Genomic DNA, 43,685 nt, shown 5'->3' with positions numbered 1-43,685 from the left:
GGTGTCCTGTTTTGTGTTTGCGAGCTTCAGGGGGGCGCCGCCCTCCATGGGGTTCGGGATGCGGAGGGCGACCAGGCCGCTGTTTCCTTCGAGGGTTGCTGTTACTTCCGTGGTTTGGCCGGGAAGAATCGAGGGAAGGTTGGCGTCGGCTTGGGTGGAGGCCACCGTTCTCGCGGATTCAGGGGTGGATTCTTGGGGGTTGAGGAGGGAGAACTCCAGTGGCCAGTTGTAGTAGAAGGGGGCGACGCCGCGGTTGGTGAGGTGGATGCTGACTTGGGTTTTTCCGTCTGTGACGACGGTGCGGGTTTGTGTGACTGCGAGGTCGTAGCCCAGTGCGGCGTGGGCCTTTGTTGCTTTCTCGAGTGCTGCTCCGCTGTAGCCTTCTGAGAAAGCCTTGTGGTTCACGAGCCAGGTGGCGTGAGTCTGCTTCGTGGCTTCGCCGAAGTCATTCACGAGGTTGCAGTCCTTGTTGTTGAACGCGCAATCCGAAACTTGGGGAAGGACTGCGCCTCCTAGGGCCTCGGTTTGCCACCGGTTGGTCAGCTGGTACTGCTGCAAGCGGGGCATGAATTCCCAGCCGATGAAGCGCCTCGTCTGCTTCGCCGCGAAGTAGTCATCGTGGAAGCCAACCTTGACGTTCTCCAGATCCGGTCCGGGGCTCCTGTTCAGGAGTTTCGTGGTGTTGAAGGCCGCGTCCCATGCTTGGTAATAGGAGAGTTCCACCTCACGAGTGGGCATCCACTGCTCTCCGTTTGCATTACCGGTATGCGACGTGCCGTCCATCGGGTAGGTGTTCTGATCGCCGCCAAAACCGATGAGGCCGGTGGTGATGTAGCCGATCCGCGGGTCCCCATCATAGTTCTTGCCGAACTCCGCGACGAAGTCCTTGATCAGCGACTGGACCCTCGGATCGTTGTAGTCGGGTGAGAAACTGACCTTGTTGTTGTCGTAGAAATTGTACTTGCGCGACTGGTCTATGCCATCGGGTCCCAGCAGGTAGTCGGGAACCCCGGTGGGCTTGGTCGGGTAGTCGAGGTAGAGCTGGAACACGGCCTGGTGCCCACGGCCCTTGATCTCCGCTAGTTTGGCTTCGAAGGTGGACCAGTCGTAGCTGCGTTCCCCCTTCACCACGGCGTTGAGCGGCAGTTGGAACCACTCCATCGTGTGAGGGAAATTGACTGCATTGCCTTCGGGTGAGACGAAACCTTTCAACGGGTTGTCCGTACGGGCATCCGTGGTTGTCAGGTCGTGCCAGCCGGTATCGGCACGGGCCTGCCCCGTGCCACATGCGATGCTGAAGGACAGAGCAGCAGCGACTACGGCCGTTGCCACCGCCTTCCACCTACTTGTGTGAGTCATCATGCTCCTTGATGTCGATCCCCCCACAACCCCGAGGCTTGTTCGCAGCTTCCCTGAAGCTGCGAACAAGCCTCCTTGACTGCCGGGGTCGCGGCGCCGCCGCGATCAAAGTCAATTTTTGGACATCCCCGGATTCAAAGCCTGCGTGAGCTGCATTTGATTCGGGGCACCGTCTATACGGAGCCCAGGGTCAGGTATCCCTCGATCTCGGTGTCCTGTTTTGTGTTTGCGAGCTTCAGGGGGGCGCCGCCCTCCATGGGGTTCGGGATGCGGAGGGCGACCAGGCCGCTGTTTCCTTCGAGGGTTGCTGTTACTTCCGTGGTTTGGCCGGGAAGAATCGAGGGAAGGTTGGCGTCGGCTTGGGTGGAGGCCACCGTTCTCGCGGATTCAGGGGTGGATTCTTGGGGGTTGAGGAGGGAGAACTCCAGTGGCCAGTTGTAGTAGAAGGGGGCGACGCCGCGGTTGGTGAGGTGGATGCTGACTTGGGTTTTTCCGTCTGTGACGACGGTGCGGGTTTGTGTGACTGCGAGGTCGTAGCCCAGTGCGGCGTGGGCCTTTGTTGCTTTCTCGAGTGCTGCTCCGCTGTAGCCTTCTGAGAAAGCCTTGTGGTTCACGAGCCAGGTGGCGTGAGTCTGCTTCGTGGCTTCGCCGAAGTCCTCTGCATGTTCGCAGTCCACGGGCTCGTTGAACACGCAGAGTTGGATCTGCGGATATACCTCGCCCCCGATTGCCTCGGTCTGCCAGCGATCGGTCAACTTGTATGTCTCCATCCGGGCCATGAAGTGCCAGTCAGTGGTGGGGAGTGTTGATTCTGCGAAGGAGTCGTCGTGGAAGCCAACCTTGACGTTCTCCAGGTCTGGTCCGGGGTTCCTGTTCAGGAGTTTCGTGGTGTTGAAGGCCGCGTCCCATGCTTGGTAATAGGAGAGCTCCACCTCACGGGTCGGCATCCACTGTGCGCCATTGGGATTGTCCGTGTTGGAATTGCCGTCCATCGGGTACGTGTGCTGCTCGCCCCAGAAGCCGATGAGGCCGGTGGTGATGTAGCCGATCCGCGGGTCCCCATCATAGTTCTTGCCGAACTCCGCGACGAAGTCCTTGATCAGGGACTGGACCCTGGTGTCGTTGTAGTCGGGGGAGAAGCTGGTTCCGTTGTTGTCGTAGAAATTGTATTTTCTCGACTGGTCTATGCCGCCGGGCCCCAAGAGGTAGTCGGGAATCCCAGTTGGTTTGGTCGGGTAGTCAAGATAGAAGCGGAGCGCAGCTTGATGCCCGCGGCTCTTGATGGAGGACAGCTGCTTCTCAAACTCTGTCCAGTCATAGCTGCGTTCCCCCTTCACCACAGCGTTGAGTGGCATATAGAACCACTCCATGGTGTGAGGGAAGGAGGATGCATTGTTGTCGAGATTTTCGTTGAACGGTGCGAAGCCCTTCAATGGGTTGTCCGTGCGGGCCTCGGTGGTTGCCAGCGTCTGCCAACCGGTGTCGGCGCGCGCCTGACCCGTGCCACAGGCGAGCCCGAGAGACAGGGCAGCAGTGATCGCTGCTGTTGCTGCCACTTTCCACTTGGATGTGTGAGTCATGGTGCTCCTTGATGTCGTTTTCCCCCGACTCCTGTTCCCCCATCCCGGCTGCGAGGCTGCTGCTTCATCGCGGCCACGGCCAAGTACACCACAGCTGGGGTGCATCCGGTCCGCATGGCGGGAGGGGTGTCGTGGCGGCAGCGTTTGTCGTGAAGAGGGCTGCGGGAGAGATGTTCGTTGTGTCGGGTCATGGGGTCGGATTGTGTGGATAGGTATCGGTGGTGTGCTCAGGGGGGATGGGACGTACGTCGCGGGAAGTCTGGGTATCGAGGTGGTGGCAATCGATGTGAGCGTCGTCCATGGTTTGCCGCACCTGCCAGTCAAGGACGTTGAGGACGCCCTGGCGCGCGAGGTCGCTACCCTGCGCATCCCGTCCGGGGAGATCGCAGCGCTGCGCCAGCAGGTGACAGACAGCCTGGAGCACCAGCAAGCAGTGGAGCAGGAAACTAGGCGCCGCTTGAAGAAGGAGCTGTCCCGCCTGGACGTCAAGGAGGAACGGTTGTTGGACCTGGCGTCGGATGGTGGGCTGGTCGGCAAGAAGTTGCGCAAAAGGCTCCGTGACCTCCAGACCCGCCGAGCCATGCTCCAACAACAACTAGCCCACACCGACGAGCAGTTGCGTCGTCAAGCCAATACCGTGCTGGCCTACCTCGACCTGTTGGCCGATCCCGCCCGGTTCTATGAGCTGGCCAGTCCGGTGGTGAAACGCAAACTCCTGACTGCTTTCTACGCCCAAATCTGGCTCGACGATGATGGCAGCAGTCTCCAGCCAGCCACCGAGCCACGGGAGATCGTGACCCGCCTCCAGCGAGCAGGGCAGCAGGCCGTCCGCCACGCCAACCACGCCGAGGGCGGGTTACTGAGGTCACGTAGCGACGCCGAAACCCCCGAAGTGGCCGAAACGGCCGCGAACAAAGCAGCGAACCGAGTTGATGGCGATGCGCCCGGCGAGACGGATTCCGATTCAAGTGCTGAGTCTCTCACCCCGGTTGCATCGGCAAAAACGCCCCCGGAGCGAAACTCCGAGGGCGTGTGTTCGAACGAGGTGAGTGTGGTCGGGACGACAGGACTCGAACCTGCGATCTCCTGCTCCCAAAGCAGGCGCGCTAGCCACTACGCTACGTCCCGGTGTCCCACTGGAGGGACCCGGTGAAGTCTACTGCACGCAGTCTCCGGGTGCCCAACGCGGGACTTCTCATTCCTTCTCGGTGCCGAGGACGCTGCCGAGCAGGGAGTTCACGATGCTTATGACGATGCTTCCCCACAGGGCCGGCCAGAAACCGTCGATGAAGAAGCCGATACCGAACTTCTGGGCCACCCAGGCCGTCAATGCCAGCATGGCCGCGTTGATCACCAACAGGAACAGGCCGAAGGTGATCACGACGAGGCAGAAGGACAGCGCCTGGGTGAACGGTTTGACGAGGGCGTTCACCGCCCCCATGATGGCTGCCACGCCGAGCAGGATCAGGACGTACTGCTGGTCGGAATCAGCGACCACCCGGATGCCCGGGATGAGCCAGACGGCCGCTGCGGTTGCGATTGCGCCCACCACGAATCTCAGGAGGATTCTCATGCATCCACGGTACTCGCCGGTTGTCCGGTGGACCGGGACGTTGCGTGAGCGGAAGGGAAACGCCGTGTCTCACGACTCCCGGTAGGGAATCAGGAGATCAGCGGTCATCGATGGGACGAACTCGATCACTGAGTAGATGGCGGCATCGTTGATGGTGAAAGGGTCGGTTCTGATGGTCGCCTCGATCTCCTCCCGGGTCCCGGTTGCGAGGATGACGCCCCCGGTCCGGGGTTCCTTGCGGCCGCTCGCCAGGAAACGACCGGCGGAGTAGTTCTCGGCAAGATACTTCCTGTGCGCCTGGAGGCTCTCCTCGACGGGAGCGAGCCCGCGATGGTAGGTCAGGTCGAGTATGAACAGATGCGCCATGAGATCGAGCGTATCGGCTGGCCCGAAGGCTTTGAAGAAGCATGCGAGCCCCCCGTGGAGCGGATGACGGGAATCGAACCCGCGTAGCCAGTTTGGAAGACTGGGGCTCTACCATTGAGCTACATCCGCGAAGCGTCGGAGAGTCTAGCAGCTTCTTGAGTGGATCCCCAGCCGAGACGATGAGTTCCTCGCTTCGAACGTTGAAGGGCCCGAGCGATACGGCGACGCGACAGTGCCTGAGAACTGTGCGGAAGCCGGTACGGCAGACTGGGAGGTGGGACGGTGGCGAGGAGCGACCCGGCAGACGCAGCCCCATGAACCGGCGGGGGCGCACGTTGCGGTTGGTTGGCCCGGATGCCCTTGGTTAAACTTGCGGCGACCATTTCAAGTTCAGGAGTCGATTCGTGCCCAGCACCGTAGAGAAGCTGAGCCCCACGAGGGTCAAGCTAACCGTAGAGATCCCCTTCGTTGACCTCAAGCCCCATCTCGACAAGGCCTACAAGGAGATCGCAGAGCAGGTCAACATCCCAGGCTTCCGCAAGGGTAAAGTGCCGGCCGTTGTCATCGATCAACGTTTCGGCCGGGGAGTGGTCCTCCAGGAGGCCATCAACGAGGCCATCCAGCCCGCGTATGAAACTGCCCTGGCGGAGGCCAAAGCGGTGCCGCTCGCCCAACCGGAGATCGAGATCACCAAACTGGAGGACGGCGAGCTCGTCGAGTTCACCGCGGAGGTCGACATCCGACCTGACTTCGATCTCCCGGATTTCACCGCCATCGAGACCACCGTGGACGCCCTGCCGTCACTGGAAGATGAAGTGGAGGAGCGCATCCTGCTGCTCCGCAAACGGTTCGCCACCACCACGGAGCTCGATCGTGAGGCCCAGGAGGGTGACGTCCTCACCATCGATCTGACCGCGTCCCAGAACGGGGAGGAGCTTCCGGAGGCCTCCGCCAGCGGGGTCACTCTCACGGTGGGCGAGAAGGCAGGAATGCTTGAAGGACTCGACGAGGCCGTCCGTGGCCTCAAGGCGGGGGAGTCGAAGACCTTCACATCCACGTTGATCGGTGGTCCCTTCCGCGGTCAGGATGCGGACATCACCGTCACCGTCACACAGGTGGCCGAGGAGGAGCTTCCTGTACTGGACGACGAGTTCGCCCAGACGCTTTCCGAGTTCGACACCGTCGAGGAAATGCGCGAAGACCTGTCCAAGGCGGTCTTGGCGCAGGCCAAGGCCGAACAGATCGCCGAGGCGCGGGACAAGATTCTGGAAGCCGCCCTCGAACAGGTCGACTTCGAAGTTCCGGCCGCTGTGCTGGCTCGTGAGCTTGAGGCCCGCCGCAACCAGATCTCCGATCAGTTGGCGCGTGCCGGGCTGACCGTCGAGGCATACCTGGAGCAGGCTGACGACGAGGATGCCGAGGACGTCGATGCCTTCTGGGCACAGGTGGATGAACGTTCCACCCAGGCGCTGCGTGCCCAGCTGCTTCTCGACAAGTACGTTGACGACAACGAGATTCCTGTTTCGCAGCAGGAATTCACCGAGCTGATCCTCCGCAAGGCCACCGAGCAGCGCACCACGCCGCAAGAAGTGATCAATCACATGATGGACCACAACCACATGTTCGAGTGGCAGCAGGAGATCCGCCGCGGCAAGGCGCTCGCCGCCATTTGTGAGGCGGCCAAGGTGACCGACTCCGAAGGAGAACCTGTCGAGATGACCCCATCGGCTCCGGAAACCGATGAGGAGGCCGAGAGCGAAGAGGGAACCGAAACCGAGACAGCTGAGGTCGAGGAGATCTCCGAGACCGAAGAAACGGAGTGATGCGGTGGGGGCCACCGAAAAGTCCGGAACGGGCAGATTTCCCCTGTTCGTCATGGCCGTCGTGGTGCTGGGCGCCATCTCCCTGACCCTCGGGGTGTTCAGGGAGTTCAGTTCGGTACTGGCCCCCACGTTCCTCGCCATCAACATGGTGATCACTGCCTACCCGGTGTATCGGTGGCTCGAGAAGCACCGCGTGCCCCGCGCGTTGGCGGCCCTGATCACCGGTGTGATGCTGCTGCTGGTCCTGGTGCTCGCCACCGGGAGCATCGTGTGGGCAGGCACCTCCATGGTGGCCTCGCTCACCTCCTACGGAACCCAGTTCACCCAGCTCTACAAGCAGCTGATCACGTGGCTGGGTACGCTGGGTTTCGACGAGGCGGCGCTGCTGGAACAGCTCAAATCGGTTTCGCCGTCCAACGTCCTCGATCTCGTGGGCAACGTCGTCGGTCAGGCCTCGAGTGCCACGGGAACCATGACCGTGATACTCATCTGTTTGGCCTTCCTGGTGGCTGACCTGCCCTCGATCGCTAAACGGCTGGCCATCACCGACAGGCTGCACCCCAGTTTCACGAGTTCCCTTGAGGGGTTCGCCCTGGGTATCCGCCGGTACTGGCTGGTGACCAGCCTGTTCGGCTTCATTGTCGCAGTCCTGGACGGCATCGTCCTCGTGATCGTCGGGGTGTCGCTTCCGCTGGTGTGGGTGGTGCTGAGTTTCATCACCAATTACATACCCAACGTCGGTTTCTTCATCGGGCTCCTTCCGCCCGCGCTGCTGGCCCTGCTGGAGAAGGGGCCGACGGCGGCACTGATCGTGGTGGTCGCCTACTGCGCCCTCAACTTCGTGATCCAGTCCGTGATCCAGCCGAAGTTCACTGGCGACGCAGTCGGGATCACTCCTGTTGTCTCCTTCATCTCACTGCTGTTGTGGACCGCGGTGTTCGGTGCGCTCGGGGCCCTTCTGGCTCTACCGCTGACGCTCATGGTGAAATCCCTGCTGCTCGACAACGACCCGAGGGCCCGTTGGGTGGGGGCTTTGATCTCCTCGAACCCCGACTCCGTCGACACCAGTGATTGCGACGAATCCGGGCTGGGCGTCGCTACTGAGTGATCCGGGCGGGCCATCCTTGGAAAATCGCTCGGAGTCGGTACGTTGTATGACGTGACCGACAAGCGAAACGACATCTCAATGGCGGCCCAGCAGGCTCCGGGTCTGGGGATGACGGACAACGTCTACTCCTCCCTGCTGGCCAACCGCATCATCTTTCTGGGATCCGAGGTGCGTGACGAGAACGCGAACGCCATCTGCGCCCAGATGCTGTTGCTGAACGCCGAGGACCCGAGCTCCGACATCTACCTCTACATCAACAGTCCCGGCGGCTCCGTCGACTCCGGAATGGCCATCTTCGACACCATGCAGTGGATCAGCAACGATGTCGCCACGGTGGCGATGGGGCTCGCGGCCTCCATGGGACAGTTCCTGCTGTCGGCAGGTACTCCCGGCAAGCGTTACGCCCTGCCGCACAGCCGCATCATGATGCATCAGCCCTCCGGCGGGTTGGGCGGCACCGCTTCCGACATCCGGATCCAGGCGGAACAGTCACTGCACATCAAGAAGACCATGGCCCAGCTCATCGCGCAGCACACCGGTCAGAGCGTGGAGCAGATCGAGGCCGACTCGGACCGGGATCGCTGGTTCACGGCCGAACAGGCTCTCGAATACGGCTTCATCGACCACGTCTACGAGCGTGCGTCCCAGATCAACTCGGAGGCTCCCAACAAGTGACCAGCAACTACTACATTCCCCAGTGGGAGGAACGCACCAGCTACGGCATGCGTCGCGTCGATCCCTACACGAAACTGTTCGAGGACCGGATCATCTTCCTCGGCACCCCGATCAGCGACGACATCGCCAATGCGGTGATGGCCCAGTTGCTGTGCCTCCAGTCGATGGATGCGGAACGGCAGATCTCCATCTACATCAACTCGCCCGGCGGTTCGTTCACGGCCCTCACCGCCATCTACGACACCATGCGTTACATCAAACCGGACATCCAGACCGTCTGTCTCGGGCAGGCCGCCTCCGCCGCTGCGCTCCTGCTCGCAGCGGGAACCAAGGGCAAACGTCTGGCGCTTCCCAACAGTCGCATCCTCATCCATCAACCCGCGACCGAGGGAGGCTACGGGCAGAGCTCCGACCTGGAGATCCAGGCCAAGGAGATCATGCGCATCCGCGAGCTGATGGAGAACATGCTTGCTGCCGACACCGGGCAGACCGTCACGAAGGTCAGCCGCGACATCGAGCGCGACAAGTACCTGACCGCCCAGGAGGCCGTTGAATACGGAATCGTCGACGACATCCTGACCTCCCTCAAGGACGTCGGGGCCTGAACCTCGAGACTCGTCAGGGTGTTGCGCCACAAAATGACATCCTGACGAGTAAGGTTGTGGCCAGTCGTTAATTGACGGACAGAGTGGAGTTTTCGGTGCCACGGATCGGTGAGACCAGCGAGGTCTTCAAGTGCAACTTCTGCACCAAGTCGCAGAAGCAGGTCAAGCGTCTCATCGCGGGGGACGGTGTCTACATCTGCGACGAGTGCATCGGGCTGTGCAACGAGATCATCGAGGAAGAATTTCCCAGGGTTGAAAGTTTCGGGCTGCAGGAAGAACTTCCCAAGCCCAAGGAAATTCGCGATTTTCTCGATCAGTACGTGATCGGGCAGGACGCCGCCAAGAAAGCCCTCGCGGTCGCTGTGTACAATCACTACAAACGCATCACTTCGGAACAGACCAGAATTGGTCGCTCACGCCAGAATGACGATACCGTTGAGGTGGGGAAATCGAACATTCTGCTCATCGGTCCCACCGGGTGCGGGAAGACCTATCTCGCCCAGACCTTGGCGAAAATGCTCAACGTGCCCTTCGCCATGGCCGATGCGACGGCCCTCACCGAGGCCGGGTACGTGGGTGAGGACGTTGAGAACATTCTTCTCAAACTCATTCAGGCGGCCGATTTCGACATCAAGAAGGCCGAGACCGGGATCATCTACATTGATGAGATAGACAAGGTTGCGCGCAAGTCCGAGAATCCCTCGATAACCCGCGATGTTTCCGGTGAGGGGGTTCAGCAGGCGCTGCTGAAAATTCTCGAGGGGACCGTTGCCTCCGTTCCTCCGCAGGGCGGACGCAAGCATCCACACCAGGATTTCCTCCAGATCGACACCACCAAGGTGTTGTTCATCGTTGGAGGTGCTTTTGCCGGTCTCGACGAAATCATCAATTCCCGTATCGGGAAACGGCCCCTCGGTTTCAGCATCGACACCTCGACCCGGACGGAAGTGACCGATCCCTTCTCCGAGGTCCGCCCCGAGGACCTGCACAAGTTCGGTCTGATCCCGGAGTTCATCGGGCGTCTCCCCATGATCTCGACGGTCTCGCCGCTGGACCGTGAAGCCCTGAACCGGATCCTCGTCGAACCCCGCAACGCCCTGACCAAGCAGTTCGCGCGCCTCTTCGAGCTCGACGGGGTGCAGCTGGACTTCACCGACGAGGCCATCGACGCCATCGCGGAACTCGCTCTGGAGCGGGGCACCGGGGCCCGTGGCCTGCGGGCGATCCTCGAGGAGTTGCTGCTCGACGTGATGTTCGAGGTGCCATCCGCGGAGGACGTGGCACAGGTCGTCGTGACCCGCGAGGCCGTCCTCGGAAAAGCGCAACCTGAGTTGGTGGCCTCCTCCCGTGTGGCTAGGCGCCGGGACTTGTCGGCCTGACATTTCCCGGCGCTTCTTCGGGTAGGTTTGGCGCCATGATTTCTGGCTATCTGCGCTACCCACACGTCAATGAGGATCAAGTGGTCCTTGTTGCCGACGATGACCTCTGGTTGACGACGATCTCGGGAGGTCGGGCGCATCGCCTGACCTCCGAGCATGTTCCGGTGCGCAGCCCTCGCTTTTCCCCCTCGGGAAAACGGGTGGGGTTCGTTTCCGGCGACCCGGGAAACCAGGATCTTCATGTTCTCGACCTGGGCGGTGGTAGGTGTCGTCTCACATGGTTGAGCGCTTCCCGCATGCAGGTGTGCGGCTGGCTGGATGAGGACCACGTGCTGATTGCTTCCATGCACAACGAGGCATTGCGAGCGCTTTCCTGGCTGTATTCGGTTTCCCTGGGGGGAAAACTGGAAAGATTGCCGTGGGGACCCGCGTCCGCCGCGGACCGGAACCCGGACGGCCGGGTGGTGCTGGCTTCCCCAAATTTCCGCGGACCGGAGCAGTGGAAGCGTTACCGGGGCGGTATGGTCAACCGGGTCTGGGTCTCCGACGCGCAGCAAGAAAACTGGACACGTCTGCTCCCCGGGGAAACTGCGAGCCTGACCGGTCCCTGCTGGGTGGGCGAACGCATCGTTTTCACCTCGGATCTAGGCGCGCGGCTCCCGGAGAAGCCGGGGGAGCAGGCCCAGGTGTGGAGCGTGCTGGCGGACGGCAGTGACCTGCGGGCCCACACCGTGCACACGTTCACCGACGGGTATTGCCGGGACGCCACCACGGACGGCAGGCGGGTCGTCTTCCATGCCCGCGGGAGGCTCTACGTCCTCGACTCCTTGGAGGCCGAACCGCGGGAGATCCCGGTCGATCTGGCGCTGGGCGAACCACTTCCCGTCACGGTCGAGGCGCTGGACCGGTTGGAGTCCGTGGCACCGGATCACGGCGGTGACGGTTCCCTCGTGGAGTGGAGGGGACAGGCGTGGTTCCTGACCCACCGTTCCGGTCCGGCCCGAGCCCTGGGTGCTCTGCCCGGTGCGCGGATCCGGGAGGCGATTCCGCTCGGGAACACGGGAAAGGGCGTCTGGGCCACCGATGCGGAGGGGGAGGACTGCCTGGAGATCGCGTCCCTCGACGGCCAGGGCGAGCCCCGCCGGATCGGGCACGGCCAGTTGGGACGGGTGCTCTCCCTCGCCGCGAACCCGGAGGGTTCCGAGGTGGCCGTGGCCTCCCACGACGGCGCAGTGCTCGTGGTGGACGTCGCCGGGGGCACGGTCAGGAAGGTGGGCAGGTCGCGGCAGGGGGAGGCAACGGGCCTGGCCTTCAGCCCCGGTGGGCGCTACGTGGTGTGGCGGGAGACGATCGGCAACGAGGGCGCGCTGGGGCGGCTGGTCGGCCATGACCTCGCGGAGGACCGGCTCTTCGAACTGACCCGTGGACAGTTCAACGACTTCTCACCCACGTTCAGCCTCGACGGCCGCTACCTGTACTTCTTGTCGAGCCGGACCATCGATCCCGCCTACGACGAGATCAATTTCGATCTCGGTTTCACCAATACCGTGCGTCCCTACGTGATTCCCCTGAGCGCGGAGGATCCCGTCCCGTTCGGGCCGTCCGCCGACGGCTGGGCCATCAGTGAGGCCGGGAAACCGGAATCGGGGACGAAGGACGAGAAACCGGAGAAGGACGCCGGCAAACCGGATGCGGATGTCGTCTTTGACATCGAGGGCGCGGAGGACCGGATGGTTCCGCTGCCCGTTCCGGCCGGCCGCTACGACGGGCTCTGCGCCACCACCGTGGGGCCTCTGTGGCGGCGTCTCGCCCCGCACTCCGGGGTGCTCGGATCCGGGCAACTTCCGGGCCAGGAGACGAAGGACAGCATTGAGGTCTACGACGTCACCAAACGCAAACTGATTGTGGTGGTCGACGCCTGCGACGACGCCGCGGTCAGCGGGGACGGCAGACAACTGGTGGTCCGCAACGGCGACGATCTGTGGGTGCAGCCAGCCGACGCGCGGGCCGATGACGAGGACCGCATCGCCGTGAACCTGACCCGGTTGCGTCGCCAGCTGCTTCCGCGAGACGAGTGGCGGCAGATGTTCGACGAGAACGCCCGCCTGATGCGCGACCACTACTGGCGCGAGGACATGAACGGCATCGACTGGGCGGCGGTGTGCACGGGCTACCGGCCGCTGGTGGAGCGGATCGCCACCTACGACGACCTGGTCGACGTGCTCGCGGAGACGAACGCGGAACTCAACACCTCCCACGCCTACGTCACCCCCTCCGGCGGGCGTGGCGAGGCGAAGGTGGCATGGCTGGGGGCGGAGCTGGGTCGCAACGAGAAGGGTGAGGTCGTCATCAACCGCGTCCTCGACGGTGAGTCCTCCGACCCCAGGGCCCGTTCCCCGTTGCGCGCGGCGGGTGTGGCCGCCCGGGCGGGGGACGTGATCGTGGCTGTTGACGGCACGCCCACCGCAGCGGTTCCCGACATCAATGCGCTGCTGCTGGGGGCCGCGGGCAGCACCGTTGAACTGACCCTGGCCCGGGAGGATTCGAAGCGACGAGTGGCGGTGGTTCCCGTGGCCAGCGAGGCCGGTTTGCGCTACCACGAATGGGTGGCCTCCCGGGTCGAGCGGGTCAGGGAACGCTCACGGGGACGGGTCGGCTACGTGCACGTCCCGAACATGATGGCCGAGGGCTGGGCCGAGTTCCACCGGCTCATCGAGCAGGCATCCTGCTGCGAGGCGGTGGTGGTGGACGTGCGGTACAACGGCGGCGGGCACACGTCGTCGCTGGTGCTGGAGCGGTTGACGCGAATCGTGGTCGGCTGGGGCTACGCCCGGCACATGGATTTCCCGGAACCGTACCCGGGGCAGGGCATGCGTGGCCCGGTGGTGTTCGTCACCAATCCCTACGCGGGATCCGACGGCGACATCATCACCGCAGCCGCCCAGAACCTCGGGATCGGCCCGGTGGTGGGGGAACGCAGCTGGGGTGGTGTGATCGGGATCGACGGGCGGTTCGAGCTGGTCGATGGCACCGGCGTGACCCAGCCCCGCTACGCCTTCGCCTTCCACAAGCACGGTTTCGGGGTGGAGAATCACGGAACCGACCCCGACATTGAGGTTCCCCTGGGACCGTCCGACTGGGAGAACGGCGAGGATGCGCAACTCGATGTCGCGGTCGACGAGGCCTTGGCCCGCCTGGAGGAGAAACCTGCGATGACTCCTCCGGAACTGCCCCCGGCAGCCTTCCACGGCTGAATCGGAAACCCCGGAGGGGGCATCGCTGTTGGAACAGCGATGCCCCCTCCAGGGTTAATTTCAGGCGGCGGGGAGTTCTTCCAACTCCACCTCGACGGTCAGGGGACCCTCGGCGATCTTCCATTCCACCTCGCCCGTGATGTGACCGACGGCACGGAGGTCCGCCTCGATGGCCTTCAAACGTTCCAGAGCGGCGTGATCGCCCAGGAAGGTGGCCTTCCGGACCGGGGTTTTCATGGACACCTTCGCGTTCGACTTGGCGCCGCGGATCACGACCAGCACCGAGGCGACATCGGCCAGCAGCTGCCGGACGCCCTCCACCGCCAGCTCCCCGGCGGTGGGCCAGGGGGAGCGGTGGATGGAGGAGCCGTGGGTCCAGGACCAGGTTTCCTCCGTCACGAACGGCAGGAACGGAGCGAACAGCCGCAGCTGCACGTCGAGGGCGATGGCCAGCGCCGACTGCGCGGAGGCCTGCGCCTCGGGACCCTGGGAGCCGTAGGCGCGTTCCTTGACCAGCTCCAGGTAGTCGTCGCAGAAGGACCAGAAGAAGGTCTCCGCGGCCTCGAGGGCCTGGGTGTAGTCGAAGGCGTCGAACGCCTCCGTACAGGCGGTGACCACATCCGACAACGACGCCAGCAGCGCCCTGTCGACAGGGTTGGTGACGGCTGCGGGATTTCCGGCCTCGGGTGCCAGGCCGAGAACGAATTTGCCCGCGTTCAGGATCTTCATGGCCAGCCGGCGCCCCACCTTCATCTGCGACTGGTCGAACGGCGAATCCATGCCCGGCCGGGCCATGGCGGCGCGCCACCTGACCGCGTCGGAGCCGAAACGTTCCAGGATGTCGGAGGGGACCACCACGTTTCCCTTGGACTTGGACATCTTCTTGCGGTCCGGGTCGGTGACGAAACCCGAGATGGTGGTGCGCCGCCACGGCAGCGAGTGGTTCTCGAAGTTGGCGCGCACGATCCGGGAGAACAACCAGGTGCGGATGATGTCGTGGCCCTGGGGGGCGATGTCCATCGGGAAGGTGAGGCCGAACAGTTCCTCGTCGCGCTCCCACCCGGACGCGATCTGTGGGGTCAGCGAGGAGGTCGCCCAGGTGTCCATCACATCGGGGTCGGCGATGAAACCGCCCGGGGCCCCGCGCTGCGACTCCTCGTAGCCGGGAGGGCACGCGGTGACGGGATCAACCGGCAGCTTGGCCTCGTCGGCGACGATCATCCGGTCGTAGAGCGGTTCACCGTCCGCATCGAGCGGATACCAGACCGGGAAGGGCACCCCGAAGAAACGCTGCCGGGAGATCAACCAGTCGCCGTTCAGGCCACCCACCCAGTTGTCGTAGCGGTGGCGCATGTGCTCCGGGGTCCAGGCCAGCTCCGCGCCGCGTTTCAGCAGATCGGCCTTCAGCTGTTCGTCGCGGCCACCGTTGGACAGGTACCACTGGCGGGTGGCAACGATCTCCAGCGGCTTGTCCCCCTTCTCGTAGAAGTTGACGGGCCGGGAGATGGGTTTCGGTTCCCCGTCGAGATCCCCGGATGCGCGCAGCAGCTCCACGACGGCGGCCCGGGCGGAGAAGACGGTTTTGCCTGCCAGCCCGGCCCAGGGCTCGGCGTTGGTGAGCCACTCGGGGATCTCGCGCTGGAGACGGCCGTCGCGGCCGATGATGGTGCGGGTCGGCAGATCGAGTTCCCGCCACCACTGCACGTCGGTGAGGTCACCGAAGGTGCAGCACATCGCGATGCCGGCACCCTTGTCGGGTTCGGCGGCGGTGTGCGCCAGGACCGGGATCTCCACCCCGAAGACCGGGGACGTGACGGTGGTCCCGAACAGGTGCTGGTAGCGCTCGTCGTCGGGATGCGCGATCAGGGCGCAGACGCTGGGCAGCAGCTCGGGACGGGTGGTTTCGATGAACACCGGCCCGCCGGCACCGTGGAAGGCGACGCGGTGGTAGGCGCCCGGGTGCTCCCGGGACTCCAGCTCCGCCTGCGCCACCGCGGTCTGGAAGGTGACGTCCCACATGGTGGGGGCGAAGCTCAGGTAGGCCTCGCCGCGGGCGAGGTTGCGCACGAAGGCCCGCTGGGCCACGGCCTGCGTGGCCGGGGCGATCGTGGTGTAGAGGGTGTCCCAGTCGATGGACAATCCGAGATACCGCCACAGATCCTCGAAGACCTTCTCGTCGATGGCGGTCAGTTTCTCGCACAACTCGATGAAGTTGCGGCGCGAGACGGGCACCTGGCGTTTCGGGTCCGGTTTGGCCGGGGGGGTGAAGTTCTCGTCGTAGGGGAGCGACGGGTCGCAGCGCACACCGTAGTAGTTCTGGACGCGGCGTTCGGTGGGCAGGCCGTTGTCGTCCCATCCCATCGGGTAGAACACCTCCTTGCCGCGCATCCGCTGGTAGCGGGCGATGGTGTCGGTGTGGGTGTAACTGAAGACGTGGCCTACGTGCAGCGACCCGGAGACCGTCGGCGGCGGGGTGTCGATGGAGAACACCTGCTCACGGGACGCGGGGCGCCGGAACGCGTAGGTGCCGTCCTCACGCCACACCCGCCCCCACTTGTCCTCGAGACCCTCGAGGGCGGGTTTGGTGGGCAGGCCGGACTTGTAGGCAGGGTTCGTCATGGTAGGGAATCGTAGTTGTGTTCGGCGGGTGAGGTAAAAGCAACGCCCCGCGATGTGATCGTGCCGCCGGGCGACCTCCCGACGGCACGATCACATCAGGTCGCTGATCAGTTGGAACCGGAGGCTGCGGACTGAATGGCGACCAGCAGAGCCTGCGAGTCATTCGGGGCGATGCTCTCAAAATTTATCGTCTTGCCGTTGACGACGTACGCGGGCGTGCTGGTGATCCCGGCCTCGCCCATGGACTGGTAGGCCTTCTTCGCGAAATCGGCATAGGCCTTGGTGTCGTAGAGCTGCTGGAAGGTCGTCAAATCGTCTCCCGCGATTCCCGCCTTGGCAGCGAAATCGACCCGGAGCTGTTGGTCGGTGTAGCCGTCCCCCTCGTGGTCGGGCTGGTTCTCGTAGACCACCTGGTGGTATTCGCGGTACTTGCCGACCGCATCCGCGGCGGCCGCCGCCAGCGCGGCACGTTCGGAGGACTTCTTGTTCATGGTCGTGTTGGCGTCGTTGAGGAAGTACGCGGTCCGGACCTCGAGAGTGATCTTGCCCTCATCGATGAGCTGCTGGAAAGCGCTGCCGTACCGGGCCTCGTAGGCCTTGCACGCGGGGCACTGGTAGTCCTCGTAGACCACCACGTTCGGCACGTCGCCCGCTGGCTGGCTGTTCTTGCTCTTGATGGCGATGCCGTATCCCTCGGTGGCGTTCGGCGGGGTGAGCTGTTCGGCGGCCGGGGCCTTGCTGCCGATCGCATTGGCGATGACGACAGCAATGACCACCACCACCACGAGGGCCAGCACACCCAGACCGACCCCCAGCATGCGGGCGTTGCGCTGGCGGCGTGCTTCCAGTTCCTGCTGCTGCCTGAGCGCAGCGCGTCTGCTCAGATTCGAATTGTTGGCCATGGGGTAAAATTCACTCCTCGGTTTCCGCCACTTCGGCGATGTCGTCCCGGCTCTCCTCGCTGAAACGAATGGGTGAGCCGAAAAGTGCCTGGTCCAGGCTGAAAATGGAACGCGGCCGCGCGACCAGCCAACCGCACAGCGCGGTCATCGCCAGATTCTCGGCCAGTTTCTGGGGATACTGGGTGTTCTCCGGCCTCACCTCGCCGCCCTGTCCGAAGCAGCCGCAGTCGATGCTGATTCCCTGGCTCCAGACCCAGATGATGCCGCCCACGAAGGCGATCAGCAGCAACGCCGTGACCAGCGCCGCCCAGCGGGTGAGCAAACCCACGATGAGCATCACCCCGACGGCGATCTCGACCACCGGAAGGATGTACGACAGTATCCGGGACAGATCCCAGCTGAGCAGTTGATAGGCGCGAATATCGAGGGCGAAACCCTCCACGTCCCCGATTTTCACGATGCCCGCGTAAAGGAAGACGAGACCGGGTATCAAACGGGCAACCAATCCGACCCAGTCCGGCCAGTGGCGCACGGAGGGAGCCGGGTATCTGTTCATCACGCAGAACATAGTAACCGCGTCACTAGGATGTGCTCATCATGGAACACTTCGCTCTCGTCTCCGAACTCACCTCGCGATGGCCCGAACACCGCGTCGGTCCGGCTCTGGGTCGCATCGCAGCCCTGATGGATCTGCTGGGCAATCCCGAACGGGCCACCCCCGTGATCCAGGTGGCGGGAACCAACGGCAAGGGATCGACCTGCATCATGATCGACGCGCTGCTGCGCGCCGCAGGGCTGCGCACGGGAAGGTTCTCCAGCCCCCACCTCAGCGATGCCCGGGAGCGGATCTCCATCGACGGGGAACCGATCTCGGAGGAGAGGTTCGCCGAGGTCTGGGGCGAGATCGAGCCGTTCGTCCGGATGGTGGACGAACGGAAGCTGGACGGAATCGACATGACCTTCTTCGAGGTCATCACCGGCATGGCATACGCGACCTTCGCCGACGCCCCCGTGGATGTCGCCGTGGTCGAGGTGGGGCTCGGCGGCAGCTGGGACGCCACCTCCGTCGCCGTCCCGCAGGTCTCGGTGGTGACTCCCATCGGGCTCGACCACACCCACATTCTCGGGGATTCGTTGGAGAAGGTGGCATCCGAGAAGGCGGGCATCATCAAGCCGGGCGCGACGGCGGTGTTGGCCGGGCAGGAACCCGCGGCGGCCAAGGTGCTGCTGGCCCGTGCCGTCGAGGTCGGGGCGGTGGTCAAGGTGGAGGGCCCGGATTTCGGGTTGCTGGAACGCCGTCCCGCGGTGGGTGGGCAGATGCTTCGGATCCAGTCCGAGGGCGGGCCGGTGGGCGATCTCTTCCTCCCCCTGCACGGAGCCCACATGGCCCGAAACGCCGCGCTCGCCGTGGCGGCTGTCGAGGCCTTCCTGGGCGGGCAGCCCCTCGAACCCGGGATCATCGAGGAGGGGCTCGCCTCGGTGACGGCCCCGGCCAGGCTCGAACTGGTACGCACCTCACCGGCGATCGTCATCGACACCGCCCACAATCCGCAGGCCGCGCGGGCCACCATTGAGGCCAGCCGGGAGGCATTCGCCTTTCAACCGCTGATCGGTGTGGTCGGGATGATGGCTGACAAGGACACCGCCGGGGTGCTGGAGATCTTCGCCTCCGCCATGGATCAGGTGGTGGTGACCCGCGCCCGCGGCACCTCACGTTCCCTGCCCGTCGACGAACTGGCGCGCGCGGCGGAGGAGATCTGGCCCGCCGGGAAGGTGCAGAAGGCCCCGGGCGTGGCGGATGCGCTGGAACTGGCGACCCTGCTCGCCGATGCCGCCGGGCCGACCGCCGGGGTGCTGGTGGCGGGTTCGCTGATCGTCGCGGGTGAGGCCCGGGACCTGCTCACCCGGGAACAGGAAACCGAGTCGTGAACCACGGGCAGTAGGACGGGGAGGGAGCCGGAAGCGGTTTCGTCGTTACCGGCGCAGTGCCTCGAAACGGGTGCGGGCCTCGCGTTCCCAGGCTTCGGCGATCAGCTTGTGCCCCAGGTCGGTGGGGTGGACGCCGTCCTCGGTCATTTCCTCGTTCTCGTACTCCGAGGAGTACTCGCGGATCATCAAACCCAGATCGACGACTGCGCAGCCGTACTCCGCCGCCAGGCGGTGCACCAGGTCCTGTCTCGGCCTCAGGTCCGAGAGCCAACCTTCCTGATCGGGGGTCACGGGCGCCACGAACGGCACCATCAGCACGGCGGGTGTCTCGTCGAGACTCTCTATCAGGTGCCGGTAGGCGGTCTCGAAATCCCCCAGGGGCGAGGGCACATCCGCGGTGACCGCCTGCCAGGTGTCGTTGATGCCGATGAAAATGCTCACCAGGTCGGGGTTCTCGGCCAGCACATCGCCCTCGAAGCGCGCCTCCAGGTCCGCCATGCGATCACCGCTGACACCCGCGTTGACCACGCGCGCGAAGGTGAGAGGGCCCTTCGCCAGTTTGGCCACGTAACCGGTGCCCAGTGAACCGCTCGTCCGATCCTTCCCGGTGTCCGTGATGGAGTCTCCGGCGAACACGATGGTAGGGGGATTCGCGGTCATTTCAGCTCCTTCGGAAACGGTGTCGCGATCAGGAATCCACTATGCCATCGTGACCTCAGAACCACCACAAAACCCCGTGAACAGGCCGTGGCGTGTCTCCCGGCAGCGGGTCGGTGACGTGGAAGGTGGGAGCCCTGTCGGGCGTGGAACCTCCGCAGAAGATCCCGGGTCTCGGGAGTTGCCTCGGGATCCGCCGGGGCCGGGGTGCGAGCCGGGAGCGCCGGTGGAGTGGACCGCCGCTGCGAAGCGGACGAACAGGAGCGGCGCCAGTGGACGAATCAGGGTTTCATCGCCACCCAATTTCGGGTGGGGCGGGGTCGGGGCCCCATGGTTCGCGCAAGTTGTGGAACAATGATCACCAGGTCAAGCACCGCCGGTGCCGCCGAGAGGCAGCCCGGGGCTGAACACCGCGACGATGAACTCGACCGCGGAGGCCCCGATGCTTCCGGTTGACCTCGAGTCTTGAGAGGCGTGGCGAGCCACGCCGGAGTTGGCGCCAACGCGCCCGAAGGAGTCGTACATGACCGAAATCAATCAGGAATCCGCTGCCTCCGAACTGCCTGCGCGTCCCCGCGTCCATCAGCTCGCCAAGCACATCGGGATCACCAGCAGGGAACTGCTGGCCGAACTCGCCCAGCTCGGACACGAGCTGCGCAGCGCATCCTCTGTGGTGGTGGCCGACGCGGTGGCCGCTGTGCTCGATGCCCGTGCAGCGCAACCCGCGGAGGAGACCCTCGGGGTGGAAATCCCCACCGAACCCGAGGAACAGCCCGAGGCGGTCGTGGAACCGCAGCCGGAACCAGCCGCCCCGGGGCAACGGCGCCGTCGGGCCGCGTCTCGTCCCGCCGGTCCTCCCGTCGAGGTGAGCGTGCCGACGGGGGCGCCCGTCACCACTGCTGCTGCAATTCCGGAACCATCCGAGATCGCCGAGTCTGAACCGAAGCCGGAGCCGGCTCCGAGGCAGCGGCGGCGACGCGCGACCAGGTCCGCGGGAGCTGCCACGTCCGAGAAAACCGAATCAGTCGAACAGGCGAAAGGGGGCACCGGGCAGGAAACGGAGGAGACGGCGGAGGATGGTATCGCGGCGGCGCTTCGCATCGCGGAGGAGGCTGCCAAGGCTCGTCGCGCGACGATGAAGGACCCGTTCGTCATCACTGCCGAGGGGCGTACCGAGTCCTTGGCGAAGCTGGCCAATGCCATTGCCGAGGACTCCGCGGATGTTGCCGAGAGCGAGACCGGCTTCGGGGAGGAGTCGGATGATGGGGCGGCGACGGAGGCGGCGGAGGAGCAGGGAGAGGGGAGCGTCGAGGCCGAGGAGGAAGGGCGTCCCGGTAGACGTCGCCGCCGCCGCGGCGGCAGGCGTCGTCGTCGCGGCTCCAACGTCGAGGAGACATCTGACGAGGAGACGGACGAGGAGTCATCCGCTGACGAGTCCGGTGAGGAATCCAGCGAGAAGGACGACGCCTCCGGGCAGGAGGAGAGCTCCGAGGGGGATGGTGAGGAGACGACCGGGACCCGTCGTCGTCGCCGTCGCCGCCGTCGTTCCGGAGGGTCCGAAGCGAAGAGCGTGGTCGGGGACGAGGTGACCGGGATCGAGGGCTCCACCCGCATGGAGGCCAAACGGCAGCGTCGCAAGGAGAACCGCGCCGCAGGTCGCCGTCGCGCCCCGATCCTTTCCGAGGCCGAGTTCTTGGCGCGCCGTGAATCCGTGGATCGGAAACTCGTGATCCGCCAGCGGGAGGACTACACCCAGCTCGCGGTGGTCGAGGACGGGATCCTCGTCGAGCACTACGTCGACCGCGCATCCGCCACGTCCTTGATCGGCAACGTCTACCTGGGGCGGGTGCAGAACGTGCTGCCGAGCATGGAGGCGGCCTTCATCGACATCGGGCGGGGTCGCAACGCCGTCCTCTACGCGGGTGAGGTGGACTGGGACTCCTACGGGGTCACCGCCGAGGACCGCAAGGTGGAGAAGGTGTTCAAGTCCGGGCAGACAGTGCTCGTGCAGGTCACCAAGGACCCCGTCGGGGCGAAAGGGGCGCGCCTGACAGGGCACATCTCCCTGCCGGGCCGCTACATCGTGTACTCGCCGGGCGGGCACCTGTCCGGGATCTCCCGCAAACTTCCGGACGTGGAGCGTGCCCGGTTGAGACAGATCCTCGGCGAGTTGATCGGCGACAACGAGTCCGTGATCGTGCGTACCGCGGCCGAGGGGGTGGCCGCCGAGGAGTTGGTGCGCGACGTCAACCGGCTCAAGGCCCAGTGGGAGGTCATCGAGAAGAAGGTGAAGGCGGGCAAGGCCCCCGAGGCCCTCTACTCCGAGCCCGATCTGACGTTGCGCATCGTCCGTGACCTGTTCACCGAGGATTTCGCGAAGTTGACGGTTCAGGGCGATGACGCCCACGATGCGATCTCGGCCTACGTCGGGCACGTCGCCCCGCATCTGGCGGATCGCATCGAACGGTTCGAGCCGGGTGAGGATGGCCGCGACCTGTTCGCGCAGTACCGCATCGACGAGCAGATCGCCAAGGCCCTCGATCGCAAGGTCTTCCTGCCCTCCGGTGGGTCGTTGGTGATCGACCGCACCGAGGCGATGACCGTCATCGACGTCAACACGGGTCGGTTCACGGGCTCCGGCGGCAACCTTGAGGCCACCGTCACCAGCAACAACCTGGAGGCGGCCGAGGAGATCGTCCGGCAGTTGAGGCTTCGTGACCTCGGTGGCATCGTCGTCATCGACTTCATCGACATGGTGCTGCCCAGCAACCGCGAACTGCTGCTGCGGCGTCTCGTCGAGTGCCTGGGCCGTGACCGCACCAGGCACCAGGTGGCGGAGGTAACCAGCCTGGGGCTGGTGCAGCTGACCCGCAAACGAATCGGCACCGGATTGGCCGAGGCGTTCACGGAGGAGTGCGAGCACTGTCACGGTTCCGGTTATCTGCGTTTCGACAGCCCCGTCGACTCGCAGAGCCCGGCCGATGGCGGTGAACGCCGCTCCGGACGTCGCCGCAGGAAGAACGGGTAGCAGCTTTCCCGAAACCAGCCCACATCAAGCTGGTTGAGCCGACCGGATCGGCTGACGCTCACATGCTGGCTCAACCGGCTTTGTCCTGCCCGAAGCTGGTTGAGCCGACCCGCGAGCGTCGGCGAGCCGGTCGTGTCGAAACCATCGTGCGCATGTCCGGGGAGCTGTGGTCGCCTGCGAAGCCCTCGGGTGAAGAATTACCGTCGGTTGGTTTGACCCGGCGGGGCGGTGACCGTAAAGTTGTCCCTCGGTTGTCAGGCCGCGCCTTCCTGCGTGGCCGGACGATGTCTCCCGCTGGGCCCCTACGGGCGTCACGGGAGAATCCCAAGGCATTAGAAGAAGAAGGTAGGTCAGGCGTGTACGCGATCGTGCGCAGTGGCGGACGCCAGCACAAGGTGGCTGTTGGCGACATCCTCGACATCGACCTGGTGTCCGAAGGGGTCGGCGAAACCATCAACCTGCAGCCGCTGCTGCTGGTCGATGGCGGCACCGTGACCTCCGACGCCGAGGCCCTCGGCAAGGTCTCCGTGACCGCCGAGGTCCTCGCAGAGACCAAGGGCCCCAAGATCCGGATCCTGAAGTACAAGAACAAGACCGGCTACAAGAAGCGCCAGGGGCACCGCCAGCGGTACACCCAGGTCAAGATCACCGACATCAAGAACTGAGGCAGGAACAGAGATGGCACACAAAAAAGGCGCGTCCTCGACGCGCAACGGTCGTGATTCCAACGCCCAGCGCCTCGGTGTGAAGCGTTTCGGCGGTCAGGTCGTCGGCGCCGGCGAGATCATCGTCCGCCAGCACGGCACCCACTTCCACCCCGGTGACAACGTCGGTCGTGGCGGTGACGACACCCTCTTCGCGCTGGCCGCAGGCAAGGTGAACTTCGGCGTCAAGCGCGGCCGCCGCGTCGTCAACGTGGCCCCGGTCGAGGGCTGAACAAGCAGCGTACAAGCGGACGACGGGCCTGCCTCCTGGTGAGGTGGGCCCGTCGTTCTTCGGTTTCCGGAGCACTTTGAGATACTTCTAGCCGTGGCAATTCCCTCATTCGTGGATCGCGTGAAGCTGACCGTGCAGGCAGGAAACGGCGGTCACGGCTGCGCCTCGGTGCACCGCGAGAAGTTCAAACCCCTCGGTGGCCCCGACGGCGGCAACGGCGGCAACGGGGGATCTGTGATCCTCCGGGTGGCCGACAACCTCAACTCGCTGGTGGAGTATCACCGCCAGTCGGTGCGCAGGGCCACGAACGGGCAGCCCGGCCGCGGCGACCACCAGCACGGCGCGAAGGGTGAGGACGTGGTCCTCGCGGTTCCCGCCGGGACGGTGGTCTCCGATGCGACCACTGGCGAGCATCTGGCGGACCTCACCGAATCCGGTGAGGAGTACGTCGCGGCCGTCGGCGGCAAGGGTGGGCTCGGCAACGAGGCGCTTGCCACCGCCGCCCGCAAGGCCCCCGGTTTCGCTCTTCTCGGTGAGGAGGGCCAGTCCCGGCTGATCCAGCTCGAACTGAAGGTGCTGGCCGACATCGGCCTGGTCGGGTTCCCGTCGGCGGGAAAGTCGTCGCTGATCGCCGCGATCTCCAGGGCCCGGCCGAAGATCGCCGACTACCCCTTCACCACCCTGGTGCCGAACCTGGGGGTCGTGGTGGCGGGAGATGTCACCTACACCGTCGCCGACGTTCCCGGTCTCATCGAGGGGGCCTCGCTAGGGAAGGGCCTGGGATTCGACTTCCTGCGACACATCGAACGGTGCCAGGCCATCGTGCACGTCATCGACCTGGGCACATGGGAACCGGGCCGCGAACCCGTCGCCGACCTGGATGTGATCGAGGGCGAACTGGCGGCCCACGGCGGCCTGGAGGATCGTGAACGCCTGGTGGTGCTGAACAAACTGGACCTGCCCGACGCCCCCGACCTGGCGGAACTCGCCCGGCCCGAACTGGAGAAACGCGGCTACCGGGTCTTCGAGGTGAGCACCAAGACCGGTGCGGGATTGAACGCGTTGAAATTCGCCATGGCCGGGATCGTCGGGACCCACCGCGCCTCCAGGGCGGCGGAGGAGCCGCCGAAGAAGGTCCTGCGACCCAAACCGGTGGGCCGCGTCGCCACCGACGACTCCTTCACGATCGTGAAGAAGGGCGACGGTGAGGGTGGTTTCCTGTGGCGGGTGCGCGGGGCGAAACCGGAACGCTGGATCCGCCAGACCGATTTCAACAACGCCGAGGCGGTCGGTTACCTGGCGGACCGGTTGAACCGGCTCGGGGTGGAGGAGAAACTCCTCGAACTCGGGGCCCGCCAGGGCGACGCGGTGGCCATTGGAGGCGACGACGCGGTGGTCTTCGACTTCGCCCCGCAGGTCGAGACCGGCGCCGAGATCCTCTCCCGGCGGGGCGAGGATCCCCGGCTGGAGAGCGAACGGCCCGCCGTCACCCGGCGCCGCCGCATCGACGCCGAGTACCACGCGTGGAAGGCCAGCGAGGTCATCGATGAGGACTGAGATCACCGGAGCGAAACGCCTGGTGGTGAAGATCGGGTCGTCGTCACTGACCGACCGGGAGGGACATCTGGATCCGGCGCGCATCGAGACGCTCGCCGCGGAACTGGCTTCCCTCCAGGCGCGCGACAAACGCCTGGTGTTGGTGACCTCCGGGGCCATCGCCGCGGCGCTGAGACCTCTGGGACTCCCAGCGCGCCCCAGGGATCTCGAGACCCAGCAGGCCGCGGCCGCCGTCGGGCAGGGCATCCTGATCCGGCGTTACGCGGAGGCGTTCGCAGCACACCACCAGATGGTGGCGCAGGTGCTGCTGACCGCCGGTGACCTGCAGGACGGGCGTAGCTACCGGAACGCCCTGAACACGATTTCTCGGCTGTTCAGGCTGGGGGCGATCCCCGTGATCAACGAGAACGACACCGTCGCGACCGGGGAGATCCGGTTCGGCGACAACGACCGCCTGGCGGCGTTGACCGCCCACCTGGTGCGAGCCGATGCGCTGGTGATCCTGAGTGACGTGAACGGCCTCTACACCGCGCATCCGGAGGAACCCGGGGCCCGGCTGATACCCCGGGTCCGCGACTTCACGGACCTGGAGGTCGACACCTCCCGGGTGGGTTCCCGCGTCGGGACCGGCGGGATGCGCACCAAGGTGGAGGCCGCCCGGATCGCGACCTCGGGCGGGACCTCTGTGGTGCTGGCCCACGCCGACCGGCTCCTGGCGGCCCTGGAGGGGGAGGAGGTAGGCACCTTGTTCGAGGCAGCCGGGCGCCGCCGCCCCCGCAGGCTGCTGTGGCTGGCCCACGCAGCCGAGGTGAGTGGGGAGCTGCGGATCGACGCCGGCGCCGCCCGGGCCGTCGGGAACGGTCACGCCTCGCTGCTGGCTGTGGGGATCGACGATGTGACGGGTGAGTTCGAGGCGGGCGATCCCGTCGACATCACCGGGCCCGGCGGAACGCTGCTGGCGCGCGGATTGGCGGACTGCTCCGCGACGGAACTGAGGCGACGGGCGGGAAAGGGAGGCCTGGCCGTGCACCGTGACCTGATGATTGCAGTCCGATGAGTCCGTGGCTGATTGACGTTCTGGGCTGGGCGGCTGCCGTGATGGGAACGGTCTCCGGGCTGCCGCAGCTGATCCGGATTCTCAGGGCCCGCACCAGTGCGGGGGTTTCGCTGGCCATGTGGTTGTTGCAGGCGGCGGCCGGGCTTGGCTGGTTTGCTCACGGGCTCTACGTCGCCCGCCCCAACGTCATTTTCCCCAATCTGTTGATCGCCATCACCTCGGCGGTCGTGGTCGTGATGGTCTGCCGCGATCGTGGAAAACGGTTTCTGGGATCGCTGGCTCTGGTGGTGGGGCTCGGCCTCGGGCTGCTCGCGATCGACGTGTGGCTGGGGGCGGCGATTTTCGGGATGATCATCGCGCTTCCGCTTCTGATCGGTCAGGTCACCCAGCTGCGCGACCTGCTCCGCGATCCGGACGTCTCCGGGGTTTCCGGGGTCTTCCTGGGAGTCAACACGTTCGTGCAATATCTGTGGTGTTTCTGGGCGATTTTCGCCCCGGACCTGGCCATCATCATCTCCGGCGGTTCGGTGGGAACTCTGACGTTCGTGAACCTGCTGCTCTTCTGGCGGCGATCCCGCAGCCTCGGAAAAGCTGGTTGAGACACGAGCAACGTGTCTGGTTCGGGGGCGGATGTGTCGGAAATGAACCGGTTCAAACAGCTTCGGAGGACTCCATGAAACCGCCTATACTCCCGACATGGAGTTCCGATCCCAAGCCTTGGCGGCCCGCGCGGCGAGCCGGCAACTGGCCGTCCTGACCCGCGACGCGAAGGACCGTGCCCTGCACGCGATGGCCGACGCCGTGGCGGCCGCAGGGAAGGAGCTGCTGACGGCCAACGCCGTCGACGTCGATGCGGCGCGGGGAGCGGGGACGCCCGAGGCCGTGATCGACCGGCTGCGTCTGGACGACGAACGGGTGCGGGGAATGGTCGGCGGACTGCGTGACGTGGCCGCGTTGCCCGACCCGGTGGGTGACCTGGTGAGGGGCTGGCGGCTCGGCAACGGCGTCGAGGTGCGGCAGGTGCGGGTGCCCTTCGGGGTGGTGGGGATCATCTACGAGAACCGCCCGAACGTCACGGCGGACGCGGCCGGGTTGTGTCTCAAGTCAGGCAACGCGGCCCTGCTGCGCGGCTCAAGTTCGGCCATCGAGTCGAACCGGGTCTGCGTCGGGGCCCTGCGCGACGGGCTGAGAAACGCCGGGCTGAGCGCCGATGCCGTCGCCCTGGTGGAGGGTGGACGCGAGGTCACGGGCGAGATGATGGCCGCCCGGGGCCTGGTGGATGTGCTGATCCCGCGCGGCGGAGCCGGGTTGATCAACGCCGTGGTCGAGGGGGCGAAGGTGCCGGTGATCGAGACCGGCACCGGGAACTGTCACCTCTACGTGGACGCTTCCGCCGACATCGGCAAGGCCGTCGGCGTGCTGCTGAACGCGAAAACCCAGCGACCCAGCGTCTGCAATGCCGTTGAGACGCTGCTGGTGCACCACGACATCGCCGACGCCTTCCTTCCCGTCGCTCTCGACGCGCTTCGCGACGCGGGCGTGACGGTTCACGGAACCCCCGAGGTGGTGGCCTTCGCCGAAGACGTGGTTCCGGCCGGTGAGGACGAGTTCGAGGCGGAATACCTGTCGCTGGACCTGGCTGTGAGGGTCGTCACGGACATCGACGAGGCCATCACCCACATCCACCGCCACACTACCGGCCATTCCGAGACCATCATCACCGAGTCCCGGGCCGCGGCCGACCGGTTCGTCACCGGGATCGATGCCGCGGCGGTGCTCGTGAACGCCTCCAGCAGGTTCGTCGACGGGGGCCAGTTCGGGTTCGGAGCCGAGATCGGGATCTCCACCCAGAAACTGCACGCAAGGGGTCCGATGGGCCTGGCGGAGCTGACCTCGACGAAATACATCGTGAACGGCGACGGCCAGGTGCGGATTTGAGACCAGGAACACGAGGAGGGATCGTGAGGAACCAGTGGGTCGGAGGGCTGCTGGCGATGGCCCTCCTGGTGGGTGGGTGCGGCTCACCGCAGGCGGGGGAGAGCGGCGCGGCCTCCGCGGGTAACAGCGGAACACCGGCGACGACGGAATCGAGTGGGGCCAGAACGTCGCTGCCGGTGGTGGCCGTGCTGGATGCCTCGGGTTCCATGACCCACGACGACGCGGGGGAGGGGATCACCCGGATGGCGGCGGCCCAGCAGTCGGTCACCAGCCTGTTCGGGGCACTTCCCGCGGGCACGCCGGCGGCGCTGGTGGGGTACGGCACGAAGATGCACGGCGACGACGTGAATGCTGAACAGGGATGCGCCGACGTCGAGGTGGTGGAGGCGATGGCCCCCGTCGACGCCACGGCACTCAAGACGAAGGTGGATGCACTGGTCGCGGGAGGTTGGACTCCCATCGGGCCCGCGCTGCGCGAGGCGGCGGCCCAGCTGGCTGGGCAGCCCGGACGAATCGTGCTGGTTTCCGATGGGAAGAACACCTGCGAATCCGCCCCTCCCTGTGATGTGGCGAAGGAACTGAAGGCCAGCAATCCCGGATTGAGCATTTCGGTCGTCAGTCTGCGCACCGACGAGGAGGACGTGCGTTGTGTCGCCCGTGCCACCGATGGTTATTACACCACCGCGGACAATGGAAAACAGCTGGCCTCCCGGACCTTGGCGGCACTGGATGAGACGAAGGCGCTCGCGGAACTGTCCCCGTCCGGAGCTCACGGAATAGGTGTGGGGGACACCTACGAAACAATTTCGGGGAATCATTCTGACTTTCCCGCGCTGTCCTCAGGGTCGTCGCGGCAGTGGAACGGACAGACCGTCACCGTGATCGTGTGGCGTGATTGCGAATGGTTGTTCAGGGACAGCGAACTGGTGGCGATCAGTTCCGGTGAGGGCACCAAATCCACGCCCACCGTCGACGGGATTGCCCTCGGCGATCCGGTCTCCAAGGCCGATGAAATGCTGGGCTCTCCCATCGCGGAGGAGAACGAGGGCGCGGACAGCATCCGTATCTATCCAGCCACTCAGACAGCCCTCTACTGGCGTCTGGGATCCGATGCCGAGAGCAGGATCCGGGTGGTGTTCCTGTGCCGCTGCGCCCCGGATTCCGAGGCGATGGTCATGTCTTTCGCGGGGCTCGGACTCTACAGGATAGGCGACACCAACATGGTCGAGCGAGGAGCCATGGTTCCCAGCACCGATCCTTGTGAGGCACCTTTCGCGACCGCCCCCGAGCTGGCTGCACAGGGTGTCTACTTCCAGCTCAAGTACGAGCCCGGAGGGATCAGGGCGGATTCCCCGCTGGTCGAGATACATGTTGGTGGACACCTTGTGTCCTGGGAGGTCACGTCAAATCTGGCCACCTATGGTGGAGTGAAAATCGGAATGACCTTTGATGAGGTGCGACGCAGGCATCCCGATCTCCGTATGGAGACCAAGAACGGCAATGGTGGTCCCTTCGAGGCGGGGGTCATTCGTTCCGGGGAGAGGGAGATGATCTTCTTCCCGGACCGGGAGTCGACTTCTCCGAGCGGTTCAACTCCCGTGGTGGGGATGGCGGTCCGTGACTGGTCCGCCGACCTCTACGGGGGTTGTTGACCGGATAGCATGCACAGCATGGTTTTGCTGGAAACACCGACCGAGGCCGACCCCTCCGTGCTGGCCCTCGTGATCATGGGGGTGATCCTGGCGCTCGGGGTGCTGGGGTGGTGGCTGGGGGTCAGCGGCGGAAGGGAATCGGGGGAGCAATGAGCACCACGGAATTGGCGGTGGCCCGGCAGGGGCGGGAACGGCATTACCGGCTCGGGGTGATGGGCGGCACCTTCGACCCGATCCATCACGGGCACCTCGTGGCCGCCAGTGAGGTGGCCGCGAAGTTTTCCCTCGACGAGGTGGTCTTCGTGCCCACGGGTGTGCCGTGGCAGAAAACCCACCGGAACGTGACCCAGGCGGAGGATCGGTACCTGATGACCGTGATCGCCACCGCGTCGAACCCTAGGTTCTCCGTGAGCCGCGTGGACATCGACCGGCCCGGGAACACCTACACCGTCGACACCCTGAGGGATCTTCGTGCGGAGCGTGGCGACGACGTGGACCTGTTCTTCATCACCGGCGCGGACGCGGTGCGGCAGATCCTCACGTGGCGCGGCGCGGAACAGCTGTTCGATCTGGCGCACTTCGTCGGGGTGACCCGTCCGGGGGTTCCCATGACGGAGGACGACCTGTCACATCTGCCATCGGATAAAGTGACGCTGCTGGAGGTCCCGGCCCTGGCTATTTCCTCCACCGACTGCCGTACACGTGTGCAGCGTGCCGAGCCGATCTGGTACCTAGTGCCGGATGGCATCGTGCAGTACATCGTGAAACGCGGTCTCTACCCGCATCCTGAGACAGGAGTTCCAGTTGACAACACCTGAGTCCGTGATCACACACGTGACCATTGCCGCGGAGGCGGCAGCCGGGAAACTCGGCACCAACATCGTCGCCTTCGACGTCAGCCAGCAGCTGACCATCACCGACGTGTTCCTGATCATCAGCGCCAGGAACGAACGCCAGGTCGGGGCGGTTGTCGACGCCGTGGAGGAGCAGCTCATCAAACAGGTCCAGCTGAAACCAGTGCGCCGCGAGGGTGACCGGGAGAACCGCTGGGTGCTGCTGGACTACATCGATTTCGTGGTGCACGTGCAGCGCACCGAGGAACGCAGCCTCTACAATCTGGAACGGTTGTGGAAGGACTGCCCACAGATTCCGCTCGACGTGCACGAGGTGCTGGTGCCACAGGACGACGAAGAGCAGTGACGCACACAAAACTTGTGTTCCTTCGGCACGGTCGCACGGAATGGAACGAGCTCGGAAAACTGCAGGGACAGGCGGACGTCGAACTCGACGAGGTGGGGGAGAAGCAGGCTGAGGAGGCGGCCCGGTTCTTCGCGGACTGGGATTTCGAGGCCTGCTACACATCCGACCTGAAACGGGCCCTCCGCACCGCCCACATGGTCGCGGAACCCCACGGACTCGACGTGGTGCCGGATGCCCGGTTGCGGGAGATCAACGTCGGCAGCTGGAGCGGCATGACCACCGCCGAGGTGATCCGCGTGTTCCCCGGCTTCATCGACTTCTACACCCACGGGGTCGATTTCCAACGCTCGGCGACGGGCGAAACCTTGGCGGAGATGACCGCCCGGGCCCTGGAATCGGTGCGGGAGATCGCGGAAAGACACGAGGGACAGCAGGTGCTGATCGTCACCCATGGCTTGCTGCTGTCCAAGGTGGTCAGCACCTTCATGGGCATCGGTGACGTCCTCAGCATCCCGGGCAACATCACCTACTCGCTGGTGATCGGGGGAGAAAACCCCAGACTCGTCACCTACAACACCCCGGCGAGACAGCTTCCCTGACCCACGGCTTGCGCGCCGCCCGCGACTCCGGTAAGTTCAGGGAGTCGCGAGACACGGGGCTATGGCGCAGTTGGTAGCGCGCTTCCATGGCATGGAAGAGGCCAGGGGTTCGAATCCCCTTAGCTCCACAACCGCCAATGATGGCGAGTTTGGCTTGTTCCACGTTCGACCGAAGCAGTCTCAAATTTCACTATGATCGTAGTCAGCAATATCATCCAGCTAGCGCGGAGCATACCTACAGGGCTATGCCGGGGCCCTGATAAGTTTGGGGTGCGTGGGCAGGTATCTTTGACCTAGCTCCCGCGCTGCTGGGATGATTGAAAGAGCGAGCGGTCTTTGGAGGAGCACGCTTGCTCGCGCCGGGACGTGCGGAGTTGAGGAGTGCTGATGGGTGCAAGGACGATCCACCCGTTTCCTGCCAGGATGGCACCGGACATCGCCATCAATCACCTCGACTCCGTCACAGGTGAGTCAAGGTTAGTGGTGCTTGACCCAATGTGTGGATCAGGGACGGTCCTTAGTGCGGCGGCAGGCAAAGGTCACGTGGCACGCGGGTTTGATGTCGATCCTCTCGCCGTTCTCATGAGCTCGGTCGCGACTCAGGCCGTTGATACTGAAGAGGTCGTCGCGGAGGCGGAGCGTGTCTGTGCACGGGCGCAAGCGTCAAGCGTGAGCGAGCCGCGGTGGGAAGACCCGGAAACCATCAAGTTCGCCGAATATTGGTTTGCAGCGCCACAGCGTATTCAGCTCAACCGACTTGCATGGCAACTGGATAGGGTTGGCGATGACGCGGTTCGTCATGCTCTCCAAGTTGCGCTGAGCCGGATCATTGTCACTAAGGCGCCCAAGGCATCACTGGCAGCCGATACATCGCACAGTAGGCCCCACCGTGTGGTAACTGAATCCAGCTACGACGTATATCGTGGGTTTGAAAAGTCAGTCAACGGCCTAAAAAGATTGCTCGATGAGCGGTCCATTGTCGGACAGGTGGAAGTTCGCAGGGGAGATGCGCGTGCGCTCGATCTGCCTGATGCGTCAGTTGATTTGATTATTACCTCACCGCCATACCTTAATGCAATTGACTATATACGCGGGCATAAGATGTCGCTTATCTGGTTCGGATACACGATTCCAGAGCTACGAAAAACCCGATCCAATAGCATTGGTGCTGAACGCGCACTCGGCGATGATGCCCTCAAGTATGTCGAAGATATGGTGCAACATATAAAGGACTCAGTAAATGTTCCCGATCAACTTCCAGTAGCGACCATCACTCGCTACGCTCAAGATCTCGCAATCTTCGCGTGTGAGATGAACCGTGTTTGCAAGTCGGGGGCGGAAATCGTAACGGTGATAGGAAACTCTACGCTCCGAGGAAATTATATCCAGAATGACGCACTCGTGAGTTTGGCTTACGAGGTTTCTGGTTTTCGGCTAATCAAACGTTCTGAGCGCGCGCTGCCTGAAAACCGGCGTTATCTGCCGGTCCGGACTAGTAACAAAACGTCGTCTATGACTAAGCGGATGCGTACAGAAGTAGTACTTACAGTCGTGAAACAATGAAAGGGAAAGCTGTGTCCACTATTTTTGGAGATGTGAGTCCTGAAAAGAATCGTGTTGACTTGGCTTCTGGTGAACTTTCATTGAATTTCACTGGGGGTGTAGTTGATGTAGTTGATCTTGTGCAGAGTGGCGATCATGTAGGTCATGTTCCCGTGAAGTTGTCGTATGGAATCATCGAGCGTTTTTCGGAAGGACTGTATAGTTCGCCTAACAAGACCTTTGAGGAGCTGATTACCAACTCATATGACGCAGGTGCGCGTGAGGTATGGGTCTACCTTGCAGCTGATCTGTCGGCAGAAACAGCTACACTTCTCGTGATAGATGATGGTGAGAGCATGACGTTTGAAGGACTTGCTGATCTTTGGAAAATTGGCGATTCTCGTAAACGAAGCGAAACGCCACCTCCGGGTCGTAAGAAGCCTGTTGGCAAGTTTGGTATCGGCAAGCTGGCTACTTATGTGCTTGCAGAACAGCTGACCTATCTAGTTCATAGGGATGGTGAATATTTGGCAGTCACAATGGATTATAGACGCGTCGCGCCGAGCGCCGAGCTTCTTGATGGCATTGATCTTTCGCTGAATGTGGTTAGTTTGACGGAAGGTCAAGCCATTGAAACTCTCGGGCGTGCTCTTGCGGGCACGCCAGCTGAAAAAAAGGCTAAAGTTCTTAAGATTCTTCCGAAACGGGAGCATTGGACAGCCGCGCTGCTCTCGTCACTTAAACCGACAGCGCGTGGGATAAAGTTTGGTCGCTTGCGATGGGTTCTACGTAGCGCGCTTCCATTGAACCCGGAATTCAAGCTCTGGTTGAACGACGATGAGATTAAATCCTCAAAAATTGATGGCGAGGAGTTATGGACGTTCACTATCGGTAAAGATGATGCCACTCTGCCAAGAACTTCTGAACAATCTTGGGGGCCTGCGGATCTGGTTGAAATCGAGGTAGAACAATCAGGGCAGTTTCTAAAACTTCCTGCTGGACGCTTGCCGAAGGCAGGGACTGTGTGGGGACATGCAACGCTGTACAAGCAGCCATTGGGGCGCGGGCGCAGTGAAGACTTGGGTCGAAGCCATGGCTTCTTCGTGCGAGTTCGTGGAAGATTAATCAATCTCGATGAACCAGATTTCGCTGTAGGTCCTGAGCTTCGACATGGTACATTAATTCGCTTCCGCATGGAGGTGAATGCAGATGATCTTGATGATCAAGTGGCTAGCTCTCGCGAGAATCTAAAGGAATCCGAACCGCTGCAGGAATTGAAGAATTATCTGCTTGCAGTATTTAATAGGGCTCGTACTGTGTCGGCTGAGCAAGACGATGATGATGTAATTTCCGGAATTGCTAAGAATGGTCGTCTCGCCAAGCCGAGTGCAGCACTTAGCCAAGGGCCGCTACGGCGGATGCTACAACGGGCGGTATCGGGTGAACCAGCAGTAGCTCACCGCCTTGGCCTTGACGACGTAGGGATTGAAAACGCTGGGAAACTCCTAGCGGAAGGTGGAGATGTTATCGAGAGTGTGCTTCTGGAAGAGTGTAATTCTGCCAAGCCCATGGCTGTCTATGATCCAAAGCGACGTGCGGTTGTCCTGAACCAAACTCACCCGTTTGTTACCAACTACATCGGGGGAAAAACAGTTGCGGAGCCCTTGAAACTCCTCGGCTTAAGCGAAATCCTTACGCAGGCTTATCTTTTGGAGGAGAATATTTCTCCAGAAGTTATAGAACGTGTAATGTGCCGACGGGACGCCTTTTTGCGAGAACTGACACTGCGTTTTCCTCGCTCAGCGCCAATTATTGCACAGCGGCTGCGCGATGCAATGAACGACGAGAAGGCACTTGAGGATGCGGTGGGCGATGCTCTCGAGCTTCTGGGGTTCTCAGTTACTCGTCTCGGCGGTCCTAAGCACGGCGCAGATGGTGTTGCCACTGCTAGACTTGGGAAACGAGGTGCCGACAGCTCTTCATACGCATTCACCTATGATGCGAAATCGACCAGAGAATCCGCGCATGGGGCACTTTTAAACGAATCTTCTGAAAATATTGGGAAACGCAAAGCAGCGGGTCGAATCCGTGCAGACACGGCGCGTACATCAATTCTTCGAGTTCATCGCGAGAAGGCAGCGGAAAGACATGGGCTCGAGATTGCCCCAAGTTTTACACTTCTGGTGGCTCCTGACTTCCAGGGAGCTCTTGATGATGAAGGCTTGATCAATGACGTATGCATTAACGATGCTATAACTGCGATACGAGTTAATGACTTGGCTCGACTGGTTGAACTGTTTGCGCTTCAAGGGCTTAACCCGGCAGATCTTCGCTCATTGTTTGACATGCGGAAACCGGAAGATACGCGGGAATGGGTGGATAAACAGTCGAAGCAAGCCCGCACTCCGCGGCCACCTGTCGCGGTGCTGGTCGAGACGCTTGTCGAGAATAGCGAGCGGAAAACTCCCATAGGCTATGAAGGCTTGGCGGCGTATCTTGTACCGAAGGGATATGACATGGACCTCTCAGAGATTGAGTCACTGGTCCGTGGACTAGCTGCTCTCGCGCCGAAATCTATCTACACGGATGGCCGCTACGTGGCCCTCAATGCCACACCTGTGGCATTGTATGCTGAGATTCGCAATTCGCTTGACGTATTTGACCCAGAACTTGTAGCAGAGTACCTGGATACTGTGCCCAGTGAAGGTGAAGAGTAAGGCAGGCCTTGGGTGAGGGCCGCGAAGGCTTAATTCGTAGGGTGAGGTTTGCTTGTGGCTATCTTTGGTTGATTTTAGACTCGAATTTTCTGACCGGCAATTTGTTTAAATTAGCTATGAATAAGCCTTCTTGCGTTCATAATGATTAGTGCTAAGGAGGGTGCGGTCTGAGTCGGACTTGTGGCAGCGGGATAGAAAGGCCATGACATGTTTGCTCTGGTTGGCTGTCGGTCGGGTCACTACTTCACGCGCCCGGAGATGGGGGAAGGCTGCATCGACCTGCCCAGCCGCCACCCGCTACTATTCGGGGGTGCGCGCTGGTCACCCCGATGATGGATTCCCCGCGCACGATTTTCGGCGGGAGGAACCGGAGGGAGGGGTTCTGTGACCGGGGCAGAGACCACATCCGGTCTGGCCGCCCTGCGTGCGGGGCAGCGACTCCGCGGCCTGGTTCCGGGGCAGACGGTCACCGTGATCGCCGTCGAGGTCATGGATCCGACGCTGGTGGAGGTCTTCTACCGGGACGAGTCCGGGACCAGTGGCGGCCGCATGGTCACCGAGGCCGACGCGGCTGATCTCGAACCGGTGGGTGATCTCGAATCCGCCCCGGCGTTCGACGGCGACCCGGACGAATTCCGGCTCGCGGCGGAGGCGTTGCGCATCAAATACGCCGCCCTGTACGACCCGATGGTCGCGGTCAACAGCTCGGATGTGGACCCGCTGCCGCATCAGATCCGCGCCGTGTACGAGGAACTGCTTCCGCGTCTCCCGCTGCGGTTCCTGCTGGCCGACGACCCGGGCGCCGGGAAAACGATCATGGCCGGCCTCTACATCAAGGAACTGATCCTGCGTTCCGATTGCGAACGGGCGATCGTCGTCGCTCCCGGCGGGTTGGTGGAGCAGTGGCGCGAAGAACTGGCCACCAAGTTCGACCTGCGTTTCGAGGTTTTCAACCGCCAGATGATCGACGACGCCCACGGCCGCAACGTCTTCGCCGACCACAACCGGCTGATTGCGCGAATGGATCAGATCTCCCGCAACGAAGACCTGATGGAACAGCTTTCCGAGGTGAACTGGGACGTCGCCGTGGTCGACGAGGCACACCGCATGTCCGCCCACTATTCATCCTGGGCGGGCGAGGTGTCCGAGACGAAACGTTTCAAGCTGGGCAGGCTGCTCTCGGAAACCGCACACAACCTCCTGCTGATGACCGCCACCCCGCACGCGGGAAAAGAAGAGGATTTCCAGCTGTTCATGTCGCTGCTTGACCGGGACCGCTTCGAGGGCCAGTACCGTCAGGGGGTGCACCGCACCGACACGAAAGGCCTCATGCGTCGCATGGTCAAGGAGGACCTGCTCACCTTCGAGGGCAAACCGTTGTTCCCAGAACGCCGTGCCTACACGGTGGCCTACGAACTGAGCCCGGCCGAACGGGAACTCTACGATCTCGTCACCGACTACGTGCGCACGGAAATGGGACGCGCCGAACGCATCGCCCAGGCGGGCGACAGGAAACGCGGAAACAACGTCGGATTCGCCCTGACCGTTCTGCAACGCCGCCTCGCCTCCAGCCCGGAAGCGATCCTGCGGTCGCTGGAACGCCGCCAACGCCGACTCGAAGACAGGCTCCGCGAACTCACCCGCATCCAGGAAACGGCGAACCCTGCAGAGAAGGAACAATCCGCCGCCCGGTTCGACGCACAACTCCCGTCCCTGTCGATCCACGAATACGAAGACATGGACCTGGAAACAACCGATTCGGAACGCCTCCAATTCGAAACCAAGGTGGAGTATGTGGTGGATCGCGCAACCGCCGCGCAAACCATTCCGGAGCTGCACACCGAGATCACGACCCTTGAGGATCTCATTCGCATCGCATACAAGGTCCGGCGGCTGGACGACGACAAGAAATGGGTGCAGCTGCGCACCATTCTCGACGAACAACTACTGGCCGGCGACGGCACCGGGGCGGCGAGGAAAATCATCATCTTCACCGAGCACCGGGACACCCTCGACTACTTGGATCAGAGAATCAGCGCCCAGCTCGGCCGCTCCGACGCGGTGGTCAGGATCCACGGCGGTACCAGCCGCGAGGAACGAATGGCGGCGCGTGAGAAATTCACCCACAACCCCGACACGGTGGTGCTGCTCGCCACGGACGCCGCGGGGGAGGGGCTCAACCTGCAGCGCGCCCACCTGATGGTCAACTACGACCTGCCGTGGAACCCGAACCGGATAGAGCAGCGCTTTGGACGCATCCACCGCATCGGTCAGCGCGAGGTCTGTCACCTGTGGAACATGGTGGCCAAGGACACCCGCGAAGGCGATGTTTTCACCCGGTTGCTATCGAAGATCGAACAGATGTCGGTGGCATACAACGGAAACCTGTTCAACGTGCTCGGTGACGACGACGCCTTCCAGGAACGGTCCCTGCGCGACCTGTTGATCGAGGCCATCCGGTACGGGGACCGCCCCGAGGTGAAGGCCAAACTGGATCGCATCATCGACGCGGGGGTCAGGGACGGGCTGGACGAGATGCTCGCGGAGAAGGCGCTGCATCCCGAGATGTTCAGCGCACTCGATCTCGACGAGGTACGGGCCAGAATGGAAAAGGCCCGCGAACGCCGCCTCCAGCCCGGCTACATCGCCGCCTTCTTCCTGTCCGCGTTCGAACGCCTGGGCGGGCAGGTCCGCAAACGGGAGAAGGGACGCTACGAAATCACCCGCGTCCCCACCCGGGTCATCGACATCGCGCGCCGCCTGAACCGCTGGGCTCCCGTCGCCGACCAGTACGAACGCATCACCTTCGAACTGCACCTCACCCACCCCGAGGGCCAGCCGCCCGCCACCCTCATCGCCCCGGGCCAGCCACTGCTCCACGCCGTGATCGAGGCGACAATCGAGGACCTGGGGGCGGCACTGCGGCACGGTACCGTCCTGGTCGACAGGCGCAGCCAACAGGCGGAGGTCCCGGCGTTGATGTACACCGTCGAGCAGCGCATCACGAACTCCGCGCCCGGCACCGACACCGTCTCACACCATTTCGACTACCCGATCCTGGAACCGGACGGAACGGTCACGGTCTCCGCGGCACCCCCCTACCTGGATTACGACGCACCCCAGCCGGGAGAGGCCGCCGCCATCACCTCGATCCTGAACGACGAATGGGTGAAGGGAAACCACGAGAAGACCGTGCGCGCCAACTCCTACCGCAGCGGCATGCAACCCCGCATGGAGGAAATCCGCGCCCGGCTCGAAATCGAGGTGGCCCGCACCTGCAAACAGGTCAGGGAGCGGCTGCTCGCGGAGATCAACCACTGGGATCGCGAATACAACCGCCTGGAGGATCTCGAACGCGCAGGCACCATCGGCAGGGTGCGGGCCGAAACCGCCCACGCCAAGGCCCGTCAACTGGAGAAACGCCTCGAACGCAGAGGCCACGAACTCGCGCTCCACACCAAACTCGTCGCCGTTCCCGGGGTGATTCGCAGCGCCGCGCTGATCGTGCCGAGCCGCCTCATCGAAGTGGAATCCGGGCAGGAGACGCCGGCCAGGACCCGCGCCACGGAAGAAGTGGAACGCCGGGCGGTGGAAGCGGTGCTGGCCGCGGAACGGGCCATCGGCAGGAACCCGGTGGAGATGCCCCGCAACAATCCCGGCTACGACATCCGTTCCACAGATGAAGAGGGCCGGATCCACTACATCGAGGTCAAGGGCCGGATCGAGGGAGCCGACACGTTCGCCATCACGACCAACGAGGTCACCTTCGCCCAGACCCAGGGCGAGAGACACCGCCTGGCGCTCGTCCAGGTCTCACCCGACGGCCCCGAACACGACGAACTGCGCTACGTCACCGACGCCTTCGCGCACCTCGAACCATCCGCCACCACACGCTCCTACAACGAGGAATGGCGCGACTACTGGAACAAGGGAGGACCGCCACGATGACCGGCCCGAACCACTCCAGCCAACCCGCAGAAACCGAAGGAAAATCCGTGGCGAACACGCCGAAGAAGAAACTCATCGAGACCTCCCTGCCGCTGGAGGCCATCAATGCCGCATCGGCTCGCGAGAAGTCGATCCGCCACGGACACCCCTCCACCCTGCACCTGTACTGGTCGCGCAAACCACTCGCGACCGCCCGCGCCGTGCTGTTCGCGCAACTCGTCGACGACCCCGCCTCGCGCCCGGAGGAGTTCCCGACCGTCGAGGAACAGGACGCCGAACGCGCCCGCCTGCACGCCCTCATGGAAGAGCTGGTGGTGTGGGAGAACAGCAACGACGAACCACTGCTGCGCCGGGCACGCGAGGAGATTCGCAAGAGCAACGGTGGTGAACTTCCCGCTGTGCTCGATCCCTTCGCGGGCGGCGGATCCATTCCCCTGGAGGCGCAGCGCCTGGGTTTGGAGGCCCACGCCAGCGACCTCAATCCCTTGGCAGTGCTCATTAACAAGGCACTCATAGAGATACCGCCCAAATTCGCGGGGCAGGAACCCGTGCACCCGGGAGGCAATGAACAAAGCATCTACCAACGCGCCGAGGGACTCGCGGAAGACGTCCGCTACTACGGCAAATGGATGCGCGACGAGGCATTCCGGCGCATCGGTCACCTGTATCCCAAGGTCAAGGCCCCCGACGGCACCGAACACACTGTGATCGCTTGGAAATGGGCCCGCACCGTGAAAAGCCCCAACCCCGCCAACCCCATCGAGGTCCCCTTGGTGAACTCGTGGTGGTTGAGCAAGAAAAAAGGCAAGGAAGCTTGGGTGCGTGCCACCGTGCAGGACGGGCGGGTGCACTACGAAGTGGTGCATGACAGTGTTGGGCCAGCAGATGAAGGCACCATCAACCGCAAGGGTGCTGTTTCCGTGGCCGACGGAACACCGATCGGTTTCGATCACATCCGGACCGAATCGCGTGCGGGACGCATGGGCGCCGATCTCATTGCCGTGGTGGCAGAGAGCCCCCATGGTAGGCTCTACATCTCACCCGCCGCAGAACACACAAAGGCGGCCGAGGTCCCTCGACCCGAAGGGCTGTCCGACGCCGAACTGCCGGAACAGGCTCTCGGGTTTCGTGTCCAGAACTACGGACTCAAACGCTGGATAGATCTCTTTACCAATCGGCAGCTCGTAGCCATGACCACACTGAGTGACCTTGTCGCCGAGACGCGGGAACAGGTCTTGGTGGACGCTTTAATCGCGGGCGTGCCGGAGGGAGATCGCCTTGAGGCTGGCGGCTCCAGGGCACAGGCTTATGCCGATGCAGTTGCTACGTATCTTACGCTGGGAGTGAGTCGAATTATCGACTATAGCAACGCCATGTGCAGCTGGCATTCAGGACGTGATACAATTCGAAATCTCTTCTCGCGTCAAGCTGTTCCGATGGTGTGGGATTACGCGGAAACAAATCTCTTCTCAAGTTCGGCAGGTAACATTTTAGGGCAAATTGTCTGGGTGGCTAAAGTGTTGGAACATGCAACTGCTAATTCCGAAGGGAATGTGAGCCAGGGTAGTGCTTTGAGAAGAGCCTATGACGGCTTCGTTATCTCTGCTGATCCGCCCTATTATGACAATATCGGATATTCGGATCTCTCGGATTTTTTCTATCTATGGTTGCGTCGCTGCCTTCAGGAAATCCATCCGCAGGTTGTTGGAACGATGTTGACCCCCAAGGTGGATGAGCTCGTCGCCAATCCCTACCGTCATGATGGTAAGGAAGGTGCAAAACGTTTCTTTGTTGATGGTTTCAATTCAGTTTTTCGTCGTATCCGTCAGGGAAGGGTCAATTCGGCGGTGCCCATGACGGTGTACTACGCCTACAAACAGCAGGATGCTGAGGCTGAGGGTACTTCATCAACCGGTTGGCACACTCTTCTCAACGGACTCATTGAAACAGGATGGGAGATCACCGCCACTTGGCCGGTGCGGAGTGAACTTGCCAATCGACCTAGGTCACAGGCCAGCAATGCTCTCGCTTCCTCCATAGTGTTGGCCTGCCGTCCGCGACCTGTGGATGCTGATTCCATCACTCGCCGGTTGCTCGTCGCTCGGCTCAAATCCGAATTGCCGGAGGCGCTGCGGACGCTCATGCAGGGGGCCATCGCCCCTGTTGATCTGGCCCAGGCGGCCATTGGTCCCGGTATTTCGGTGTTCTCCCGGTATGCGCGGGTGCGTGAGGCCGACGGGTCCGACATGTCGGTGAGGGACGCCCTGCTGCTCATTAACGCCACCCTCGACGAGGTGCTGGGGGAGCAGGAATCGGATTTCGATCCCGATACGCGGTTCGCCGTGAAGTGGTACCGCAGCTACGGCTGGGGCACCGAGAGCTCTGGCCTGGCGGATCAGCTGGCCCGCTCCACCGACACCTCCATCGGCGCCTTGGAACGCGGCGGTATTTTCGAGGCCAGGGGCGGCAGGGCGCGGCTGCTCTCACCCGAGAACCTCAGCGCCGGTTGGACGCCACAAACCGATGACCGGCTCAGCATCTGGGAGGCTACGGTTCGTCTGGCCGCAGCGATGGCCGATGGTGGGGTGGAGAAGGTCGCCCAGTTGCTGCCCGGGTTGCAAGAGGTGCGGGTGGATCTGGACGCGGTGAAGGAACTCGGCTTCCTGCTCTTCCACGAGGCCGAGAAGAAAAAGGACGCCAAGGACGCGCTCCTGTTCAACAGCCTCGTCAGCGCATGGGGCGACGTGAACGAACAAGCCAGGAAACTCGCCTCGGTGCCCCGCTCCACCCAGGAAGCATTCGACTTCGGAGACGAGGACTGACTCGTGACCACGCACAACCACCCAGAACCGGTCCCGAGGCCCGCGACCTCCGCGGGAGCGGATCTCACCCCCATTCACCAAGCGGCGCTGTCCGGGGAGGGCTCCCTGCTGGAACGGGTCTCTTCTCTCATCGAACAGACCCGTGCCGCCGTCGCCACACAGGCCAATGCGGCCCTGACCTTGATGCATTGGCACATCGGGCGGATGATCGATACGGAGATCCTGTGTGAAACCCGCGCTGACTACGCCAAAGAGATTGTTGCTTCACTGGAGCCACAATTGACTCGGAGGTTCGGCCGAGGTTTCACCAGAGCGAACCTGTACCGCATGATCCAGTTCTCCCAGGTCTTCTCTGACGAGGAGATTGTCGTATCACTGTCGCGACAATTGAGCTGGAGCCACATCCTGACCCTCCTGCCGGTCCGGTCCCCGGAGGCGCGGGCCTACTACATCGACCAGGCCGTCAGCGCGCGGCTGAGCGTCCGGGCGTTGCGGGAACTTATCGGGCGTCACGGCTACGAACGCAAGGAGAACGCCAACGCCCAGGCGCTGGGCGGGTCGATGATCCCGGCGGACAGTTTCTGCGATCCCTACTTCTTGGAGTTCCTGGGTTTGCACGACTCCTGGGCGGAGCGGGACCTGGAGGAAGCGATCATCCGGGAGATGGAGGCGTTCCTCCTGGAGGTCGGCAACGGCTGGGCATTCGTCTCCCGGCAGCAACGGATGACCGTCGACAACGACGACTTCTACCTCGACCTGCTGTTCTTCAGCCGCCCGCTGAGGCGGTTGATCGCCGTCGAACTGAAGATCGGGAAGTTCAAACCGAGTTACAAGGGCCAGATGGACTTCTACCTCAAATG

General features: G+C 63.3%; 35 protein-coding genes and 3 tRNA genes (1 of these 38 cut by a window edge). 25 read left to right on the top strand and 13 right to left on the bottom strand.

Translation table 11 applies throughout. From position 1 onward, the window contains the following. The 8 genes from E0E39_RS08270 to E0E39_RS08240 all read right to left on the bottom strand — a co-directional run. A partial coding sequence (locus tag E0E39_RS08270) for a DUF4832 domain-containing protein (RefSeq protein ID WP_165444700.1) occupies window positions 1-1,212 on the bottom strand: 1,212 nt, incomplete at its 3' end. 320 nt (window positions 1,213-1,532) lie between these two features. Then, on the bottom strand, window positions 1,533-2,939 hold the full coding sequence (locus E0E39_RS08265; RefSeq protein ID WP_165444699.1) for a DUF4832 domain-containing protein: 1,407 nt from the start codon (window positions 2,937-2,939) through the stop codon (window positions 1,533-1,535). 187 nt (window positions 2,940-3,126) lie between these two features. Further along, on the bottom strand, window positions 3,127-3,534 hold the full coding sequence (locus tag E0E39_RS15765) for a hypothetical protein (RefSeq protein ID WP_165444698.1): 408 nt from the start codon (window positions 3,532-3,534) through the stop codon (window positions 3,127-3,129). Next, window positions 3,535-3,774 (bottom strand): hypothetical protein, encoded by a 240-nt coding sequence (locus tag E0E39_RS08260; protein ID WP_130874310.1) that lies wholly within the window; start codon window positions 3,772-3,774, stop codon window positions 3,535-3,537. A 217-nt stretch (window positions 3,775-3,991) separates the two neighbouring features. Continuing rightward, a tRNA-Pro gene (locus E0E39_RS08255) sits at window positions 3,992-4,067 on the bottom strand. A gap of 67 nt (window positions 4,068-4,134) precedes the next feature. Continuing rightward, entirely contained in the window at window positions 4,135-4,512 is a 378-nt protein-coding gene (locus E0E39_RS08250) for a phage holin family protein (protein WP_130874309.1), read from the bottom strand. Window positions 4,513-4,581: 69 nt separating this feature from the next. Further along, entirely contained in the window at window positions 4,582-4,878 is a 297-nt protein-coding gene (locus E0E39_RS08245; protein ID WP_207302457.1) for a YciI family protein, read from the bottom strand. A 55-nt stretch (window positions 4,879-4,933) separates the two neighbouring features. Further along, a tRNA-Gly gene (locus tag E0E39_RS08240) sits at window positions 4,934-5,007 on the bottom strand. Window positions 5,008-5,282: 275 nt separating this feature from the next. Between E0E39_RS08240 and tig the strand changes: the two genes are divergently transcribed. From tig to E0E39_RS08210, 6 genes are all read left to right on the top strand, one after another. Continuing rightward, window positions 5,283-6,701, top strand: coding sequence for a trigger factor (gene tig / locus E0E39_RS08235; protein ID WP_130874308.1), 1,419 nt, complete (start codon window positions 5,283-5,285; stop codon window positions 6,699-6,701). Between the two features lie 4 nt (window positions 6,702-6,705). After that, window positions 6,706-7,809 (top strand): AI-2E family transporter, encoded by a 1,104-nt coding sequence (locus E0E39_RS08230; protein ID WP_245988241.1) that lies wholly within the window; start codon window positions 6,706-6,708, stop codon window positions 7,807-7,809. Between the two features lie 51 nt (window positions 7,810-7,860). Further along, window positions 7,861-8,484 (top strand): ClpP family protease, encoded by a 624-nt coding sequence (locus E0E39_RS08225; RefSeq protein ID WP_281275585.1) that lies wholly within the window; start codon window positions 7,861-7,863, stop codon window positions 8,482-8,484. After that, entirely contained in the window at window positions 8,481-9,089 is a 609-nt protein-coding gene (locus E0E39_RS08220; RefSeq protein WP_130874307.1) for an ATP-dependent Clp protease proteolytic subunit, read from the top strand. Before E0E39_RS08225 ends, E0E39_RS08220 begins: the two co-directional genes overlap by 4 nt. 95 nt (window positions 9,090-9,184) lie before the next feature. Beyond that, entirely contained in the window at window positions 9,185-10,468 is a 1,284-nt protein-coding gene (gene clpX / locus E0E39_RS08215; RefSeq protein WP_130874306.1) for an ATP-dependent Clp protease ATP-binding subunit ClpX, read from the top strand. A gap of 35 nt (window positions 10,469-10,503) precedes the next feature. Further along, complete coding sequence (locus E0E39_RS08210; protein WP_130874305.1) at window positions 10,504-13,722, top strand: S41 family peptidase; 3,219 nt, start codon at window positions 10,504-10,506, stop codon at window positions 13,720-13,722. 60 nt (window positions 13,723-13,782) lie between these two features. Here E0E39_RS08210 and valS read toward each other — a convergent pair whose 3' ends face one another. The 3 genes from valS to E0E39_RS08195 all read right to left on the bottom strand — a co-directional run bounded on the left by valS (window position 13,783) and on the right by E0E39_RS08195 (window position 17,799). Continuing rightward, window positions 13,783-16,341 (bottom strand): valine--tRNA ligase, encoded by a 2,559-nt coding sequence (valS, locus tag E0E39_RS08205; protein WP_130874304.1) that lies wholly within the window; start codon window positions 16,339-16,341, stop codon window positions 13,783-13,785. 107 nt (window positions 16,342-16,448) lie between these two features. After that, window positions 16,449-17,243 carry a DsbA family protein gene (locus E0E39_RS08200; RefSeq protein ID WP_130874303.1) on the bottom strand — a complete coding sequence of 265 codons (795 nt, stop codon included), beginning with the start codon at window positions 17,241-17,243 and terminating at the stop codon, window positions 16,449-16,451. A 10-nt stretch (window positions 17,244-17,253) separates the two neighbouring features. Continuing rightward, window positions 17,254-17,799: a DoxX family protein gene (locus E0E39_RS08195; RefSeq protein ID WP_245988240.1), complete on the bottom strand. Its 546-nt coding sequence runs from the start codon at window positions 17,797-17,799 to the stop codon at window positions 17,254-17,256. A gap of 41 nt (window positions 17,800-17,840) precedes the next feature. Between E0E39_RS08195 and E0E39_RS08190 the strand changes: the two genes are divergently transcribed. Next, complete coding sequence (locus E0E39_RS08190) at window positions 17,841-19,172, top strand: bifunctional folylpolyglutamate synthase/dihydrofolate synthase (protein WP_130874301.1); 1,332 nt, start codon at window positions 17,841-17,843, stop codon at window positions 19,170-19,172. Between the two features lie 45 nt (window positions 19,173-19,217). Here the strand turns inward: E0E39_RS08190 and E0E39_RS08185 are convergent, their stop codons facing one another. After that, complete coding sequence (locus tag E0E39_RS08185; RefSeq protein ID WP_130874300.1) at window positions 19,218-19,832, bottom strand: SGNH/GDSL hydrolase family protein; 615 nt, start codon at window positions 19,830-19,832, stop codon at window positions 19,218-19,220. 363 nt (window positions 19,833-20,195) lie between these two features. Next, window positions 20,196-20,354, bottom strand: coding sequence for a hypothetical protein (locus E0E39_RS15760; protein WP_165444697.1), 159 nt, complete (start codon window positions 20,352-20,354; stop codon window positions 20,196-20,198). On the opposite strand from E0E39_RS15760, the gene E0E39_RS08180 reads away from it, so the two are divergent. The 18 genes from E0E39_RS08180 to E0E39_RS08100 all read left to right on the top strand — a co-directional run. After that, window positions 20,353-22,857: an Rne/Rng family ribonuclease gene (locus E0E39_RS08180; protein WP_130874299.1), complete on the top strand. Its 2,505-nt coding sequence runs from the start codon at window positions 20,353-20,355 to the stop codon at window positions 22,855-22,857. The genes E0E39_RS15760 and E0E39_RS08180 overlap by 2 nt on opposite strands. A 356-nt stretch (window positions 22,858-23,213) precedes the next feature. Beyond that, entirely contained in the window at window positions 23,214-23,522 is a 309-nt protein-coding gene (gene rplU, locus E0E39_RS08175; protein ID WP_014846834.1) for a 50S ribosomal protein L21, read from the top strand. A 13-nt stretch (window positions 23,523-23,535) separates the two neighbouring features. Beyond that, window positions 23,536-23,793: a 50S ribosomal protein L27 gene (gene rpmA / locus E0E39_RS08170; RefSeq protein ID WP_130874298.1), complete on the top strand. Its 258-nt coding sequence runs from the start codon at window positions 23,536-23,538 to the stop codon at window positions 23,791-23,793. Between the two features lie 93 nt (window positions 23,794-23,886). Continuing rightward, window positions 23,887-25,350: a GTPase ObgE gene (gene obgE / locus E0E39_RS08165; protein WP_130874297.1), complete on the top strand. Its 1,464-nt coding sequence runs from the start codon at window positions 23,887-23,889 to the stop codon at window positions 25,348-25,350. After that, the gene (proB, locus tag E0E39_RS08160) at window positions 25,340-26,407 is read left to right on the top strand and encodes a glutamate 5-kinase (RefSeq protein ID WP_130874296.1); all 1,068 of its coding nucleotides are present in this window, start codon (window positions 25,340-25,342) and stop codon (window positions 26,405-26,407) included. The genes obgE and proB overlap by 11 nt, the downstream gene beginning before the upstream one ends. Beyond that, window positions 26,404-27,006: a SemiSWEET family sugar transporter gene (locus tag E0E39_RS08155; protein WP_130874295.1), complete on the top strand. Its 603-nt coding sequence runs from the start codon at window positions 26,404-26,406 to the stop codon at window positions 27,004-27,006. The genes proB and E0E39_RS08155 overlap by 4 nt, the downstream gene beginning before the upstream one ends. Window positions 27,007-27,103: 97 nt before the next feature. Beyond that, window positions 27,104-28,345 (top strand): glutamate-5-semialdehyde dehydrogenase, encoded by a 1,242-nt coding sequence (locus E0E39_RS08150; RefSeq protein ID WP_130874294.1) that lies wholly within the window; start codon window positions 27,104-27,106, stop codon window positions 28,343-28,345. 23 nt (window positions 28,346-28,368) lie between these two features. Then, a complete protein-coding gene (locus E0E39_RS08145; RefSeq protein ID WP_130874293.1) occupies window positions 28,369-29,997 on the top strand; it encodes a vWA domain-containing protein in 1,629 nt (542 codons plus the stop codon). 18 nt (window positions 29,998-30,015) lie between these two features. Continuing rightward, window positions 30,016-30,150 (top strand): hypothetical protein, encoded by a 135-nt coding sequence (locus E0E39_RS16610; RefSeq protein WP_281275584.1) that lies wholly within the window; start codon window positions 30,016-30,018, stop codon window positions 30,148-30,150. Beyond that, the gene (gene nadD, locus E0E39_RS08140) at window positions 30,147-30,815 is read left to right on the top strand and encodes a nicotinate-nucleotide adenylyltransferase (RefSeq protein WP_130874292.1); all 669 of its coding nucleotides are present in this window, start codon (window positions 30,147-30,149) and stop codon (window positions 30,813-30,815) included. Before E0E39_RS16610 ends, nadD begins: the two co-directional genes overlap by 4 nt. After that, entirely contained in the window at window positions 30,802-31,197 is a 396-nt protein-coding gene (rsfS, locus tag E0E39_RS08135; protein ID WP_130874291.1) for a ribosome silencing factor, read from the top strand. The genes nadD and rsfS overlap by 14 nt, the downstream gene beginning before the upstream one ends. Window positions 31,198-31,211: 14 nt before the next feature. Beyond that, window positions 31,212-31,796: a histidine phosphatase family protein gene (locus E0E39_RS08130; protein ID WP_165444696.1), complete on the top strand. Its 585-nt coding sequence runs from the start codon at window positions 31,212-31,214 to the stop codon at window positions 31,794-31,796. 55 nt (window positions 31,797-31,851) lie between these two features. Beyond that, window positions 31,852-31,924: transfer RNA gene (locus E0E39_RS08125), tRNA-Ala, on the top strand. Window positions 31,925-32,183: 259 nt separating this feature from the next. Continuing rightward, on the top strand, window positions 32,184-33,359 hold the full coding sequence (locus E0E39_RS08120) for a TRM11 family methyltransferase (protein ID WP_130874289.1): 1,176 nt from the start codon (window positions 32,184-32,186) through the stop codon (window positions 33,357-33,359). Between the two features lie 32 nt (window positions 33,360-33,391). After that, complete coding sequence (locus E0E39_RS08115; RefSeq protein WP_165444695.1) at window positions 33,392-36,055, top strand: ATP-binding protein; 2,664 nt, start codon at window positions 33,392-33,394, stop codon at window positions 36,053-36,055. A 384-nt stretch (window positions 36,056-36,439) separates the two neighbouring features. After that, entirely contained in the window at window positions 36,440-40,003 is a 3,564-nt protein-coding gene (locus tag E0E39_RS08110; RefSeq protein WP_130874287.1) for a helicase-related protein, read from the top strand. Further along, a complete protein-coding gene (locus E0E39_RS08105; protein WP_130874286.1) occupies window positions 40,000-42,825 on the top strand; it encodes a DUF1156 domain-containing protein in 2,826 nt (941 codons plus the stop codon). The genes E0E39_RS08110 and E0E39_RS08105 overlap by 4 nt, the downstream gene beginning before the upstream one ends. A gap of 3 nt (window positions 42,826-42,828) precedes the next feature. Further along, window positions 42,829-43,685 carry the 5' portion of a PDDEXK nuclease domain-containing protein gene (locus E0E39_RS08100; protein WP_130874285.1) on the top strand. 247 nt of this gene lie beyond the right edge of the window, so 857 of the gene's 1,104 nt are visible here — the first part of the coding sequence; it begins with the start codon at window positions 42,829-42,831; its stop codon lies beyond the right edge, outside the window.

The sequence above is a fragment of the [Pseudopropionibacterium] massiliense genome (assembly GCF_900607225.1).
Lineage (GTDB): Bacteria > Actinomycetota > Actinomycetes > Propionibacteriales > Propionibacteriaceae > Arachnia > Arachnia massiliensis.
This window is presented reverse-complemented; position numbering and strand designations above follow the sequence as displayed.

Excerpts from the sequence above, each read along its gene's own strand:
- E0E39_RS08265 (WP_165444699.1), bottom strand. The coding sequence starts at position 2,939 with ATGACTCACACATCCAAGTGGAAAGTGGCAGCAACAGCAGCGATCACT.
- E0E39_RS08250 (WP_130874309.1), bottom strand. The coding sequence starts at position 4,512 with ATGAGAATCCTCCTGAGATTCGTGGTGGGCGCAATCGCAACCGCAGCG.
- E0E39_RS08245 (WP_207302457.1), bottom strand. The coding sequence starts at position 4,878 with ATGGCGCATCTGTTCATACTCGACCTGACCTACCATCGCGGGCTCGCT.
- E0E39_RS08210 (WP_130874305.1), top strand. The coding sequence starts at position 10,504 with ATGATTTCTGGCTATCTGCGCTACCCACACGTCAATGAGGATCAAGTG.
- valS (WP_130874304.1), bottom strand. The coding sequence starts at position 16,341 with ATGACGAACCCTGCCTACAAGTCCGGCCTGCCCACCAAACCCGCCCTC.
- E0E39_RS08200 (WP_130874303.1), bottom strand. The coding sequence starts at position 17,243 with ATGGCCAACAATTCGAATCTGAGCAGACGCGCTGCGCTCAGGCAGCAG.
- E0E39_RS08195 (WP_245988240.1), bottom strand. The coding sequence starts at position 17,799 with ATGAACAGATACCCGGCTCCCTCCGTGCGCCACTGGCCGGACTGGGTC.
- E0E39_RS08190 (WP_130874301.1), top strand. The coding sequence starts at position 17,841 with ATGGAACACTTCGCTCTCGTCTCCGAACTCACCTCGCGATGGCCCGAA.
- E0E39_RS08185 (WP_130874300.1), bottom strand. The coding sequence starts at position 19,832 with ATGACCGCGAATCCCCCTACCATCGTGTTCGCCGGAGACTCCATCACG.
- E0E39_RS08180 (WP_130874299.1), top strand. The coding sequence starts at position 20,353 with ATGACCGAAATCAATCAGGAATCCGCTGCCTCCGAACTGCCTGCGCGT.
- E0E39_RS15760 (WP_165444697.1), bottom strand. The coding sequence starts at position 20,354 with ATGTACGACTCCTTCGGGCGCGTTGGCGCCAACTCCGGCGTGGCTCGC.
- rpmA (WP_130874298.1), top strand. The coding sequence starts at position 23,536 with ATGGCACACAAAAAAGGCGCGTCCTCGACGCGCAACGGTCGTGATTCC.
- proB (WP_130874296.1), top strand. The coding sequence starts at position 25,340 with ATGAGGACTGAGATCACCGGAGCGAAACGCCTGGTGGTGAAGATCGGG.
- E0E39_RS08155 (WP_130874295.1), top strand. The coding sequence starts at position 26,404 with ATGAGTCCGTGGCTGATTGACGTTCTGGGCTGGGCGGCTGCCGTGATG.
- E0E39_RS08150 (WP_130874294.1), top strand. The coding sequence starts at position 27,104 with ATGGAGTTCCGATCCCAAGCCTTGGCGGCCCGCGCGGCGAGCCGGCAA.
- E0E39_RS16610 (WP_281275584.1), top strand. The coding sequence starts at position 30,016 with ATGGTTTTGCTGGAAACACCGACCGAGGCCGACCCCTCCGTGCTGGCC.
- nadD (WP_130874292.1), top strand. The coding sequence starts at position 30,147 with ATGAGCACCACGGAATTGGCGGTGGCCCGGCAGGGGCGGGAACGGCAT.
- E0E39_RS08120 (WP_130874289.1), top strand. The coding sequence starts at position 32,184 with ATGGGTGCAAGGACGATCCACCCGTTTCCTGCCAGGATGGCACCGGAC.
- E0E39_RS08105 (WP_130874286.1), top strand. The coding sequence starts at position 40,000 with ATGACCGGCCCGAACCACTCCAGCCAACCCGCAGAAACCGAAGGAAAA.